40 protein-coding genes and 1 riboswitch (1 of these 41 running past the window's edge) are annotated in these 57,671 nt (G+C 59.1%); of the genes, 15 read left to right on the top strand and 25 right to left on the bottom strand.

Going from position 1 to position 57,671, the window contains the following annotated elements:
- Positions 1 to 1,146, top strand: partial view of an error-prone DNA polymerase gene (locus ACQ4W0_RS18625; RefSeq protein WP_436578091.1) — the final stretch only. 2,019 nt of this gene lie to the left of the window's left edge; the window shows 1,146 of its 3,165 coding nt (coding positions 2,020-3,165); the start codon falls outside the window, past its left edge; it ends in the stop codon at positions 1,144 to 1,146.
- A 506-nt stretch (positions 1,147 to 1,652) separates the two neighbouring features.
- On the opposite strand, the gene ACQ4W0_RS18620 is transcribed toward ACQ4W0_RS18625, so the two are convergent.
- Entirely contained in the window at positions 1,653 to 2,024 is a 372-nt protein-coding gene (locus ACQ4W0_RS18620) for a hypothetical protein (RefSeq protein WP_436578090.1), read from the bottom strand.
- 172 nt (positions 2,025 to 2,196) lie between these two features.
- Positions 2,197 to 3,027, bottom strand: coding sequence for a hypothetical protein (locus tag ACQ4W0_RS18615; RefSeq protein ID WP_436578089.1), 831 nt, complete (start codon positions 3,025 to 3,027; stop codon positions 2,197 to 2,199).
- 20 nt (positions 3,028 to 3,047) lie between these two features.
- On the opposite strand from ACQ4W0_RS18615, the gene ACQ4W0_RS18610 reads away from it, so the two are divergent.
- Together ACQ4W0_RS18610 and ACQ4W0_RS18605 are read left to right on the top strand one after the other, a co-directional pair.
- Positions 3,048 to 3,644, top strand: a complete 597-nt coding sequence (locus ACQ4W0_RS18610) for a hypothetical protein (RefSeq protein WP_436578088.1) — start codon at positions 3,048 to 3,050, stop codon at positions 3,642 to 3,644.
- A gap of 193 nt (positions 3,645 to 3,837) precedes the next feature.
- On the top strand, positions 3,838 to 4,242 hold the full coding sequence (locus tag ACQ4W0_RS18605) for a hypothetical protein (RefSeq protein ID WP_436578087.1): 405 nt from the start codon (positions 3,838 to 3,840) through the stop codon (positions 4,240 to 4,242).
- A 52-nt stretch (positions 4,243 to 4,294) separates the two neighbouring features.
- Here the strand turns inward: ACQ4W0_RS18605 and ACQ4W0_RS18600 are convergent, their stop codons facing one another.
- From ACQ4W0_RS18600 to ACQ4W0_RS18575, 6 genes are all read right to left on the bottom strand, one after another.
- Positions 4,295 to 4,714 (bottom strand): Mov34/MPN/PAD-1 family protein, encoded by a 420-nt coding sequence (locus tag ACQ4W0_RS18600; RefSeq protein ID WP_436578390.1) that lies wholly within the window; start codon positions 4,712 to 4,714, stop codon positions 4,295 to 4,297.
- 50 nt (positions 4,715 to 4,764) lie between these two features.
- Positions 4,765 to 6,387: a ThiF family adenylyltransferase gene (locus tag ACQ4W0_RS18595; protein WP_436578086.1), complete on the bottom strand. Its 1,623-nt coding sequence runs from the start codon at positions 6,385 to 6,387 to the stop codon at positions 4,765 to 4,767.
- 5 nt (positions 6,388 to 6,392) lie between these two features.
- The gene (locus ACQ4W0_RS18590; RefSeq protein ID WP_436578085.1) at positions 6,393 to 7,526 is read right to left on the bottom strand and encodes a CBASS cGAMP synthase; all 1,134 of its coding nucleotides are present in this window, start codon (positions 7,524 to 7,526) and stop codon (positions 6,393 to 6,395) included.
- Positions 7,519 to 8,553, bottom strand: coding sequence for a CBASS cGAMP-activated phospholipase (locus ACQ4W0_RS18585; RefSeq protein ID WP_436578084.1), 1,035 nt, complete (start codon positions 8,551 to 8,553; stop codon positions 7,519 to 7,521). The genes ACQ4W0_RS18590 and ACQ4W0_RS18585 overlap by 8 nt, the downstream gene beginning before the upstream one ends.
- Positions 8,554 to 9,447: 894 nt before the next feature.
- Positions 9,448 to 9,942 (bottom strand): hypothetical protein, encoded by a 495-nt coding sequence (locus tag ACQ4W0_RS18580; protein WP_100875920.1) that lies wholly within the window; start codon positions 9,940 to 9,942, stop codon positions 9,448 to 9,450.
- Positions 9,943 to 12,501: 2,559 nt separating this feature from the next.
- On the bottom strand, positions 12,502 to 13,275 hold the full coding sequence (locus ACQ4W0_RS18575; RefSeq protein WP_100875921.1) for a hypothetical protein: 774 nt from the start codon (positions 13,273 to 13,275) through the stop codon (positions 12,502 to 12,504).
- 270 nt (positions 13,276 to 13,545) lie between these two features.
- On the opposite strand from ACQ4W0_RS18575, the gene ACQ4W0_RS18570 reads away from it, so the two are divergent.
- Together ACQ4W0_RS18570 and ACQ4W0_RS18565 are read left to right on the top strand one after the other, a co-directional pair.
- Positions 13,546 to 13,785 (top strand): hypothetical protein, encoded by a 240-nt coding sequence (locus ACQ4W0_RS18570; protein ID WP_157814771.1) that lies wholly within the window; start codon positions 13,546 to 13,548, stop codon positions 13,783 to 13,785.
- A 199-nt stretch (positions 13,786 to 13,984) separates the two neighbouring features.
- The gene (locus tag ACQ4W0_RS18565) at positions 13,985 to 14,341 is read left to right on the top strand and encodes a hypothetical protein (RefSeq protein ID WP_100875923.1); all 357 of its coding nucleotides are present in this window, start codon (positions 13,985 to 13,987) and stop codon (positions 14,339 to 14,341) included.
- Between the two features lie 224 nt (positions 14,342 to 14,565).
- Here ACQ4W0_RS18565 and ACQ4W0_RS18560 read toward each other — a convergent pair whose 3' ends face one another.
- The 5 genes from ACQ4W0_RS18560 to ACQ4W0_RS18540 all read right to left on the bottom strand — a co-directional run bounded on the left by ACQ4W0_RS18560 (position 14,566) and on the right by ACQ4W0_RS18540 (position 19,559).
- Positions 14,566 to 15,111, bottom strand: coding sequence for an RNA 2'-phosphotransferase (locus tag ACQ4W0_RS18560; RefSeq protein WP_436578083.1), 546 nt, complete (start codon positions 15,109 to 15,111; stop codon positions 14,566 to 14,568).
- A 251-nt stretch (positions 15,112 to 15,362) separates the two neighbouring features.
- Positions 15,363 to 15,884 carry an HAD domain-containing protein gene (locus tag ACQ4W0_RS18555; RefSeq protein ID WP_436578082.1) on the bottom strand — a complete coding sequence of 174 codons (522 nt, stop codon included), beginning with the start codon at positions 15,882 to 15,884 and terminating at the stop codon, positions 15,363 to 15,365.
- 254 nt (positions 15,885 to 16,138) lie between these two features.
- Positions 16,139 to 16,666: an HAD domain-containing protein gene (locus ACQ4W0_RS18550; RefSeq protein WP_436578081.1), complete on the bottom strand. Its 528-nt coding sequence runs from the start codon at positions 16,664 to 16,666 to the stop codon at positions 16,139 to 16,141.
- Between the two features lie 95 nt (positions 16,667 to 16,761).
- Positions 16,762 to 17,688, bottom strand: a complete 927-nt coding sequence (locus tag ACQ4W0_RS18545; RefSeq protein ID WP_436578080.1) for a hypothetical protein — start codon at positions 17,686 to 17,688, stop codon at positions 16,762 to 16,764.
- Positions 17,689 to 18,719: 1,031 nt separating this feature from the next.
- Entirely contained in the window at positions 18,720 to 19,559 is an 840-nt protein-coding gene (locus ACQ4W0_RS18540; protein WP_436578079.1) for a hypothetical protein, read from the bottom strand.
- Between the two features lie 64 nt (positions 19,560 to 19,623).
- Between ACQ4W0_RS18540 and ACQ4W0_RS18535 the strand changes: the two genes are divergently transcribed.
- The gene (locus ACQ4W0_RS18535; protein ID WP_436578078.1) at positions 19,624 to 19,851 is read left to right on the top strand and encodes a helix-turn-helix domain-containing protein; all 228 of its coding nucleotides are present in this window, start codon (positions 19,624 to 19,626) and stop codon (positions 19,849 to 19,851) included.
- A 645-nt stretch (positions 19,852 to 20,496) separates the two neighbouring features.
- Here ACQ4W0_RS18535 and ACQ4W0_RS18530 read toward each other — a convergent pair.
- The 5 genes from ACQ4W0_RS18530 to ACQ4W0_RS18510 form a co-directional block, all read right to left on the bottom strand.
- Entirely contained in the window at positions 20,497 to 20,757 is a 261-nt protein-coding gene (locus ACQ4W0_RS18530; RefSeq protein ID WP_436578077.1) for a hypothetical protein, read from the bottom strand.
- Between the two features lie 163 nt (positions 20,758 to 20,920).
- Positions 20,921 to 22,606 carry a hypothetical protein gene (locus ACQ4W0_RS18525; protein WP_436578076.1) on the bottom strand — a complete coding sequence of 562 codons (1,686 nt, stop codon included), beginning with the start codon at positions 22,604 to 22,606 and terminating at the stop codon, positions 20,921 to 20,923.
- Positions 22,607 to 24,661: 2,055 nt separating this feature from the next.
- A complete protein-coding gene (locus ACQ4W0_RS18520) occupies positions 24,662 to 25,963 on the bottom strand; it encodes a site-specific integrase (RefSeq protein WP_436578075.1) in 1,302 nt (433 codons plus the stop codon).
- A gap of 31 nt (positions 25,964 to 25,994) precedes the next feature.
- On the bottom strand, positions 25,995 to 26,651 hold the full coding sequence (locus ACQ4W0_RS18515) for a hypothetical protein (RefSeq protein ID WP_436578074.1): 657 nt from the start codon (positions 26,649 to 26,651) through the stop codon (positions 25,995 to 25,997).
- 436 nt (positions 26,652 to 27,087) lie between these two features.
- Complete coding sequence (locus ACQ4W0_RS18510) at positions 27,088 to 29,070, bottom strand: DNA internalization-related competence protein ComEC/Rec2 (RefSeq protein WP_436578073.1); 1,983 nt, start codon at positions 29,068 to 29,070, stop codon at positions 27,088 to 27,090.
- Positions 29,071 to 29,264: 194 nt separating this feature from the next.
- On the opposite strand from ACQ4W0_RS18510, the gene ACQ4W0_RS18505 reads away from it, so the two are divergent.
- Positions 29,265 to 30,113 carry a class I SAM-dependent methyltransferase gene (locus tag ACQ4W0_RS18505; RefSeq protein WP_436578072.1) on the top strand — a complete coding sequence of 283 codons (849 nt, stop codon included), beginning with the start codon at positions 29,265 to 29,267 and terminating at the stop codon, positions 30,111 to 30,113.
- Between the two features lie 85 nt (positions 30,114 to 30,198).
- Positions 30,199 to 32,184, top strand: a complete 1,986-nt coding sequence (locus ACQ4W0_RS18500; RefSeq protein WP_436578071.1) for a helicase-related protein — start codon at positions 30,199 to 30,201, stop codon at positions 32,182 to 32,184.
- Between the two features lie 28 nt (positions 32,185 to 32,212).
- On the opposite strand, the gene ACQ4W0_RS18495 is transcribed toward ACQ4W0_RS18500, so the two are convergent.
- From ACQ4W0_RS18495 to ACQ4W0_RS18475, 5 genes are read right to left on the bottom strand one after another with little or no spacing between them, the layout of a single operon-like run.
- The gene (locus tag ACQ4W0_RS18495; RefSeq protein ID WP_436578070.1) at positions 32,213 to 33,451 is read right to left on the bottom strand and encodes a PQQ-dependent sugar dehydrogenase; all 1,239 of its coding nucleotides are present in this window, start codon (positions 33,449 to 33,451) and stop codon (positions 32,213 to 32,215) included.
- On the bottom strand, positions 33,448 to 34,254 hold the full coding sequence (locus ACQ4W0_RS18490; protein WP_436578389.1) for a TatD family hydrolase: 807 nt from the start codon (positions 34,252 to 34,254) through the stop codon (positions 33,448 to 33,450). The genes ACQ4W0_RS18495 and ACQ4W0_RS18490 overlap by 4 nt, the downstream gene beginning before the upstream one ends.
- Before the next feature lie 22 nt (positions 34,255 to 34,276).
- On the bottom strand, positions 34,277 to 35,002 hold the full coding sequence (gene lolD / locus ACQ4W0_RS18485) for a lipoprotein-releasing ABC transporter ATP-binding protein LolD (RefSeq protein ID WP_436578069.1): 726 nt from the start codon (positions 35,000 to 35,002) through the stop codon (positions 34,277 to 34,279).
- 16 nt (positions 35,003 to 35,018) lie between these two features.
- Entirely contained in the window at positions 35,019 to 36,284 is a 1,266-nt protein-coding gene (locus ACQ4W0_RS18480) for a lipoprotein-releasing ABC transporter permease subunit (protein ID WP_436578068.1), read from the bottom strand.
- Between the two features lie 32 nt (positions 36,285 to 36,316).
- On the bottom strand, positions 36,317 to 37,594 hold the full coding sequence (locus ACQ4W0_RS18475) for a lipoprotein-releasing ABC transporter permease subunit (RefSeq protein WP_436578067.1): 1,278 nt from the start codon (positions 37,592 to 37,594) through the stop codon (positions 36,317 to 36,319).
- A gap of 159 nt (positions 37,595 to 37,753) precedes the next feature.
- On the opposite strand from ACQ4W0_RS18475, the gene ACQ4W0_RS18470 reads away from it, so the two are divergent.
- The 7 genes from ACQ4W0_RS18470 to ACQ4W0_RS18440 all read left to right on the top strand — a co-directional run bounded on the left by ACQ4W0_RS18470 (position 37,754) and on the right by ACQ4W0_RS18440 (position 45,870).
- The gene (locus ACQ4W0_RS18470) at positions 37,754 to 38,818 is read left to right on the top strand and encodes a hypothetical protein (RefSeq protein WP_436578066.1); all 1,065 of its coding nucleotides are present in this window, start codon (positions 37,754 to 37,756) and stop codon (positions 38,816 to 38,818) included.
- A complete protein-coding gene (recJ, locus tag ACQ4W0_RS18465) occupies positions 38,815 to 40,515 on the top strand; it encodes a single-stranded-DNA-specific exonuclease RecJ (protein WP_436578065.1) in 1,701 nt (566 codons plus the stop codon). Before ACQ4W0_RS18470 ends, recJ begins: the two co-directional genes overlap by 4 nt.
- Positions 40,516 to 40,746: 231 nt before the next feature.
- Positions 40,747 to 41,157 carry a fosfomycin resistance glutathione transferase gene (gene fos, locus ACQ4W0_RS18460; RefSeq protein ID WP_436578064.1) on the top strand — a complete coding sequence of 137 codons (411 nt, stop codon included), beginning with the start codon at positions 40,747 to 40,749 and terminating at the stop codon, positions 41,155 to 41,157.
- Positions 41,158 to 41,432: 275 nt separating this feature from the next.
- A riboswitch (cyclic di-GMP riboswitch) is annotated at positions 41,433 to 41,519 on the top strand.
- Between the two features lie 83 nt (positions 41,520 to 41,602).
- Positions 41,603 to 44,221 carry a S53 family peptidase gene (locus ACQ4W0_RS18455; RefSeq protein ID WP_436578063.1) on the top strand — a complete coding sequence of 873 codons (2,619 nt, stop codon included), beginning with the start codon at positions 41,603 to 41,605 and terminating at the stop codon, positions 44,219 to 44,221.
- A gap of 136 nt (positions 44,222 to 44,357) precedes the next feature.
- On the top strand, positions 44,358 to 44,795 hold the full coding sequence (locus tag ACQ4W0_RS18450; protein ID WP_436578062.1) for an MbcA/ParS/Xre antitoxin family protein: 438 nt from the start codon (positions 44,358 to 44,360) through the stop codon (positions 44,793 to 44,795).
- A gap of 2 nt (positions 44,796 to 44,797) precedes the next feature.
- The gene (locus ACQ4W0_RS18445; RefSeq protein WP_436578061.1) at positions 44,798 to 45,505 is read left to right on the top strand and encodes an RES family NAD+ phosphorylase; all 708 of its coding nucleotides are present in this window, start codon (positions 44,798 to 44,800) and stop codon (positions 45,503 to 45,505) included.
- 44 nt (positions 45,506 to 45,549) lie between these two features.
- Positions 45,550 to 45,870 carry a DUF2288 domain-containing protein gene (locus ACQ4W0_RS18440; protein WP_436578060.1) on the top strand — a complete coding sequence of 107 codons (321 nt, stop codon included), beginning with the start codon at positions 45,550 to 45,552 and terminating at the stop codon, positions 45,868 to 45,870.
- A 3-nt stretch (positions 45,871 to 45,873) separates the two neighbouring features.
- On the opposite strand, the gene ACQ4W0_RS18435 is transcribed toward ACQ4W0_RS18440, so the two are convergent.
- Together ACQ4W0_RS18435 and ACQ4W0_RS18430 are read right to left on the bottom strand one after the other, a co-directional pair.
- A complete protein-coding gene (locus tag ACQ4W0_RS18435) occupies positions 45,874 to 48,003 on the bottom strand; it encodes a TonB-dependent receptor plug domain-containing protein (RefSeq protein ID WP_436578059.1) in 2,130 nt (709 codons plus the stop codon).
- A gap of 82 nt (positions 48,004 to 48,085) precedes the next feature.
- Positions 48,086 to 57,661 (bottom strand): YDG domain-containing protein, encoded by a 9,576-nt coding sequence (locus tag ACQ4W0_RS18430; RefSeq protein WP_436578058.1) that lies wholly within the window; start codon positions 57,659 to 57,661, stop codon positions 48,086 to 48,088.
- Positions 57,662 to 57,671: the final 10 nt, after the last annotated feature.

The following is a 57,671-nucleotide window of genomic DNA, read 5'->3' as shown; positions in this document are numbered from 1 at the left end:
GAACAGGTCATGCAAATCGCCATGGTTGCAGCAGGATTTTCACCTGGTGAAGCTGACGCCTTGCGCAGAGCTATGGCGGCATGGAAGCGTAAAGGCGGTCTCGAGCAATTTGAAGACAAACTCATGCACGGCATGGCGGAACGTGGGTATAGCACCGAGTTCGCGACATCAATCATCGGCCAAATCAGAGGGTTCGCCGAGTATGGCTTCCCCGAGTCTCATGCCGCCTCTTTTGCCCTCCTGGCGTATGCTTCGAGCTGGCTGAAGTGCCATGAGCCAGCCGCGTTCCTGACCGCGCTGCTGAACAGTCAGCCAATGGGGTTCTACTCGCGTTCCTCCCTCGTACAGGATGCTTGCCGCCACGGCGTCGTGGTGCGCCCTGTTGATGTGTCCGTTAGCAACTGGGATGCACAGCTTGAATCCCTTGCAAAAGGTTCGCAGCCGGCCGTTCGCCTGGGCCTCAACAACATCAAAGGCCTCGAGCAGGAGGCGGCCTGGCGCATTGAGGAGGCACGGGCCATCCGGCAGTTCGAAACCACGGCCGACCTAGCATCACGGGCGAATCTGAATGCAGGCCACCTTAACGCACTGGCGAGCGCCAATGCCCTGGAATCGCTGTCAGGCAATCGCCGCCAGGCACTGTGGGAGGCAGTTGCCAGCGTGCCTGACAAAGGGCTTTTACGGTCCGCTACGGTGATTGAAGTGCCTGTTGAAATGGAAGCACCGAGTGAAGCTGAAAATATCGTCGCCGACTACAGGCACCTGGGACTGACACTGGGACGCCACCCGCTTGCACTCCTGCGCCCGCGACTCGCTGCAATGAAGTTCCTACCTGCGGAAATCTTGAACCAGTTTGACAATGGCAGGCTCGCCCGAGGTTGCGGCATCGTCACGGTTCGCCAGCGGCCGGAGACTGCCAAGGGCGTGGTATTCGTGACCATTGAAGATGAGTCCGGCACCGTGAACGTCATTTGCTGGCCCAACCTTGTCGAGCAGCAGCGCACGGAGCTGATGGGGGCCAAGCTACTTGGCGTCTACGGTGTGTGGCAGTGTGAGCGCAACGTACGGCACCTGGTTGCAAAGAGGCTTGTGGACCTGAGCCACATGCTCGGGGAGCTGGACACCAAATCTCGGAATTTTCATTGAAAGCGGTGGAATGGCGAAGTGCAGGTACATAACTAGCCTTTGAGGAGCGGCAGCTACTGCCCCCAAGCGGATGCATGGCGATACAAGGGCACCTACTTGGTACGCCTAATTTATAGGGTATAGCCCGTAGCCGGTGCATTTAAAACGTAAGGACTTCAACTGGCCAGCCATGAAAACTATACAAGAAGTCGCCGCTTCCCTCGCGGTCTGTTAATTTGGCACGAATGCGAAACCTAGTGCCAACGGCGTAATCGCGAGTGAGTGATTTTGAGCACTCAACATGAAGTCCATCCATACCTTGACCAGATAGTGGCCGAATATGCACGGCACCATGTAATCCTGACGCTTTCTCTGGAATGAAGCTTTCTACGACAACCAGCTGGTAAGGTTGATTTATTTTCGCCATACTTTTCCCGTAACGTTCGTTAGAAATGCAAACTACCCAAACGGCAGGTCTGCTCAGCTAGGCGCAACTTTAGACTAGCAACCTAAAGCCTCAACATCAATCATCCGAACGAAGGCGACCCGTAGCGCCGAATCTCTTCCGAGATGAAGGCGTAATGCTCACGCCAGTATTTTCCAGCGGATGCCAAGTAGAAAAATATAACAAGGCCCACACTTAGCCAGAGGAGCGATGAACCCAATAGTACGCTGTCGCCTTTAATCAAGCCGAGAATAAAGCATGTTGGGACGGCAAATAATGAGAGTCCAAAGATTGCCCCCACATTGTCGGTATTTGCAGGCATGGGACGTCGCGCCAAATGCCCGGCTCTTGCTTTTTCGAAGTCAGCATCGTTCAAAAGTTCTAATCGAGAAAATTCTCCATCTATTGAATCGTGGGCGATTAAGGCAGGAAATTTTCTTAACAATCTCATCATTTAGCACCTTTTCGACCTCGAAATTATACAAAGGCTGCCACCAATTTCAGCACCGAATGCTTTGGCCGCAAGCGTCCGTTATTTGTAAGTGTGGCTCGGCGCGGCTACCACCGCCTCTTACGGGACGTTTTAGGGCTCAGACCCCGGCGGGATTCCGTCAATCAGCTCGGTGTCACCTTTCCCTGAAGCTCAGTCCCGGCTCCGGTCTCACTTCGCCGAACGACTCGAAGTAGATGCGACCATCGCTACCGCTCGGAACAAAGTCCATTGTCGATAACCACCCACGCAAGCGATGCATCGCGGAAATGAATGCCGGCATCATGTCGACGTACACGCTTTTGGCTTCAAAGCCTTTCTCGCTGCCGACATGCCTCATCTGCGCAAAGCGCAGGTCTTGGTCCCAAAGCAAGCTCAGCGCGTCGGCGTTCTTGACCATCGGCGAGGTAAGTCGCTCTCGGAAGTCATCGAGCGGCACGTAGTAGCGCAGCATCATACGATTGGCTTCGGGAGTTGTTGATGCGAACAAATAACTGTTTGATGGCAGCTTTTCTGCGGCCTCTTGGGCCAAAACGAAGGCTTCCCAGCTCACGAAGAGCGGGTGGTCGCGATGATGGATTGCGTTTCGCATGACAATAAGCAGTGATGTGTCCGCGTGCCTGAAGAAGTCAAAGCCAGGTACGTGCTTGGTGACGTCGTAGAGCGTGTGAAATTTCTCGAGTTTGGCCTCGAGCGCGCGGTCCTGCCTCGTAACTGCATCTGGACGGTCAACTTTGTAGAGCGCAGCGAAGTCCATGTGGCTCTCAACGTAGAGGCGCAGGGTATTCGACAGGTTCTCCCAAGCGTGTTGGATGGCCGTGGTCATTGACGACCCCCTCTGCGGCGGACGTAGTTCTTCATGTACTGCTCCCTTTTTTGGCAGGCTTGCGTAATCAACGCCTTGGCCGGTATTGTTACGATTCGTCACTAAATCAAACAATAGCAGATTGGATTCGGATGCCGCCATATAACTACCCCGAAGTATCCTTGGCGATTCAAGACAAACTTGAGGGGCTGGGACTCCAACCACATCACCTGATGATGATTGGTTCGTTCATCGTCGCCTACGGCATGTTCGAGACCACGCTCGAGCGGGCGCTGTGGACGCTGAGCGAGACCAGTATCGAAGGCACGAGACCGTTCACTGAAAAGATGAACAATGAAGCTCAGTTCCAGATGCTCGGCGCAGGAAACCCGAAGCTGAGCGACAAGTGCAATGCTGTTCTGAAAGTGGCGGCAAGCGCGGCAGAAGATTTGAACGAGTACCGGAACAGCCTTGTTCACGGTTATATCGTGTCCCTTGGCCCTGGCCACGTACCATCGTTCATGAAGAATCCCCATTGGTACGGTGCGTCAGGGAGAAAGAAGACTGTGGGCGACGCTTACATCGACGAGCCCTTTCAAGATTTGGTGCTGATTGCTGCGTGGTCGCTTTGGCGATTGGTGCAAGGAGTCGAAAAGGTGTTCGAGGACCCATCCGCACAGGCCGCAATTGAAGAATTGAAAGCGGACATTGACCGTGCAAAAAGCTACGCCAGTGAAGTGTGTCACCAGCGTAGCTTGGCCAACCACGAGAAGAACTAACCACTAAACGTGTGCCCCAGGAAGACTCTAAACTACCGGACATCGGCTCAACGATTTGAACATTGTGTTGCGTTGACCGATTGAATCCGCAATCCAGCATGAGCATTCGAGGATATTCATCGCCGGCCTTCTAGGCCGACAACTCGACGCTGGAGTATGATGGCGCGAGGCTAATATCGACGCAAAAGGCACCATGAATATTGAACTCGGCGATGAGCCGCAAGACGAATCGGAAGCGGCGCTCTTTGCCGCGCTACCATTAGATTTCCCACGTCCAAGCAACTTAGGGGCCGTTTCAGGCGCCCAGCCTAAATTTTCCATGAATCGGTACCAAGGCCGTTTCTACAGCCCTGGCTGCTCGCCGCCGGAGCTACTCGAGCGCTGGAACAACTGCGAAGACCTTGCGCAACAACTCGCCGTAACGTCCCTTGACTCCAAGGCCGGGAAACGCTCGCACATGTCAGAGACTGAGATTCTCGACCAATATTTGCCGCGGCTGGTTGCAACGGGCTGGGTATCCGAGCCAGAGGCCAAGTGGGTAATGCGCCGAACCGCCGAACTGGTCGGATGGCCGGCGCCGCCATCCGCGTCCCCCTGACTTGCTTCATGACAGGGGCACATGTCGATGATATAGATGTTCTTGGTACAACTCACGAGGATTGACACTCTATAAAAACGTTCGTTTTTCCCTCTCTATCGACAAGCGAAACGTACAGGCCAACGCGGCCGACGATAACGGACAAGGTCGCACGCCCATCTTGACGAGCTAAGGCTCGATGCCTCCAGCCATTCATGTCCACACTTGAAGGGATTGGCCTATCTTCCGGATGAGTATGCCATTCACCAAGATACCGAATTTCCCCGTCGCTCTGTTTCCACATGAGGTCGGCTTTAGTTTGATGAACTGGGTCGTTACGCTCATATCGCATCCGATGCCGAACATCCCCAGCCTGAGGCTGAGTGGCCTGTATCACCTCTAGGTGCTCACCACGGACATGACCGAGCAATATACCGCCAGCCTCTGTCGCAGCCCGAGAGTTTTGGCGATACATATCAAAGGTTTCGAGCACTGATGCTTGAAACAATACATATACGCTTTGGTGCGGCAGCTGCCACAAATCTACGAATCGCACGCTGGGCAACCTTCGATATTTGGCGGAGAGGAATCGGGTTGGCAAGTGTAGCCCGGTACCACCACTCTTGTCCGCAAGGTGCTTTTTTGGTTTCCTGCTACCCAGTCTAACGCCATATCTAAAGCTAGGCACGCCGCTTGAATTGACACCGTGGCAGGGAAAGGTACATATTCTTGTTCACAGCCCTGTCCGGCATAGATTTTGGGCATGGGCTCTACGGTAGCTTGATACTGTCCTTCCCGCGCGTAATTAGCCAAGCAGTAGCCGCATGCCTGGCCCCGTCCCGTTTTTAGATGTCCACGGACGGCTATTCCAGGACCTTCAATCCAAGTGGACAGGCGTGCCTGTGCTGCATGATATTTAGGCTCTAGCACATACCCTAGCGACTCCTCCCCAGTCGCGTCGATGATAAGGTCCATCTTAGTCAGGTTGACTTCCTTTGCATCGCGATGGATAGGTTTAACATTCGCACCTGGAGCATCGCGAAGAAACTTCCGTGCCATTCCTCTCGCCTTATTTTTCCCGACGTCCGAAAATCCTAGGATGTGACGCCCTAAGTTCCCAGTACTAAGAATATCGTTATCAATCAGTACTAGCTCGCCCCCGCCGCTACCAGCCCCAGCTCGCACTAGCAGGTCAGCGAGATACCCGCCAATTGTTCCGCAACCCACCAGAGCAATTCGTTTTTCGGCCAGCGTCTTCATTGATGGCACATTCCTTTCCACAATAAATTTGTCATCAATCCTGTTTCCGGAATACGGCACGGCTACACTTTCGCGCAACTCATCTAACGAAACCTTCTTTTTCTTCAGTTTCGAGGATTTAGCGAAGAGAATCGCCAAGCTATAGACAAACCGAGGCGACTTTATTACTACCACTACACCTAATGAGCCGGAGCGAACAACGTTCCTTATCGCGGCTTCAATTCGATAATATGTTGGTCCGTCAAGTTGTTGCTGCCAGCTTAGAAACTCGCCCAAATTAGAGATTGGCCAATGTATTAGGCTCGCTTGCGGTGGTACCGTTGACAAAAATGCTAAAACCGGGATTTTATTTTGTAAAATCTTTAGGCCAAGTGCAGCAGCTTTCATCTTCGTCCGCACTGGGTCATCAGAAAGAAATACCTGACTGTCTTCGGATTTCTCGTCCCCTAAAAGCAATTGCAGCGATTTGGATTCAAAGTCGTCCACGTCAAAGAAGCAATTGCTGCCGCCGTCCCCCCAGTAAGCGAAGAACTCATCAGCCAAATCGTCCACTACCGAACCATCAAGAATCTGTCCTAAGACGTACTCGGCCCGCTTAACAAACGCGATGGTCTGCCCAACAGGGTCAAAAATATTGACAACTATAGAGGACCGTGAAAGGTAGCAGAGCCAACCCGTTGCGTTTAGATGAGGAGCTACTGCTCCCAAGATGCCCGGGATTGCTTTCAATCGAATGAGAGGAATCGATGCAAAATCCTTCGCAATATACATTTCGCAATCGTAGGCGAATCCCTCGTGTCGAAGTACTCCTTGGAATACTAAAAAGCCGCCTAAGGTGCACTCGTACACGAACTCATAATGCGAGAGGGCCTCGACCACCTCGGATATCTTGTTTGTGGCTGCCATTCGTATCACGCAGACTTATTGCGCCCGACGATTTCGGATGGCCCTGGGATAGCTGCCGTTGCAAGTACAGCTTCACGGGGCGTTGGTGTTGGCACCCAGTAAGGTTCAAAAGGGAACCTCTGGCCCAGCTGCTCCTGAAGCCAGCGACAGGCTAGTGACGCATCTGAACAGCTGATTGCCGCTTCTAGAACGCCTGCGAACTTCTCGAACGCTTCAGCGGCTTCTTCAACGCCTTCCGGACCCAGCCGAGCCGTTAGCGACTCTGCTTTTTCGGTAGGATTATCCACGCCATCCCGTAAGGCCTTGGGTAGAGCTTTGCACACTTCAAGCAACGCCAAATCATCTCGGCCGTGCTTTGCCTCGAACAGCGGCGACGTTGCCGCCATCAGCAAGATGGAAGTGGGTCCGCCCTGGCTCCATCGCCAATCACGATATGCTTTTATATAGCGGATAACGCGGCGAAGCTGTTCACCTTTTGCATCCACCTCATTCAAAAACCAGTCTTTTAGAGGTCGAGGGTCCGACTCAATCCAATCCTTGTCACGATGAGCAAGAAGCACTTGGTCATTTGGCAGGGCCGTCCATGCATCCCGTTCAGAACGTGTTACGGCGTCTTCTACACTATCCATCGCATATGAAGCACGCGCTTTCAGCAGCTCAAACTCCGTGTCTGGGATAGCGTACAGGGGGATATCCACGTGGGCGTCCAATGAGACTTCAACGCGAATACAAGTCGGCCTCTCAGACTGCTTCCATCCACGCATTTTTACCAACGGCTCCAGCGCCTCTTCCGCTGCGCTGAAGAATAGGGAGGCTGCTTTGCTCGGACGCTTCGTTTGAGTCACAAAGCCCATTGGCAAATATGCTCCGTCATCCAAATCGCACTGCTGCGGCGTTTGAGCGGGTGCATTAAGGGTCTTATAAGACCATGAGCCTTGAGTGAAAAATCGCGGAGTTGGAACGTCCAACTCATAGCCGCGTGCCCGCAACACTCTGGGTAGACCAAGCCTCAAGCACTCACGAATCTCTTTACGCGCATATTCAAGTATGACTTTTTGATAAGAATCTAAGGTCAGTGCATCCAGAAAGGCTGGGCGCTCTTCGTTGCTATTGTTAAACAAGACACTGAGGTTAAGCATTTGGTATCTCCGAATTTTTATTGGGACCGTGGTAAAAAGCTGGCTTTGGAGCGATGTGCTTACGGAAGACTTGGAAATTTGCCTCGCCAATGGTCCGTTGGAACGTATGGTTTGCCCGGTCCTTTAGTGTGTTAGTGGCCGCCACCGAGACCTTATCGAGTTTCTTAATGTCGGTACTTTGCTCAGGAGTAGGCTTTTCATCAAGGGATACATAATCAACGCCCAAAAGCTGTTTAAGCATGTAGTCGACCGACGACTCCTGAGCGGATATGACCAAACTAAACAAGCTTTCTCTCCACTGCCAAATTCCCCTATCGAGCGTTGAGCTATATGGCATAGTGGCTCCGCTTGTCATGGTGCCAATCGACAGAACACGGACACGAATCTTCCTAGCAGGTGCAATAAACTGATGTACCTCATGCAATCCGAAAAGTCCCGGAGCGTTTCCAACCAACCCGCCGTCCACGTATACGCCCCGATTGTTTTGAGCAATCGGGAAATAGGTCGGCGCCGCCGACGTGGCCAACCCGATGTCTGTCAAGCTCATGCGATGGTCTAACTCAAAGGATGGGTGGTGGGGGGTTTTAAAAAATTGCCCCATACCAGTTGAATAGTTCACGGTGGGGATAAGTACACGATGACGTAAATCACCTATTGTTTTGCTTCCGAAAGTTTGACCAAGTAAGTCTCGCAACCCATGGCTTGAATGTTTCGCCATGCACAGGAACCCTGCCCATCGCCGTAGCAGATTGCGATTTCCGAAAATCTTCTTACCGTGCACCTCGAATAGAGCCTGCAACTGTTCTGCGGGTACTTCTGCAGCCAAGCCAAGCGCAAGCAACCCACCCGCCGACGTGCCACATATCAAGTCGAAGTGATTCGCCAATGGCCTTCCCAGGAGTGACTCGAGCTGATTGAGTATGGTCGCGGTGTACAAGCCTCGATACCCGCCTCCTGAGAGGGCAAGAACATGGTACTCCGGGACATCGTAGTCCGGAGCGCTTTCATATTTTTCTAAAAATGACATATAACGCCCCTTGACAAAACCTTATCCACAATTTGATTAAAATAAAACAACTACTGTATCTAGTTAAAATAGAGAATAAAAATCAATATATTGTGAAAAATGGCAAAAATATAAGTACATATGGAAAGAAAACGTGCCAGTTGCCATGAATTGATATAAAACAGCTTACACTAAAAAAATGCTAATATTCAAGTTATCCACAATTTTGGGGCCAGAAATGGCACTTTTTTATATGGCTATGCCTGACTTTGGCTCTGCTGGAGCCCTTGATACCGAAAATCTGATAATTCTGCTTCGTGACAGAGTGCGTTTTGAACGTCGGCGCCAAAACCTCTCACAGGCGGCGTTCGCCGAAGTGTGTGGCATACCATTGCGAACGTTTAAGCGCTACGAGTCCACAGGAACCGGCTCCATTGAACTCTTGGTGAAGATAGCGCAAGGGTTTGGTCGTGCACGTGGTTTCGATTCCATCTTTCCTCCGCAACCGCTAAACCCTCAACCTCGTGGGGTCAATGCGGTACTAGCGCGCTTGGGGCAAAGCATCGAGAAACGCAAGACCGAAAAGTAAAGGTTAATCACGCGAGTGCGAAAATGAGAGTCGAGTCGTAGCCGATGAACGCAACGCACGTTAAAAATAATTCATGCCGTTCGCCAGCAGCTCTTTTGGCTAGGAGCACATACGTAGCAAGTCTGGAGCCTTCGCCAAGCGCACCACGCTAAGCGACATCATGCCAATTCGAATGATGGATTGGCAAAATGGTTCAACACGACTTAAATGAGCGAGGGTAACGTGGGATTTTCACACTTTTGGGCGATGCAGGAATTACCGCATCGGTCAGATGCATCCCGAAGTGGATGGATTGTTGGCGCTCACTGGGAATTCAGGACACTCCCTCAGACGGAGGGCGTAACAGGGCCATCAGCTCCCTGGGAATCAATATCGCAATAGAACGATGTTGCATCTAGGACTCTTAAAACCTCTGCTGATAGCAGTTCTTGCAAACCCAGTTCGCAGAAATTTTGATACGCGCCCCTGATGTAATTGGAGGCCTCATCGCGAGGCACCAACGCTACTTCTGCGTCCTCAGGCGAGCCAAAATGCTTGATGGAGTTCTTCGCACCGTACATGAGCTCAGAAACTCTTTTCTGCACATTGGTGAGCCCAAGTCCATCGACCGCACGCGTAACGTATTTCACTCTTTCGTCAAAGTGGTTTACTCGCCCCGCGTGTCTACATGCCTTGCCCGTTAGCTCTTCGGCAGCGGCTGCAAGATGCATCGCGGCGAAGTATGCGCTTCCATCACACCACAAATCGGCAGCGGTGTTTAAGAACTCAACAGCGATAACTATTTTTGAATGGGTCTTCTGAGATTCACCAGAATCATCCATGCTCTATCCTGCAGATATTAATTATATGCAGTCACATTACCATGCCGACCTTTCGCGCACCAATCCGCGCACTTACCCGGGCAGGAATTGTTCGGTGGGTCGTACCGAAAGGGTATACCGATTCGTTACCCCTTCGGATTTGCGGCTTACTTTGGGTATGGCGTAGATTTGCGACCTTCTTTAAGAGGGTTGCAAATCTGCGGGGGACTTTAAGTCCCTTGCAAACCAGCGGGTGCTTGCTCCGATTTGAAATCGCGGCAAGCCTGCAGCTGCAGCGCATCAACGGAAGCAAAACCGGCACATCTCCGATATTAGCCGGCCAGCAGCTCGGCGCCAGGGTAAAGCCTACTCGGCGTAGGTTTTGGCGCAGCAGCTGGCGCCGGCCGCGCGGCTGCGGCTGCGGCTGCGGCTTTAATCTGCTCACGTGAAGAGTTTGTTCCGGGCTTGCTGCGCAGGTTATTGCCGGTCCCAGAAAGAGGGAGCGGAAAAAAAAGGGGGGGGCAGGAATAGCGCCCGCTTGCCGCTACGCCTTGGTCGCATTTGAAACGCGAGCAAGTTCGGACGACGCCGTACCAGGCCAAGGGGGGAGCGAAACCCAATACCCTTGCGACCTTCTTTGAGAGGGTTGCAAAACAACGGCGCCAGCGTGCGGTACATACGGGATATTCCCGGATGTAACGTCCATGACGAGGGCGCCGCAGTAAAGTCAGATTTCAAATCCGGCTTGGCAGGAGCCGAACAAAGCAGGACCTGCCGCGCGGCACCGGTCAAATACCGTTTGGCCGGTATTTGAAATGGCTATCTCGGCTTGCCGTTCCTACGGCCGCAACACGACGGGCCGCCGGTGGGGCTTTGGCGTGCGCCGGGGCTGACGTCTCCTCCCTTGCTCGTCTTGCCGCTCGTTCCGCTCTCGCTCATGGCTACTTCCTCAGAATGGCCGCCCGGAAGTACCTTTCGCATGCTCCCCAACAATTGCATATGCCATAGTTGAACCGAAGAATTCCATCGCCCACAAGCTTTGCCCATCAGCGAGGTTAATGTAGCCGAATTTAAAGGTTCCATAATTTACGGACGACCAAGTAAATCTAAGCCATATTGCTAGCAGCGAAGCAGGCTCGCATGGGAGGTTTCCACCTATAAATATCTCAATTGGGATTTCAAGTCCAAGAGCCACGTTGTTGTTTTGGCACCAGTACAGTCCTCGTACAATTCGTAAAATAACCTTAGCATATGACGCTGAAGGGAAGATGACTTTTTGCTTCGCTGTCATTCCGTCGAAAGTGGGTATGTGAACCATTTTCGATTGCTCAAAATAGTTCCACAACCGGCGGTTTTTGCTTACCGTTCGAGCAAGTGAGTCTAGTGAATGGTCCGATGCATAATGCTCGTACCCAACAGCTGATAAAATTATTGCCTTGAACTCCTCGTCATCATCGTTCGCACCATTGTTACATTGCGCGCAAGAAGGGACCGAGAATAGTGGCGAATTAGGTTGTCGCGATTGCTTGGGATACAAACTCTGTGGGGGAATATGGTCATCGGTCCCCGCTCCAGGCAACCCGCAGTGAGCACAAGACCGACCACTTTTCCATTTTGCCATTTATTGCCTGCATTTAAAGTTTTTGAGAGCGCAGAAAGCATCTTATCGCATGTGGTGCTGCTGACAACGCCAAGGCTCTTGGTAACGGTTAGATGCGCTGAATCTCAGACAATCTACAGCTCATACTGGACCGTTCGTGCTGACCACGAGTCCCGGCCAGCCTGCAGCTGGCGCTGGCCGTCATCGGCGTTGAAGGGGCGCATTTCAAATGCGTACCCTTGCGCCAGGTCGACGGTCCGCTGAACACTGGCCCGAAAATTTTGGCCAGCGGCATTTGAATACGCGCACCGGGTCGCAATCTCACTGCGGCGACCAGCGGCAAAAGGGGGGGGCGCCATGCCCTTTTGACCTCGGCGTGTACTGCGAAGACGCCGGGAATTTTTCCGGCATCGGGCCACCCCGGCTAATTCTATTCGGCGTCGCTGTGGCCGGCTTGGCCCGCCCACTGAAGAAGGTCCCGAAAAATTGGGAGCGCGAACCAGTCACTGCAGGCGGACCAGTGTCGGCGGCGCCCTGGTTCTGGCCCGGCTGCGGCTTCAGACGAAATCCGTACGAACACGCCGGCCGGCGACGACGAACGAAAATTTTCGCTGGTGGGCGCGCAGGCGTGCAACCATGAGAGCGATGAAACATGGGGTTTCAAATATCAGGACGAGGCTGGCCAGCTATTCCAGGCGCTGGACCGTACATACCGGCTTGGACGGTATGTAGAACGAGCTGCGGCGCATCGGCTTCGATGGTCCTTCGAAGGGGCTTGCAGGGGGCTTCACTGCGGACGAAATTCGTACGCGGTTGACCTGCTGCTGGTGCCAACCATCGCGCCGGCCGCGCAGGCCAACGCTCAGCAAAGGGTCAGGACGGAACTGGCACCGTCGTGGAGCCGTCGACGGCGCCGGAACAGCGTATAGTACCTTTCGAACGGTGCGAGCTACGGGAGCGATACCACTCGGCCACCGTCGCTACTTACGAGGGTATAGACCTGGATGCTTCGGCAAGGCGTCAATCTGACCATCTCTGTCGTAAACGCCCAACTCACCAGTCTTTAAAATTACGTAGTAGTCTCCGGAACTGCTTTCTTTGCGATAGTAACGTCCTTGTGTGCCTTTGCGCAGCGGCTCGCCGGTGGCGCCGCTGGAGCAATACTTACTCCGGTAGACCTTGTAAATTTTGCCGCCGACATCTTCCAGACTTGTCGTCAGCCCGTTCATGCCATCCACCCAAGTGCCGAGAATCTTGCGTTGCGATAGCGGTGGCAACTTTGGGTCACTGCCATATGACTTCCCAGGTTCTTTACTAGGGTCGCATTCCGCGAGCTTGGCGGAGGCAGGCGCCAAGAGCATATTTTCTCGAATATCAATTACCGGCTTCATCTTTTCAGCATTGAGCCTGGCGACCCATGATGAGCTAATGGCACTGGCAGGCGATACATACAAGAATATGCGAACGTCTGTCACTGGGCTGCGTCTACACGCTTGCTGCGCATTCGCATATAGCTGGTTCAACGCCGTGCGGACTTGAACTTCGGACGGTGCAGGCTTCACATCAGTGAAAGCATAAGTTTGGGTAAGTGAAGAACGGACCGGCGTGTCAACATCGTCCTGCGAAATCAAACGAACTGTACCGTCTGCGCTGGCTAGTTTCATCTCTTTGCCATTTGCTGGCATAGGAATACAGGCAGCGAGACTCGCCTGCGCCGTGGAAAATGCCAAAAATGCAAATATAATGCGCTTCATATTCTCCTATCGCTTATTGCCAAGAGTGGCCCATCAGTATCTCATCGTAAGCACCAGGCCAGATAGTATTTTTTGCAAAATTGATAATTCATAGCGCGAATTCTTAGTGCATTGGAATCCTGATTTGAATCGATGAGATTACTTGACGCTTGGGAGAGAGTGCGCTCGGCGCGGTGCCGGCGGCAATCATTGCAGCTCGGCGTGGTTGCTTATGCAAGGGGGCAGCCCCACCCGCTCGAAATCGTTGGCGCTGCTCGTCCGTGTCATTGCGTGCTGCTCGTGCTGCTGGGCCAGGTCGGCAATACCGCATGCTCTCCTAACAAGGCGACCTTTGATGCTGGCCGCGCCCTGGATATGCGCTGGCTGCTGGCGCTGCTCGATGCCCGGCGCCGCTGGCTTGGCGGAGGCGCTGAACTGCTCACCCTGGATTGGGCTCAAGCCGGTAACGATAACGCCGTCCCGCTGGACGCACGCCTCGCGGCGCGTCGAACGACTGCCCAGTCATCGTAACTGGTTCCGCCGAGCCGCCGCTAGCGGAAACGCGTTCCGATGGAACTGCGCAGCTCAACAGACCGCATTCGCCCCCGGACTTCCAATGAATCGGCCGATAAAAAATATTTTCAATGCATATAAAAAATTCGCTCCCATGTGCCTATACCAAAGGTAGGCGCCTCATGCGCTCCGAAAACAATTCCCAAAGGACAAAATTATGCTGACAACCTCCGACGTGTCGAACCTCGTTAAACTCGAAACTGAATACAACGCTGCAGTTGAAAACCTTAGTGCTGCAAGAGAAACGGCAAACTCGGCCGACTTCCGTTTTCGCACAACATTGGAGGTGTGTGAGCACGCCATCAATTTGCAGCGTGCATTGGAGAAGAATAGGCTTCTTGAAAGTGAAGAGGCTTATACCCCTGTTTACCGTGTGCTGATGATTATGCAGCGGGAGACAGAAGCCTCGCACCGGCACGCTGACGCGGCATATCAAAATGCCCATAAAGCCGCAAAGAAGTGTTTTCACGCGCTCGAGGAAGCCCGAAAATCTGCAACCTTCGGTGCGCCGTAAACTCAGTAAGGCTCCGATGAAATCATGTTGAAGGATATTTAATAATTTGATGAGGGGCGTGCTACCAGCATGTCCCTCATATTTTCTCGCGCCCGTCGCCACTCCCTTTGATGCATCCCACTGCATCGGACGAGGACAAGTCATGGGTTTAGTGGTGAAACTGAGGGCCGTCGATGTGCAAAAGTGTCATGGCGCTATGGAGGCTTTGAGCGCCGCCAGTGCATTTATTTATCTGGAAACCGAATGTACTTAGGAGGGACGTTCGGAATCAACCACACGCCGTTGTCCGAGCACCTGAATCGGTACCCGTCACGGAGCAGTGGAAACGTTTCCACGAGGAGCACAACCGGCGTACCCCGTCGCGCACCTACCTCGGATGCAGTTTGTTTCGTTGCAGACAGATGTACGTCTCGCCGCGTGCCTGGCAGCAAACCTTGCCGGCGAATCGATGCGATGAACTTTTGCACCGTACCGTGAAAAAGTACTGGAGGCGGGGTTTTGGCTGGAAGGTTCAGGTCAACATCAACAGAGTGCCCCTGTGCCGCGCGGATACGCGTTCTGTCCTCACTCAACGAAAATCTCTGCTTATCATTTTCGACCACTATTTGCGTCAGCTCAGCATGAGTGAGTGCGACGCCGGCACTCGCCGATTTCAAGAGCAGCTCAGCAACGTCAACCCATCCACGTTTATCGATTTCAAGGCCGATAGCATCTGGCCGGTGCCGCAGCCAGCGGGACAACAGCTTGCTCTTCTGTTCCAAACTTGTCATTTGATTTTTCGCTTTCAATTCATCAACGCGTCGTGCATTTTTCGGAACTCGCTCGGAGTCGTTGCTGTTGCCGCCCGGCGAACAGTCGTCTGTGCAGCCGTTGGCATTAGCTCAGCCGACCGTACACAAGGAACTGAGGCGAGAGGGCGTGACACTCGAACTGCCGTGACAGGAGTACCAGGCCGTGTTACCGAACATCTACCCGCGTTCGAGTCAGGGGCACCCGTGTTACACCGATAATCTCTGCGGCGTTAGAACGAGGCTAAGACCTTGCAAATTGCGTCCTGCACGCCGATGTCGCTCAGTCCAAGATGGTCTTCCGTTTTAATGAGATGGTCTCTGCACCACGCTGGCCAGCCCCGGTCATCATTATCAATCGCGAACCACTTTTTTGGCTTGCGGCGCTCGACGTCCCGCCACACCTGCAGGCCTCTCGGCATCAGGTCGAAATCCAGCTTTTGGGTTACGCGATTGTCGAAGGTTGCACCAACCACTCTTGCCTGAAGTGCTGGGGAAAGCTGAGCCTTAGCAAACTCAAGACTTCGGGCGCGCACCCACGATGTACTGAGTACGATTTCAACTTCTGGGAATGGTTGTAGCAGCCGTTCCAAAATCGGTGCCCATTCGAAAAGTTGGTGTCCGTGCGCCGTCATATGAATTCCACGGCTGGAGCTTACGTAGACAGAGTCAAAATGCGTCACTCCGTCGAAGTCGCAATAGCAGACCCATAACGGCCCCCCAGGCACTTCGTCATCACTATTCAACTGTTGCATTTCGTCGCTCCAGTAAGGCAACAAAAGTGGCGAACGGCAAAGGCAACGCCCTTGGCCAACGGGACGGTGCCACCCTCTGAGAAAAACGCAACGCTACGGTAATGCTGCATAGCTCGTCCAAATCGAGATAGAGCACTGGGTTCATGACCGCCATAGACGTAGGAGTTCACGACACAGTAAGTACGCTCTGGCGTCCAGGGCGCACGCAGATGTAGGGATGTTTGCAGTCAAAAGCAAGCCTAAACCGCTATCGGTTACGACGTCCGTTGGGCTCGGAGAATTGCTACTGCACGCTCCAGTTGGATTCCTGTAAACCCCACCCATTCATCGCAGAATACGGTATGCGGTTCCAAGACTGAACCAACCAGAGTGCGGCCGCTCGATAAGTCGTCGAGGATGACGTACGCGATTGGTCGCGTGGCACCGTTTGTCCTCAACCAAGCCACGATATCTGTAACACGAAATGAGCCCACTTCGGTTGCGCTCCGCCAGCGTGAATGTAAAGAAGCAGCAACGAAACCTAGGCCCCCGCGAATGAGTACGTCCTGAATTTCGTCGCGTGACATATAGGTCGACCACGATGAACTGATTACGTAACGAGGTTCGAACTCGTGGTGCAGCCGCGCTAGGTTAGCCCTCAGTTCTCGATGAAATACGTTTTCCCAAAGCTCTGTGGCCAGATGCGGTTTGCCGGACCTGAGCGCTGCCAGGACCACTGCTGACGTGTAGCCAGGGTGAATAGCAATGACATCGTCAAAATCAAGAAATACCAGCGGCTTCACAGCTCTCCTTTGATTCGGTTTTTACTGTGCGTCGGCGACAGAGCCGCTTCTAAATATCGCTCCGCCGGGATGGCAGCCGCATCGTGCCTGACCTGTTACTTCATTCGAGTGCTATTGTTCGTTGCGACCCGCGCTTTGAGTTCAGCAATGCGCTGCGCTGCCGCGCTGCAATCAGCCGCGAACATTTTGCCTTGAGCATCAACCTGGTAGAAGGGATAGCGGCTAGTGAAATACAGCGATGCATTGCTACGGCACGCAGTATCCATAGTGAAGTCCATAACCAGGTAGCGACTCACGTACTCGTTAAGGCGAGGGGCGACGCTAGTGCCTGCAGGCCCCGCTACTTTTTGCGCATCAGGAGTTTTCGCGTCCCGTAGCGACTTCAGGGTCGCTGTCGCGCCGGGGCTAAATGTGCTGTTCGCCCATGTCCCGACACTGATGGGCATGCCCGTACCATCTACATTGGCCAACGCGTAGCTACTCTGAGCTGCGGCGCCGACAGCCTTGACCACCGCTTGGGCGGGCAGGTCCAGCATCACGCCGAGGTACTCCAGCCCATTCAACAGTTCTTGGCCTTGCAATGATTGCGCACCGTAATATGTCGTGTCGCTCTTGACTGACCCTTTCAGCACATTCAGGTATACCGACTTGTCCTGCAGGAAAACGACGTTTGCAACGTCTAGTTCGAGCAGGCGCTGCATGCCCTCGACGAATGCGTTGGCCAGAGTCGCGCCGTTCCGTGCGCTCGATGCCATAGCGTTAGCTGCGATATCAGTCAGCGGGCTAATCTTGAAGTTGTTGTACTCAGTTGTCACGAACGGTGTTATCAGCTCCAGCGAACCATTGGGCTGAATAGTGTTGTCTGCAGCGCGTGCCACTGTTCCCCCAACTGCCACGAGGCGTACCGGACCCAGTGGTGCGGCGGTTGCTGTAATGACGAACTGGCCGTTGATGTCCGCAGTGGTCGGGACACCTAACGCCGCACCAGCGCTGCCATTGGCCTGCACACTATAGGCGGTCACGGAGGCCCCTACATATGCGGTCCCACGAATAGTCTGGGTAGCAACGCCTGGCGCAGCGGTGCCGGTCAAAATGTTGGTTACGGTCGTTGGAGCCGCCGTCACTGGGGGCGTTACCGTGGTTGGTGGCGAGGCTGGGGTCGTATTGCTATTGGAACCCCCTCCGCCACATCCACCAATGATAAGCATGGCGGCGGTTGCTGAAATTTTTTGTAGAGTTTTCATTTTTCTTAAGGATGGACAAGCGTAGGCCCTCGCGGGCAGATGTAAGACTTTTGTACCTGGGGTCATCTGTGAAGACGTGTTTCGCTTAGTGTGGCTGCCGCGCACCTTTGGCTAGCATCCATCCGGTTTCCAATCCCATTTACCACTAAAGGGGTCGTGGCAATACTGGGCTTGGAACCGCTGCGTGCAGCCATTTTCAAACGTGCGAACGCAATCGCCGTTACTGCACTGGTAGGTAGACCGAACTGTTCGACCCGGTGGCGGGCCGCAATTCGACTTTGCCTCTCTTTTCGGCGTACTTGGCTGGCCATACCCTGTCTCGTCCCACCAGCTGGTGATATCAGTAGTTTGACAATCACCTAACTTCTTTTGCTCACATTGGCGAAATGCCCGGTCTACGGCATCCTGCTGCGTGTCGACACCTGTGCTCATCGCGCATCCTCCTACCCCGCACACCATCGCACCGCCGCCGAAGCCTTTTTGCCTATGTATTACGGCGCACGTTGCCGCCCTCTTAGTCAGGCCGCTTTCTTTTGCATAGGCTCTACATCCTTTTACTGCAGCCAAGTCAGCCCCTTTTTGAGTTGCGTAACCCCACGCGGCGTAAATCGTGCCGTGTGGTGTCCCGTCGACCTGTGCAATGGCGGTGTAAGCTTGACTGACCAGCGGGGTGAGGGCCGCCACTAATAGCAGCAGAAACCGCCGACCCCATCTAGCAAAGCCAAGCTGATGACTGCGTACTTCGCGTTCCATCCCGGCGTCCGCAAGATTGGCGGATGTGCAAAGAGAGTGAGCTCCGTCATGCCGTGTCATAGGCTTAACCTCGTTTTAGGTACTCGTCGTCGAAATTGCTTTGCTGCCAGCAGCACCTGCTCAAGTCTCTGCTCGTGCGCTACGGCACCACCATGCGCCCCATCTGTCTCCAATATTTTTAACGGTGTCTGGTTGCCCAAGTCCGCGTGCTCGGTTGTGAAAAAACGAAACTTACGAACTCCGTCAATGCCAAGTAGTCCTTTTGAGACAGCGGCAAGACAGGCCGGGTCGTACTGCGATTCAGCAAAAAAAGCGGGGTAATAGTCATCGCCGAAAACACCGTCAACCCAATGCGGCATCGTGAAGACCTTTCGTTCACGTACCAACTGGAGTAGGCGAGCTTCGGTGAGGCCAGCACGAAGACACAGCTCAGTTGCGGTGATTAAGGTGCCATCGTCAATTAATTCACGTCCACGTCTTCCCAGGGCACGGTCGAGACGGAACTCAGTCGCATAGGTATGGGTCAGGTTACTTTCAACGCACCCAGGCTGCGTAGTTATCCAATGCAAGTACTCCGTGATGCTGGCCAAGTCTGACCGTGCCAGTCCCTTGGTCGCCTCCTTAAACGCTTTTGCCACCGCTTTGCTATCGGCGTCGGTGCGGCCCGGGGGCAGGCCTGCACGGAATGCACCCACTGCTGCTGAAAAAATGCAGTAGGAAGAAAGGAATTGAGCTGAAGTCATTTCGTAGTTAAAAATTGTCTTGGTCAAAACGTTATGTGGATGCGTTCTGCGAGTAAACGAATAGGAGCAAACCTGCCTTACCCGTATTGATAGCAGCAAAGACAGAAGATAAAAAATGACGTAGAAGCTCGCGGCAAGTTCGCTTTTCCGCATTGTGAAACATTGTATCGTATACTTTATAGACTGAGCAAAGTATATAACTCATGCTACGGCTGTCATGAGCAGCCCTTACACAGTCAAAACCGCCCGAGAACGACTCGCTTGTAATCTAAAGGATTGGCGTGTAAAAAGAGGTATGAGCCAGGACGTTCTGGCGGAGCATTCGGGTCTGTCCCGCGTGTTTCTTTCTCGCCTCGAGCGAGCTCTTGAGACCGTGTCTCTCGACAATATTGAGAAATTGGCCGATGTATTGAAGGTTGATATCCTCGATTTGTTACATCACTAGCATTTCACAGCAAATGCCTCCCCAATACTCTGATAGCTAAAACGACCTTACGTGTAGCTCCACGCTTGGCGGGCAATAGCAGGATATCGTGTCGTTGATTGAAGCAACGCAAATCCCCACCCCACTCCGCAGCTAATTTTAGATTTTAGGACCTGGAGCGGCTGCGTATCAAGATGCATCACAATCTTCGCGGCATAGATTCTCGGGGGAGTTTAAGAAAGTGACACAAGGCCCTCATCACGCCAAGATTAACGAGCGCTGTTGTCAGCCGCCGCCCTGTTAGGATTTGCCGACACGGATGTGTCTGCCCACCTCTTACGCCTGCGGCCGTTGGTACGTTGCAGCGTCCAGTCCACCCATGCGGCGATAGTCACAGTCTTTTGTGGCCGCCGCTATACCATCGGCTCGCGCGCAGCAGTTAAGCGAAGCAGCGGTCCCAGCCAAAGGAGAGCCGTGTTAAGAGTTCAAAACCCCTTTAGACTCCGGTGCCGGGACGAGTGTTCGTGAAGTTAACCTTAGAGATGTCGACCAGGGGAGAGCTCCTCTGCATTCCTCGCTGTGTGGAAGAACTGCAAGCTCCACCCCTGATTCGAGTGACCGTTTCTAGCCCTGCTTTCTGGAACACCAATTTAATGACACCTGCAGTCAATAGCGGTTATTTCGAGGTGAGTTGCGGGTAGCCTCGTCGAAGCGCATCTCAAGGGAACGAACCTTTGCACTCAACTCGACGATGCGTTCGTTCGCGCTGGTCAGCGTTGACTGAGCTGCGTCGCGTTGCCTGATGACGTCTTTCAATTTCTCAACTTTCGTACGATTAGCTTGGCGGTTTTTAAGCCTAATATGGCGGCCGGACTCCATCGCATCCTGGTTGAGTTCCAAGTAGGCTTGGATTTCGCGCACAAGCATCGGGAAGCGGCTTTTCCGTAATGCTGACGGGTCGCACCCAGCCTCCCGAGCGACGTTATTTTGAGTGACTGGAGTGCCACGGTGTAGCACTCTTGGAGTATTGGCCTTAAGACGCTCGAAGGCATGTCGAAATCGCTGTTCAGCGCTGAGAGGCTCTTGGGTGTCATATGGCATTGAGGTAAAACTCCATAGCACGGTGCTCTAGGAGCAAAGCTCGGTGTCTCGGGCTATCTACTGGCAGCCTAGCCATTTCTTTCGCAACGCAGGCCAATTCGGTCCTTATCTGCGGCTCCTTAGTCCTGTCGAAAAGGACATCCGAACACGGCTTGCCATTATCCGACCCAGCGCACCGGGCCACTGACTCGACCCCGCCATAATCGCAAGCCCCAGCTTTCATACAACCTCCGAGACGATGTTCGCGGTAGCTGACTTTGCCCTCTTTAGCCCAAGATGCCAGCTTCTTCGTATCCTTCTCACTCATGATGTTAACCACTAAGATTTGCTTATGCTCGTCAGAGTAAGGGGATACGAACCGGTCACTCATGGCGGTTCGAAGTTGAGTTGCCATAGCCTCGTACATGGCAGCCACGACGGTAGATGACACATTCTCATTTAAGTGTAGACGGGTGTATCCGCGACCATAGTACAGGGGCATTAATCGAGAACTGTGCTTCAACTGGTGCTGCATAGTACTATCAGAAATTAATCCCGATGCAAACATGTTGACGGCGCTCGTCCTGCGATACTGGTGCCATGCAATCGGCCAGATTTGACCTACCGCAAACCTGTCTTCAGGAAGGTTGGGGGTTAGCTGCTTCGCGACCTTCAGGTCATCCGGTGTAATGGTCATCTGAACTGGGTCAAACAGACATGGGTAGGTGGCAACGATTGAGCCTAGGTTTCTGACTCTACGTCGAATGTAATATTTCCTGGTCTTTCCTCCCCCCCATGGTTCGCTAGGGGCACTATACAAATAGGGGTCTTCTATATCAAGTTCTGTGGGTTCCACATTAGAGTTGGCGCGGTCGCATTGCATCCGCAACAGCGCAATTGAACTGAGTGCCGTAACGGCGAGCTCGACACTAGGGCTTGCAACCCAGCGAGCATCTGAATCAGGGTCAGTTTTTGTGGTTTCACCGCATATGATTGGGACTCGACCCAATTTTTCATCCTCCTCCCATATCAAGCAGCTGACTCGCAGAGAGCCGACTTCGTCGCGCCGTTGAAGCGTGAAGTTTGCGATGTATGCCAATGCGGCTATGATAACGAGGTCAAGGTATGCAGAAAATGCCTGCAAGGAATTCAGTCCTTCACTCCGGCCGCTGAGCCACTTTGCAAGTGATGGCGTCAGGTTGTATCGCGCCGCGGTGTCTTCAAATGAGCCGTAGTAGTTACAGTCAGGGTAAGTAACAGAGTTTTTCGTAAAAGGTCCTTTTTTTTTATTCCTGTCCTCGGCTAATGCAGCTTCCAACGTTCCGTAATTCTTAACGTACGCTTCAAGACAAAACCGAAAGCATGCCTCTATCTGCGCCTGGTTACGGATGAAGTCTTCCAAACATTCTCGCAAACGATTTACCTGATAAAGCCAAATACGTGGGGGGATATAGGGGGTTTGCACACTGTCATGGTCGGGCTTCGAGCCGGCTAAGCGTTTCAGGCCATCTTGGTCAAGGATGAAAAATCCAAGCTGGTCCCTTGAATCATAAATCCGGTAAAGCTCAAGAATGGTTGCGTCATATCGGCTTGGCGCAATCGTTTCGGGAAGTTGCTCAAAAACTCTTGGAAAACGCATCAAATCGGTCGCTAAAATGCCTTTCCGGCTGCACAATGAAATGACCGCACGCAACATCGTGAAAATTTTTTGAAGCGCTGCTGCAGTCCTAGTGGGCCGTGGTCCCCATATGCGCCAAGTGACCATCAACCGGAGAATGTCCGCGTTGGCTGAATCAAGACGCCCTGCCTGACCGTCTGGCCCATCCCCAAAATTCAATTTGAAGGTCCTTCCGGCCAAAGGAGTTAAGTCCCAGAACGGGTCTCTCCAGCGAGAAATTACCGCACCATTTCGGTCAATGCTGACTGGCCACTCCGGATGTGGCGGCCAAGTCACTGGTCTAAAAACTACACTTGTCGGGGTTACCCAATCATTTTGCAAACCCAAGCCGAGCTCGGTTACGGAAATAGTCATACTTTTTCTCACTCGATAGATTCAATCAGGAACTGCCACTCAGGGTGATAGCGTCCTTCGTTAACGCGCGCCAAGGCCTCCTCAACCCAACAGCGTCGGGTCGCGTTAGAGTTGCGAAACCAAGTTAATTTTTCGCTCATCCGGAGGACCGCAAAGTGACTTGGGTGGTCGGTGTGGCACATGCCCGCGGGCGGGTAATACTTACTCAGCTCCACGGTCTTGAGGTGCCTGAAAGACGCTAAGGCCCAAACATAATCTAATGAGTCAATCTCGCGGTGGTGTTCGCACCATAAGCATCCTGATGGGCGAACACAATCCGGTGAAGTCGCGAACTTAGGTATAGATGGAACGGCCAAAGGCGTTCCGGTACATGCACCCGGTGCGACCGCGATTAGTGGTTGTAGCTTCGACAAAGCAGGGTCCGTCTTCAGCCAGAAGTTCGGGACCTCAGAGATTGAACGTTGCATTGAGGGTTTTGCATAGGTGCGCAATAACGTTTGTTTGGAGTGCTGAGCCATCTCGGCCGTCAAGTCCGGGTCACCAGACCTCCGAAGCAACCAATTTACTCTAGTGCACCGAAGAACTATAGGAGGAAGCCACGTAATGCAAGCTTGCTTGCAAGCTTTTTTAATTAAATCAAAACTCGGGCGCGTATTCTCAAGAGTATTTATATTCCGTATCACCGGAAACACCTTAGTATCGTTTGGGAATAGCGCCCTACGCCATTCTAAGTATCGCTCAAAGTGACTCCGATATTCCTTAAAAATTTCGAATAACACCTCACCACCACGTCTAGGCTTATATTCCTTGACTTTATAGCCATCAATGTCGGCGGCGTAACTAAATTTTCTTAACTGGAGCGTATTTGCCTGAGCTAGATTCATTCCAGTTTGCGCTATAAAAATCAACATCTCAGACATGATTCGCAAATTAACGACGTCTCGCCGCGAAACTGGCGAACAACTGCTCATGTAGGCCGCGTCGCAGCTCGCTTTTTGCTTTAAACTCTTGAGCTCTTTCGCTGCTGTACGCTCTACAGAATGCGACTTCTCCGGGGATAATCGGCTTAGGTAAACTAGATGCCCACCATTCCTCAAGGAGATTCGAAACGGTCTAGGGCCCCAGACTGCGCTCAGGGGCACACCATCACAGATATCCTGCAGCAGGCGCCCGAATGCGAACGTCGATGTTAAGCTTTGTCTCTCGGCTTCAACACTCTGCGCAGAATTCCGGCGAATATTTTTTTTTAGCCGAGTCAACGTTATGACTGGTGTCTGTCGTTCAAGGACCTCATCTAGTATTCCGCCGACGACTATCCCGTTATTGTAAGCACTGTACTGATTTAGGCTCCTTTCGACGTTCTGCCGGTGGATAAGGTGGTCCGTCCAATGTATATAGGTGGTTTGAACTGAGGTAAGGTCCAATGAACTGTCAGCGCGCTCCGCCCATGCAAAGAATGCGCAAAGCTGCTGGAACCGTGTAACCGCCGTTGCCGGACTGCCGCCTCCGGCGAGCTTGTCTGCGATTACCTCATAAGCACGTGTTACCAGTTTGAGGCGTTGACGCAATGGGCGACCAAGCGCCCCGCTGTGAATATGAGAATGCACTAAATCCAAACGAGTTCCGGCGCCCCCTTTATATAAAAGTCTTTTCAGGTCAAAAGGCGCTGATTTTTCGCTATGCGCAATGTCTAAAATCAGTTCAGGAATAAGGTCTATATCAGGCTCCAAATCGGCTCCAGTCGCGCTTAACTAAGCCGGAAAATGCTGCAGAAAACTCATCGGACACCAAAGCCTTAACTTGACCACGCTCCCTAAAACGAATATAGCGAAACGTCGTCACCTCATCTTTATGCAACATAACTTCTAGGAGAAAGGCTAGCGCGGCTGCTTCGCCCGTAACCCGCAAAGCTAGTGCAAGCACCCAAGTTCCATAAGTGCACCGAGTCTGGTGAAATTTGAAATTTTGCATGAAGGTGAGCCCCGCTGTGACAGCCCGCCGACGCAGGTCTGTCATTAATCGATTAAATGTTGTTGGTCGATATGGACTACCCCTGCAGGTCAGGAATAATCGACTTCGGTGTTCGGGCGCCGCTATGGCTTGCCTTTTCAACCTGTCCATCGAATAGGCGTAGGTCTTAAGTGCATTCAGCAGGAAACTGGGTACCAAAAGGTCGCCCGAAACGTCAAATTTTGTTTTGATACCAGTCCCTGGGCCGGCAGGGATGCGATGGAAGCCCAGCATAGTTGGGTCGGGAATCGCTGCTTCAATATTGTGTACGGCAAGAGTCGAAATCGACCCAATCCGTGCACCCGTCAAAAACCCAACTGATAGTATTAAGTGAATCTCGTCGAGGTTTTCCGATGCTGTGAACGCTAGCAGTGCTTCAGGATATCCGCCTGCTAAGGGAATTAAGCCGTCTTCCAGCGTCAGGCCTGGACGACGCCTGTTCGGGATAGACAATTCTGACTTAACCCTTGTTAATGTTCGCTCGAACCCTACCGTGTCAAAATAACGAATCACAACCAATTCATCACGCCAGAGGGGTGAGGTTCTGCAAACGAAAGTATTTTTTTTCGCGTGCCGATAGAACTGGATTAATGCGGCCATGCGAGCTGTGGCGGTACTGGGTGCGATTGACCCACGGTCACGCTGGTCGATTATCACCTTTCGATATCGAACTAGCACTCGGTCAGCGAAACGGTCTGGGAAATGACGCCAGTCGACTTCGCTCACTTCGAGCCAGCTTGCATAGGCGTGCAGGTGCTTCATGAGAATGGTAACCGTATCGATGTGTCCGCCTAGCACGCCATTAGCTTTTGTTTTTGCCCAGTGGTTAGCCTCAGTCCAATCTTCGCCGTTATTCCAAAATATGTGCGGGAGCTTTTCTATTGGGCGCGACATCACATCGCGTTCCCATCTAATTGAACCATCTTCGAAAACCTCACGCATTGGCGAGTAATGGATGTACTCAAGATTGGCCATGGCAACATCAACTTTAATAATAAGCTTCGATAACATGAAATCGGTTGTGAAATCGGCATACGGCTAGCTAATAATCGATGTCCAAATTGCCGGTATTCTTTATCCATCCTTCACCAAACACTGCGACCGGTACCTGGCGCGGAGCGTTGCCGTGCCTATCGCGACACTTGGCGCCAGTTGAGTACTGCGGCAGTGCAGGCTTGGTAGGCCGGTCATGTTCATATACCCACTGGAATACTTGGACATCCAAAGACATGGAGACTTCGTTACTTTTAGCACGATGGCTACCTCGTCCTCGACCAACTGTCGTGCTTTCCGAAAGGTCGTAGATAGACGCACGTCGCGACGAGTTCCGTGTAGTTGTGTGAGCCTTAGGTCGCGCCGGGGTCCATGGAAGCCTAGCTTGAAGCGGATAACAAATCGCCGGCAATGAAGATAAACCTCGAACTGCCAGTAGAGCGGTGTCGAGTCGTACTTTACTAATCTCGGCAAGGCCCGCCGTTTGCGTATCCACCGGCACAACGTTAGTCATCGGCAAAAGCGACGACTTCTTTGATGTCCGTGTTGGGTACAAAAGCGGGGCAGTACTGCTGCCTTTCAGCATCTCATGGTCGTCCTTTGACAGCACCAGCCTGGAGCGCTTTTCTGCCAAGCGCTGCATACTTAATCGAGCTGCGGGTTCGTGCTCATCTACCAGAACTGTTCGTATTCCCTCGTTGGTCATGCTTCCTCCTCCGCGTCACGATACTTGGCGATGACTTTGGTGTCAATGGGTATTTTTTTAAAAAACTCATTTAAATCAAAAGGTTACAGTGATTTTGCTATGATAAAAAACACTGCTAGTAACGCATGGGTGTGCGAGCGTCGACTCGCAATAAGCTCCGGCTAAATAGCGGCCGGTATCAAGTATTCCTGTGCAACCAGCTCGTTGGAGATTTTCGGATGGGATGTCAGATGCTGCTCGTCTAGGGCGCCTACGATTCTTTCCCAAAACGCTCAAGCCAAGCTATATGAGTCAACTGGAAGAACAGAGTAGATACCCGGCATTGGAGATACCGAATTGGATAATTAGTACTTTTCCCTCATCAGGTTATCGCAGGGTTCGGTGCTCATTGGAAGTGTCCATGCTGTCACAATGAAGGGTTGTGCGTCCATAGCACTCATTCGCGGTTGTCCCAGGTCCAGCTCTGGCCCGCCATGCAGTGCAGATACGGACGGTGCGACTCCCGCCGGGCCTCGACGGCCGGGTGGCCGTCGAACAACGACGAGGCCAGCCATCCCACGTGCACATTCTCCAGCAGCGACACGGCGCCGCCCGCGTGATCCAGGTCGCTGTGGGAAATGATCACTCCGTCGAGCTTGCCTATGCCGCGCGCGCGCAAGTAAGGCACGATGACCCGGCTGGCGCCATCGGAATCGAGGCTGTAGGCAGGTCCCGTGTCGTACAGCAAGCGGTGACCGTGGGTTTCCACCAGCACGGCCATGCCTTGTCCCACGTCAAAGGCCGTGATCCACATCTGGCCAGGTGGCGGACTGGACGGCAAGGCCGTCAGCAGGGGCAGCCAGCCCAGCATGCCCGCCCAGCGATGCGGCCATCCCCGTGGCGCGAGCAGCCATGCCGTGCCAAACAATGCCCAGCAAAAACTCCACCACGGCGGCGCGGGCGCCGTCCACACGGCAAAACGGCGCGCGCCCAGCCAGTCCAGCACCTGCGCCAGCATGTGCACGATGGCGTGCGCCAGCAGCAATAACCAGTCGGACAGGGGCGCCGGCAGCAGGCTGCCCGCCAGCGACAGGGGCGTGACGACCAGGCTGATGACGGGGATGGCCAGCGCATTGGCCACGGGGCTGACCAGCGATACTTGCGAGAACAGCAGCATCGTCAAGGGCACCAGCCCCACCGTCACCACATACTGCGTATGCGCGCCCAGCGCCACGGCGGCGCGCAGGCGGCGCCAGCGGCTGGCGCTCTCCGGCATGGGTGCCGTGGTGCGTCCCGCCGTCGCATACAGCATGGTGGCAACGGCGCCGAACGACAGCCAGAAACCGGGCCACAGCACGGCCCACGGATCGAGCAGCACGACCACGCCCAGCGCCAGGCACAGCACGTGACCTATGCTGGTGATGCGTCCCAGCCACAAGGCCAGCGCCACCACCAGCAACATATATAAGGTGCGCTGCGCGGGCACGCCGAAGCCGGCCAGCAGCACATACACAAATGCCGCCAGCGCGCCGGCCAGGGCCGCCACCTTTTGCGCCGGCATCAGCAAAGGCAGTTGCCGGTCCGTAAAGAATGAGCGCCGCCACAGCGCACCCGCGCCCAGGGCGAACAGGCCCGCGATCATGGTGATGTGCAAGCCGGAAATCGAAATCAAGTGACTGACGCCCGTGCGGTTGAACACTTGCCAGTCCGACTGGGGAATGGCGCGCTGGTCGCCCACCACCAGCGCCACGATCACGCCTGCATACTGTTTGCCGTCCAGGCTACGCAGTATGCGCGCACGCAACGCCGCGCGGCTGGCCTCCACTACATTGCCGAAGCCGGGCACGAAGGCAGCCAGGCGCACGTTCGGCGTGTCGGCACGCGGCCGCGGCCGCACATAGCCCGTGGCGCGCACGCCCTGCTCCAGCAACCACGCCTCGTAGTCGAAACCCATGGGATTCGCATTGCCGTGGGGACGCTGCAGCCGTACCGTAAGGCGCCACCGCTCACCCGGCTGCACGTCCCCCACCTCGTTCGTCACCGCATCGCGAAAACCCGCGTACCAGGACAGGGCGATCAGAGGCGGCACCTTCGCCCCAGCAGCCTTTTCCACGGCAAAATTGAAGCGCACGCCCTGCTCGAAGCGGTACGGCAGGCTGGCCACAGTACCAACTACGGTGATGTCTTGGCCTTCATCAGCCAGCGCCAGTTGCGGCGCCAGAGCGGCTTGGGCCAACCAGGCGGCCCAGAAGAAGCCCAACCCCACGCCAGCCGCGAAGCCAACAACGCAGCGCCAATACGCGTGATGGAGCAGCAGCAATGCGGCCAGCCCCCCTGCGCCAGCGCTCACCCACAGCAGCGCGGCCGCGTGCGGCGGCAAGCTGGCCTGCGTCTGCAGCCAGGCGGCGCCAGCGGCAAAGCCGAGTATCAGGGTGCGCATAGGGGCGTTGTGTTCGCTCGATGCGAAAGGGGCCCAGGTACTGTGATCGCTTTCCACTCTTTGACGTCTGATCTGGCGCAAAGATAGCGTGGAAAACACCCTCCTGCACGCAGTTCGCCCCAGCCGCTGGCGAAACTTTCCCCATGCTAAGATGGTCATCCGGCGCCAAAGCGCCACGACTTTGCGGACATTGCATGACCCTATTGACAGCGGCCGAAACCTATTTGCAAGACTTCCATCAGCGCCAGGTCGGCGTGACCAGCGCAGCGTTTGCCCACCTGCCCGCCCGCTCTGTATCCACCAGCTACGCCTCGTCCTATGTAGTGCTGACCGACCTCGTGCTGACCGACCTCGTGCCGGTCGGCAATATGCCCCTGACGGTGCTCGACCTTGCCTGCGGCGATGGCTATCTGCTGGGCCTGCTCGCGGCCAGGGCGCAGGCAATACTGCATTTGATCGGTATCGACATGAGCTACGCCGAACTCGCTGTGGCGCGCGCCACCCTGCCCCCGTCTGTGCGGCTGCAGTGTGGCCGCGCCCAGGCACTGGACCTGCCATCGGCCAGCGTGGATTATCTCGTCTCGCACATGGCGCTGATGCTGATGGACGATATCGAACAAGTCGTCAGGGAAATGCGCCGCGTGCTGCGGCCCGGTGGCCAGTTCGCGGCCATCGTCGGCCGGACTTTTTTGCTGGGCGAAGTCAACGACGTTTTCATGCGCGTCTTCAAACCCATCGCCAGCGACGCGCTGCCGCCGCTGCGCTTCGGCGACCGGCGCGCGGGGTCGGAAGCGGGCTGGCGCGAACTGCTCGATGGCGCGTTCGCGCAGGTCGCGTTTGACGATATCGACGTGCCTTGGTCGCCCACGCCAAACGAACTGTGGGCCTCCCTGACACACACATATGACATCGACCGCCTGGACGATGACGCCAGGCAGCGCCTGCGCAGCGCGTTCATGGATGCCGTGGCGCATCTGCTAACCGGTGACGGAGTGATCGTCACCGGCTGGGGGCTGCGCCTGGTACGCGCGCGTGCCGCCTAAACATACAAGTGCCAATACTGGCCACCACCGCCCGCCCCCATCGACGGTATAATCGGCCTCGCTTACCTCAACACCCAGGCACGACATGACTTCCTCCGCACTTCCTCCCGATACTTCCACCGACATTTCCGACAGCACCGAAGACAATAACGACGCCACACTGGTCGCGGAACTGGGGGAACTGGCCGAACATATCCGCCTGGTCAAGATGGAAGGCCGCGTCTTCGTGCGCTTTTCCGGCGTGGTCAAGGCGGGAGGCTTGCACGTGCCGTATGCGCTGGTGCCGGCACAGGGCGTGCTGGCGCGGCCGGCCAAGTGGCGCAAGATGGACCGCGAGGCCAAGCTGGCCCTGGTGCGCGAACGGGCCAGCTTGGCCGTCTTCGAGGAATTGCGCCAGCATGTGATGGATTTCGTCGCCGATATCGCGGGCCTGAGCGAAGACGTGGACACGGACCCGATGGTCTTCCTGCACACCTTGGCCGACATGCAGACGTCGGAGCCGGCCGGCATGGTCTTCGACCGCATCCGCCAGCGCTTCAACCACGCCATCGAGCGCCAGCAGGAAGAGCAGCATGCGGCGCGCACGCGCCAGAGCATCAACCTGGCCGAGTATCCCGCCTCGTTCGAGATGGCCCGGCGCATGCCGCGCCGCTTCATCGCCCTGCTGGGACCGACGAACTCCGGCAAGACGCACCGTGCCATGGAAGCGCTGGTGAAAGCAAAGAGCGGCATTTATCTGGCGCCCCTGCGCCTGCTGGCCCTGGAAAACTACGAACGCCTGCAGGAAGCGGCGCCACATGGCAAGCCGCTGGCCGTGAGCCTGATCACGGGCGAGGAACGCCGGGTCGTCGACGGCGCCACGCACGTGGCCAGCACGGTAGAAATGCTGGATACGAAAACGGTGGCGGAAGTGGCCGTCATCGATGAAATCCAGATGCTGGCCGACCCGGACCGGGGCGCTGCGTGGACGGCGGCCGTGTGCGGCGCGCCGGCCCACACCGTGTACCTGGTGGGCGCGCCGGAAGCGCGGCGCGCCATCGAAGCGCTGGCCGAGCGCCTGGACTGCCCGCTGGAAGTGCACGTATTAAAACGCATGGCGCCCCTGTCGATGGAGCCGAGCGCCGTGCGCAAGGTGCGCAATCTGCGCCGCGGCGACGCCGTCATCGCCTTTTCGCGCCGCGAAGTGCTGATGTGGCGCGACATGATCACGGAAACGGGGCTGTCGGTTGCCACCGTCTACGGTAACCTGTCGCCCGAAGTACGCCGCGCGCAGGCGCAGCGCTTTCGCGATGGCACGGCCGATATCGTCGTCGGCACGGATGCGCTGGCGATGGGCCTGAACATGCCGATTGCGCGCATCGTCATGACCACCTGCGTCAAATACAATGGCCGCGAAGAAGAAGAGATTTCGGCCGCGCTGGCGCGCCAGATCGCCGGGCGAGCGGGCCGCTATGGCGTGCACGAAGAAGGCCTGGTGGCCGGCTACGACAACGAAACGCATGAAGTCATGCGCGCCCTGCTCAAGGAAAAGCTGCATCCGCTGAACACCAGCGGCTTTGCCGTGGCGCCCTCGCTCGAACATTTGCACCGCATTTCGTCGGTGACGGGCGAGCTGTCGCTGTCAAAACTGCTGCGCCGCTTCATCCACAATATCGACGTGCCGGACGGCTTCTTCTTCCCCCGCATCACGGAAGACCAGAAGGAGCGCGCCGTCTGGCTCGACACCCTGCCCCTGTCCGTCGCCGACAAGTTCACCCTGTCGCTGGTGCCGATATCGAGCAAGGTGCCGTCGCTGCAAACGGCGTGGGAGCACTGGGCGAAGAATCTGTCGCAGGGCAAGACCAGCACACTGCGCCAGCACGCGTATGGCGCAAGCACGCAGAATTTGCAGCAGGTGGAAGACACTTGCCGCTACTATTCGGCGTATGCATGGCTCAGCTACCGCCTGCCGGAATCCTTCCCCGATATCGCCGTGGCGCAAAACCTGTCGCGCGACGCGTCGGAACGCGTCGATTCCATCCTGCGCGCGCACAATGCGGCGTCACGTGGGCGCTCGAAGAAGTTCAAATAGGCCTTATCTCAGCGCCCGGAATCAGACATTAGGGTTTAACTGCCGCATAGTGCAGTTTCAACACCAGGCCATTGTGGTCATCGGCCATGTAGATATCGCCATCCTGGCCTTGCTTGACGTCGACGGGAGCGCCCCTGCCCTGCTTGCCCTTGCGCTCCCAGTTGCTGATCAAGTCGACGGACTTGTCCAGCGGCGCACCGGCCTTGTCGGGCAGCAGTGCCACCAGGCGGTGGCCATTGCTGCGGTAACCGTGGTAGCCGATGATCAGGCTGTTCTTGTACAGCTCAGGGAAGCGGCCGGCCGTGTAGAACGTCATGCCCAGCGGCGCGGCGTGGCCGGGCAGCAGGCGCTGCGGCGCCGCATATTGGGCGTCGCAAGCCGTTTTCGGGTATTCAGGGCTGGCCACATTGTCGTCGTAGCAGTACGGCCAGCCATAATGACGGTCGGCCTTGATCAAATTCAGTTCTTCATGCGGCAGGTTCTCGTCGCTTTTCAGTTGCGGCATGGCGGCCTGGATGGCGTCGCGCGCATTTTCCGCCTGCCACAGCTCGCCCGTGGCCGGATGGAAGGCCAGCGCCATCGAATTGCGCAAGCCGCGCGCATGCGTGCGCCAGCTCGTCACCGTGCCGGCCGGCCAGGCCATCGTGTATTCGCGGATGGCGCCCAGCGCTTCCGGGCCTTCGGCCGAAGGACAGGCCTTGGCCGGATCGGGCGCCTTGCCATCGTTCTCGCAATGGTCGGTGCTGGAACCCACGTTCACATACAGGTCGCCCTTGGGGCTGAAGCGCATGTTCGTCAGCAGGTGCAAGCCCAGACCCGGCAGGCGCGGCGTCTTCGCCGTGCCGCCTATGATGTCGGTGGTAGCGCGGGCGGGATCGCGCAGGTCGAAGCGGAAAATGCGTCCCACCTCGCCCACGTAGACCATGCCGTCCGGTCCCTGCACGATGCCGTTCGGGCGATCAAGCTTGTCGAGCAGGAGCTTGCGTTCGTAGCCGGCGCCGGCCGCCTTGCGCTGCAACAGCCACAATTTACCCAGCTTCGGCGCCCATCCCGCCATGTCGGTGACGAGGATGTCGCCATTCGTCAGCGGCAGCACGCCACGGGGAAATTTCAGGCCGTCGGCCAGCACGGCCACGCAAAAGCCGGCCGGCGTAGTGACGTCGAGGCGCGGCATGCCGTCGCACTGGGCGCCTGGCGCCGCCATGGCGGGTGCCAACATGGTGGACATGCAGGCCGCCAGTGCGCCGGAGATGATCTTCTTGTTCATGAGCGTGTTTCCATCAAGGGTAATCGGGGCAGCACGGCGCGCGCATTGGCGCTGGTAGCAGCCGCCACTTGCGCCATATCCAGGCCGCGCAGTTCGGCCAGCACGGCGCCGATGCGCGGCAATGCTTCGGGGCTGTTGCGGCCGGGGTGGATCCAGGCAGGAGAAATATCGGGCGCGTCCGTCTCCAGCACGATGGCGTCCAGCGGTAAGTCGGTAGCCATGCGGCGTATCTGCAGCGCGCGCGTAAACGTCATGGCGCCGCCGAAACCAAGCTTGAAACCGAGGGAGATATAGCCCTGCGCCTGCTGGAAGCTGCCGTTGAACGCATGCGCGATGCCGCCGTTCGGGCGGATCTGGCGCGCATGCTTGAGGACGATGTCCTGCGAGCGGCGCACATGGGCCAGCACCGGCAAATCGAAGTCGCGGGCGATCTTCAGCTGTTCGCGCAAAAAATGCTCCTGCTTGGCGCGCATGGCCGGTTCGCACAGCATGGGAAGGAAGAAATCAAGGCCGATCTCGCCGATGGCCACAAAACGCGGGTCGTTCATGGCTTGCGCCACCGCCTCGCGCAGGGCGATCAAATCGTCTTCCGTTGCGTGCGGCACGTAGATCGGGTGGATGCCCAGCGCATAGCAGGCATTGGGCGCCGCTGCCGCCAGCTCGCGCACGATGGCGAAATTGGCCCGTTCGACGGCGGGAACGACGATCATCGCCACGCCCTGCTGCTGCGCGCGCGCCGCCACCGGGAGCGATTCGCTGCCGAATTCATGCGCGTCGAGGTGGCAATGCGTGTCGATCCACAGCATGGCGGCTCCTTAGTATTGCTCAGTATTGATAAGGCTGCAGCCCTTCGTCCGTCAGGCGCAGCACGCGGTCGCAGCGCTTGGCCAGTTCGATATCATGCGTGACGATGACAAAGGCCGTGCCCAGGGTGCGTGACAATTCCAGCATCAAGTCAAAAATCTGTTCGGCCGTGGCGTGATCGAGGTTGCCCGTCGGTTCATCGGCCAGCACGCAGGCCGGCTGCGTGACGAGGGCACGCGCCAGGGCCACGCGCTGGCGCTCGCCGCCCGACAATTCGCCCGGCGTGTGCGTGACGCGCTTGGCCAGGTTGACGCGCGTGAGAATTTGCTGCGCCAGCTCGGTGGCGGGCGCGCGCTTCATGCGCCGTATCATCAGGGGCATGGCGACATTGTCCAGCGCGGAAAACTCGGGCAGCAGGTGGTGGAACTGGTAGACGAAGCCCAGCGAGGCATTGCGCAAGTCGCCGCGCGCCTTTTCGCTGAGGGTGGCGAAGTCCTTGCCCAGCAGGGTCACCTTGCCGCTGGTGGGCGTATCGAGCCCGCCCAGCAAGTGCAGCAGGGTCGACTTGCCGGAACCCGATGCGCCGACGATGGCGACGCGTTCGCCGCGGTGGATATCGATATCGATGCCGGCCAGCACCTGCACCTTGTAGCTGCCTTGCGTAAAGGTCTTGCCCAGGCCGCGGCAGGACAGGACGGCAGAATCAGCGGAAGCGCCGTTGGAGGCAGGTTTGTTCAGATCTGTCATGGTCGTAGTCAGTGGTTTATTCATAGCGCAGGGCTTCCGCAGGTTTGACGCGGGCAGCCCACCAGCTTGGGTACAGGGTCGCCAAAAAGGCGAGGATCACGGCCAGCACGCCGATCTTGGTGACGTCGGGCCAGCGCAGGTCGGACGGCACGGTGCTGATGAAGTAAATGTCCTTGGAAAGGAACTGCACGCCCAGCAGGTGCTCGATGAAGGGCACGATGACGTCGATGTTCATGGCCACCAGCACGCCGCCGCCCACACCCAACATCGTGCCCAGGATGCCCACCAGCGCGCCCTGGATCATGAAAATCTTCATGATGGAGCGGGGCGAGGCGCCCAGGGTGCGCAGGATGGCAATATCGGCCTGCTTGTCCGTCACCGTCATCACCAGGGTCGACACCAGGTTGAAGGCGGCCACCGCGATGATCAGGGTCAGGATGATGAACATCATGCGCTTTTCCGTCTGCACGGCAGCGAACCAGTTGGCGTTCAGCTTGGACCAGTCGCGCAGCCACAGATCGCCCGGCATGGATTTTTTCAGCTCCGCCGCCACTTGCGGCGCCTGGTTCATGTCGGCCAGGCGCAAACGCAGGCCGGACGGGCCGTCGATGCGCAGCAAACGCTGGCCGTCTTCGATATTGATGAAGGCAAGACCGGCGTCGAATTCATTGTGGCCCGCCTGGAAGATGCCGCTGACGGTAAAGCTGCGCATGCGCGGCAGCACGCCGGCCGGCGTGACCTGGCCCTGCGCCAGCATCAGCGTGACTTTTTCGCCCAAGTTGACGCGCAAGGCCCGCGCCAGCTCGATGCCCAGCACGATATTGAAGGTACCCGGCTGCAGCGCCTTGAAGCTGCCCATGCGCGTCTGGCCGGCTACGTCCGAGACGTTCGGCTCTTCCTCGGGCAGCACGCCGCGCACGATGGCGGGGCGCAGCGCGTCGTCGCGCAGCAGCATGCCCTGCGTTTCCACGAACGGCGCGGCGCCCTTGACGGCCGGGTTTTTAAACGCTTGCGCCGCTTCCGCGCGCCAGTCCGGCATGCTGCCGCTGTTGTCGAACACTTCCACGTGGGCCAGCACGGACAGCATGCGGTCCGTCACTTCCTTCTGGAAGCCGTTCATCACGGACAGCACGACGATCAGCGCCGCCACGCCCAGGCCGATGCCGGCCATGGAAATGAGGGAAATGAAGGAGATAAAACTGTTGCGGCCACTGCGCTTGCCGGCCCGCGTGTAGCGCAGGCCGACGAGCCATTCGAAGGGCAAATTCTTGAAAATACTCATTGTTCAGGCGGTCTTTATCGTTTCTTGAAGTGTTATTCGTAGCGCAATGCCTCGGCCGGCCTGACACGCGCGGCGCGCCAGCTCGGATAGATGGTCGCCACCAGCGCCAGGCCAAAGGCGATCAGTCCGATCTGCGCCACGTCCAGCCAATGCACGTCCGACGGCACGGCGCTGATCTGATAGATTTCCTTGGAAATGAAGTGCAGGCCGAAGATGCCTTCGATGAAGGGTACGATGACGCCCACGTTCAGCGCCAGCACAACGCCGCCGATCACGCCCAGCGCACTGCCCAGCAAGCCCACCAGCGCGCCCTGGATCATGAAGATCTTCATGATGGAGAACGGCGAGGCGCCCAAAGTGCGCAAAATCGCGATGTCGGCCTGCTTGTCGGTGACCGACATCACCAGCGTCGAGACGAGGTTGAACGCGGCCACGGCGATGATCATGCTGAGGATGATGAACATCATGTTCTTCTGGCTTTGCACCAGCGCATACCAGCTGGCACTGGCGCGCGACCAGTCGCGCATCCACAGCTGGCCCGGCATCGACGCTTTCAGTTCGCGCGCCACCTGGGGGGCCTGGTTCATGTCGTGCAGGCGCAGACGCAGGCCGGACGGGCCGTCGAGCTGCAGCAGCTGTTCGGCATCCTGCATGTTGACGAAGGCCAGGCTGCCATCGAGTTCGTTATGACCTGCCTCAAAGATGCCGGCCACTTTGAGCGCGCGCATGCGCGGCATGACGATGCCATTGGCAGGGTCGCCAGCCCTTGGCTCGCGTTCCAGCATCAGGGTCACGTTCTGTCCCACTTTCACGTCGAGCGCCTTGGCCAGGTCGATGCCCAGCACGATGTTGTACGAGCCTGGCGTCAAGTCCTTGAAACTGCCCTGCTTCATCTGGCTCGCCACGCTGGAGACGGTGGCTTCCTGCTGCGGCAGCACGCCGCGCACGACGGACGGGCGCATGGTTTCGTCATTCAGCAGCATGCCCTGGGTTTCCACGAACGGCGACACGGCTTTCACTTGCGGGTTGGCGTAGGCGGCGCGCTCCTGCGCCTGCCAATTGGGCATGGAGCCGCTGGTGTCGAATACCTCGACATGGGCCAGCACCGACATCAAACGGTCGGTGACTTCCTTCTGAAAGCCGTTCATGACGGAGAGGACGACGATCAGGGCGGCCACGCCCAGGCCGATGCCGGCCACGGAAATGAGGGAAATAAAGGAAATGAAGCTGTTGCGGCCACTGCGTTTCCCGGCGCGCGTATAGCGCACGCCGACCTGCCACTCAAAAGGAAATTGTTTGATGATGCTCATGCGCTCCCGCGACAACGTAATATGCGAGCGCGCAGTGTGCCACACAAATGACACTCATGCGTGAAACACATCACCGTGGCGCCACTCCCCCGCGCCCGCGGCCAAGGGGAAAACCGCCGGAACTACTCCCCCACCGCCACAATCGCCTACAATCTCGGGATGAATCAACTTACCCTCGTCCTGCCCTTCGCCTTGCCCAATGCCGAACTGGCTACTGACCTGCTCAAGGTCTTGCAAGCGCCCGCTTTGGCGGCCCTGCTGTCGCGCACCTCCACTTGCAATTTGGAAACTTTTGACAACGCCAAGCGCCTCCTGCCGCACGAAGCGTGGCTGGCGCACGCGCTGGGCCTGGCGTCCGCGCCCAATGGCGAGGCGGCGCAGGCGGCCTTTGCCGCTCAGGCCATGCGCGGCTACGGCCTCGTACCGGAAGCGGGAGGCCGCTATTTCCTGCTGCATCCGGCCCACTTGGCCATCGCCCGCAGCCACATCAGCCTGGAAGACTTGCGCCAGCTCAAGCTGAGCGAGGCCGATGGCCGCGCCCTGTTCGACATTGCGTCCCCGTATTTCGACGAGATCGGCCAGCCGTTGGCGTATGGCGACGCGGGCACCTGGTTCATGCGCGCCGACGCCTGGAGCGACTTGCAGTGCGCCTCGCCGGACGGCGCCACCACGCAAGACCTGTCCGTCTGGATGCCGGAAGGCGAGCACGCGCGCGCCGCGCGCCGCCTGCAAAACGAAGTGCAGATGCTGTGGCATGAACATCCCGTCAATGCGGCGCGCGAAGAGCGGGGCTTGAAAGCCATCAACTCATTCTGGATCTGGGGTGGGAGCCTGGCCACGGCGGAATCTGCACCGGCACCTGCGCGCTGCGCCACCAGCCTGCATACCAAGGACGCGCCCGGCTGGCTGGCGGCGCTGGCGGAACCATCACGGCGCCATGCCAGTCCAAGCAATGTGCTGGCAGACCAATCCGACGCGATCGTCGTGCTGGGCGGCCTGATCGAAGCGGCGCAGGCCCAGGAATGGGGCATGTGGCTGCAACAGTTGCAGGCGCTGGAAGCCGACTGGTTCGCGCCCCTGCTGGCAGCCGTAAAAGATGGCCGCCTTGACCAGCTGCGCCTGGTGCTGAGCCACCGCGACGCCTGGCTAAGCTGTACCACCAGCAAGCATGCGCAGCGCAAATTCTGGCGCGCGATTACCCTGAACAAGTTGAAAGCATCATGACCCGTACCCGCATCGCCACCCGCCCCTGCCCTTACCGCGAATCCGAACTGCTGCGCCAGGGCGGCATCCACCCCGTGCTGGCCCGGCTGTACGCGTCGCGCGGCCTGTCCGACGCGGCAGAACTGTCGAGCGAACTGGCGGCCCTGATGCCGCCGTCCGGCTTGTTGCACATCGGCGCGGCCGGCGTCTTCCTGGCCGACGCAATTGCCGCCAAGAAACGCATGGTCATCGTGGCCGACTACGATTGCGACGGCGCCACCGCCTGCGCCGTGGCCATACGCGGCTTGCGCGCCATGGGCGCCGACGTCGATTTCATCGTGCCCAACCGTTTTGAGTACGGCTACGGCCTGACGCCGGAAATCGTCGAACTCACCGCGCGCGAAAAGTCGCCCGACATCATCATCACCGTCGACAACGGCATCGCCAGCATCGACGGCGTGGCTGAGGCGAACCGGCGCGGCATCCAGGTGGTTGTCACCGATCACCATTTGCCGGCCGACACCCTGCCCGACGCGGCCGTCATCGTCAATCCGAACCAGCCCGCCTGCGGTTTCCCATCCAAGCACCTGGCGGGCGTGGGCGTGGTGTTTTACGTCTTGCTGGCCTTGCGCGCGGAAATGCGCCAAAGAGGGATTTACGACCAGAAAACCCAGCCGCCCCTGCAAAACCTGCTCGACCTGGTGGCGCTGGGCACGGTGGCCGACGTGGTGCGCCTCGATACGAACAACCGCATCCTCGTCGCGCAAGGCTTGAAACGCATGCGTAAGGGCAATATGCACGCGGGCGTGGCCGCCCTGTTCCGCGTGGCGGGCCGCGAAGCGCGCAGCGCCACGCCGTTCGACCTGGGCTTTGCCCTTGGGCCGCGCCTGAATGCGGCCGGCCGCCTGCAAGACATGTCGCTGGGTATCGAATGCCTGATCACGGACGACGAAGGCCGCGCCTGGGCGCTGGCGCAGCAACTCAACGATATCAATCTGAAGCGCCGCGAAATCGAGGCGGAAATGCAGGATACGGCCCTGCTGCACCTCGATGATTTCGAGCCGGCCAACAGCAGCACCATCAGCGTCTTCGATGCATCCTGGCACCAGGGCGTGATCGGCATCGTCGCCTCCCGCCTGAAGGAAAAGTTTTACCGCCCGACCATCACGTTTGCGCCCGGCGCGGACGGCTGGATCAAGGGCTCGGGCCGCTCGATCCCCGGCTTCCACTTGCGCGACGCGCTCGACCTGGTGTCGAAACGGGCGCCCAGCCTGATCGACAAGTTCGGCGGCCACGCCATGGCGGCGGGCTTGACCATCCGCGCCGACGCCTTCGACGCATTTTCCAAGGCCTTCGAAGCCGTGGGCCAGGCCTGGCTCAGCCAGCAACAGCTGGAACGGGTGGTGGAAACGGACGGCCCGCTGGAAGACGCGTATTACACGACGGCGTTCATCGAACTGATGGATGGCCAGGTGTGGGGCCAGGGCTTCGCCCCGCCCGTCTTCTGCGACGAATTCCGCGTCGTCAGCCAGCGCATCCTGAAAGAGCGCCATTTGAAACTGCTGCTGGAAAAGAACGGCGTGCGCTTCGACGCCATCTGGTTCGGCCACACGGACGCGCTGGGCGAACGCACCAGGGTCGCCTTCCGCCTCGATGCGAATGAATACAATGGCACGACAAAAGTACAATTGATGGTGGAGCACGCCGAACCTATCTGATGGCACCTGCCCAAACCTACTGCGCGTCGCGCTTTGCGGCCGGCGATGCTCACCGTGCCCTGGCACGGTTGCGCTTCTCGGCCACAAATCACTGCCGCTCGCTACGGTTTGGTCAGGTGCCGTGATGTTTGTGGCCTTGTTGCTGTATCTCAAACTTGTGTTGAACAAAGTCATATCAAATCATGGCGATGGCCGACACAGGCGTACCCTACCTAAAAGTTGCCAAGCATCATGTTAACCGGCCTGAACCACCTCACCCTGTCCGTGCGCGACCTGTCGCGCAGCGTCGTTTTTTACCGCGACACCTTGGGCTTGCGCCTGCATGCGCGCTGGGACAGGGGCGCGTATCTGTCGGCCGGGAATTTGTGGCTGTGCCTGTCGCTGGAGACGGAGGCGGCCAGCGACACCGGCCGCACCTACACGCACTACGCCTTTTCCATACACCAGGAAGACTTCCCCAGCTTTGCCGCCAGCCTGGGCGCCGCCGGCGTGCCCGAATGGCAGCAAAACCGCAGCGCTGGCGATTCCCTGTATTTTCTCGATCCGGACGGCCACCAGCTGGAAGCCCATGTGGGCAGCCTGGCGCAGCGGCTGGCGGCCTGCCGCGCAGCGCCGTATCCAGGCATGGCGTTCGAGGATTGATACACAAAAACAATATATTCGTCAAATTCATTAAATTCATTCAGCCATAGGGAAAAACAAGCACTGTTGCCGGGGAAAAACACTGTCACACATCGATACCCGTCTGATAACCTTGTCTTTAAGACTTAATCAAGCTGACAAGATTGCTTCCAACAATAGGCAAATCCGCCACATTTTATTGTGAAAATAAAAATATTGATTGAAAATAGTTAACACTTATTTGGCAAATTCACTAGAATTGATAACGCATCACGAAGTCCGTAACGATGCACGATCAATTCTGAGGGCAAACCCGTTGAAAGGCGGGGACGCAAAGCCACCGGCCTACCGCGCGCAAGCGCCACGGCAGCGGGGCTGCCAATGCAGGGCCGGGACCGCCAGCGCGCGGCGCCATGCCAGGATGCATTGTCGAGATGTGGCCCTCGCCAACTCGGAGAGTTTCGCCATGAAAAAATTCACCCCCCTGCATCCCCGCCACGGACGCCTGCTGCTGGGCGCCACTGCCGCGCTCCTGTTGGGCGCTTGCGGCCCCGGCCAGGAAACATCGGCGCCGCCCGCCGCCATTGCCACGGCAGCGACCCAATTCAGTGTCGAGGTGCCCGTCATCCCCGCCGCCGTCGGTGCGCTGGTGGCGCAGCCGATGTTCCATGCCGCCCCCGCCCTGCTCGATGCGCCTGACGGGCGCGACAGCGCCAACAGCAGCGGCTCGGCCCACTGGCGCCCACATTTGCAGCACGTGCCCGGCGCCATGATGGAAATGTCCACGCGCCGCCTGACGGCGCAAAGAATCGCCGCCGAGGAACAGGTGGCGCAGGACATCGCGCCGCTGCAAGCCGGCGGCACGGCGGACGCCGTCGCGCCCATGGCCGGCAGCAGCGTGGTGGCCACCTACTCTCCCGCGCAAATCCGCGCCGCCTACGACTTGCCCGCCTTGCCGGCAGCGGGCACGGCGCTGACGCCAAGCCAGGCGGCCCAGCTGGGCGCGGGGCAAACGATCTATATCGTCGACGCCATGCACAACCCGAACGCGGCGGCCGAACTGGCCATCTTCAACCAGAAATTCGGCTTGCCCGGCTGCACCACCAAGGCCATCGCCACGAATGCCACCCTGCCATTGCCGCCAGCGCCGGCCAGCGGCTGCAAATTGTCCATCGTCTACAACACGCCATCGAGCACCATGACGGCCACCGCGCCCGCCTATAACTCGGGCTGGGCCATGGAAATCGCGCTTGACGTACAGTGGGCGCATGCCACGGCGCCGCTGGCGCGCATCGTGCTGATCGAGGCGCCCGACGCCTCCATCAACAGCCTGCTGGGCGCCGTGCGCCTGGCCAACCTGATGGGGCCAGGCGTCGTGTCGATGAGCTTTGGTGCCGCCGAAGGCAGCTGGACGGCTTCCGTCGACAGCGCCTTCACGGGCAAGAACATGAGCTACCTGGCCGCCACGGGCGACTCGGGCAGCGGCGTATCCTGGCCGTCCGTGTCGCCCAACGTGCTGGCCGTGGGCGGTACCACGCTCAGCTACAGCGGCAGCGGCGTGCGCAGCGAAGCGGCCTGGTCCGGCACGGGCGGCGGCATCAGCGCCTATACGGCGCTGCCCACCTACCAGACGGCCAGCGTGCCGGGCCTGACCAATTTGCTGCGGCGCAACGTGGCCGATGTGGCCTTCAATGCCGACCCCGCCACAGGCCAGTACACGGCCGTGATGCCACAGGGCAGCAGCACCGCCAGTTGGCTCAGCATCGGCGGCACCAGCCTGTCCACGCCACAGTGGGCCGGCCTGGTCGCCATCGCCAACGCCAGCCGCGCGCTGCAGGCCAAGACGGCGCTCGGCTTGCCGCACAGCATGCTGTACGGCCAGATCGCCACCGTGCCCGGCACCTTTGCCAGCAGCTTTGCCGATATCACGCGCGGCAGCAACGGCACCTGTAGCGTGTGCACGGCCAGGGTCGGCTATGACCCGCTGGGCGGCCTGGGCACGCCCAACGTGAAAAACCTGCTGGCCAGCCTGTCGGGCACGCAGATCGCACCCGCCGCGCCCGTGGTGGCGCCGGCCGGCATCAGCGGCGCGGCCGGCAAGGCGCTGTCGTTCACCGTCTCGGCCAGCGCAGCGAATCCCCTCAGCTACACCATGCTGGGCGCGCCGGCCGGCATGAGCATCGCCGCCACGGGCGTCGTCAGCTGGGCCGTCCCCGTCGCCGGCACGTATGCCGTGACCATGGTGGCCAAGGATACCGTCAGCGGCCTCAGTGGCCAGGGCGTGTACAGCATCGTCATCGCACCCGTCGCGCCGCCCGTCGTCGCCGCTGGCGCCATCACGGGCAAGGTTGGCACGGCGCTGGCGTTCAATGTCGGCGTCACGGCCGCCAATCCCGTCAGCTACGCGCTGAGCGGCGCGCCGGCCGGCATGACCATCAGCAGCGCCGGACTGGTGAGCTGGGCCGCCCCCGTGGCCGGTACCTACGCCATCACCGTCACGGCCACGGACAGCAAGACTGGCCTGAGCGGCAAGGGCATCTATACGGTAGCCATCGCCGCCCCGCTGCCGCCCGTGGTGACGGTGGCCAGCGTCAGCGGCAAGCCGGGCGTGGCCCTGTCGTTCACCGCCACGACGGTGGCGCCCAACGCCGTCACCTACAGCCTGTCGGGCGCGCCGTCCGGCATGAGCATCAATGCCGCCGGCGTCGTCAGCTGGGCCAGCCCCGTGCTGGGCAGCTACAACGTGACCGTCATCGCCAAAGATAGCAAGACGGGCTTGACGGGCCGGGCCGTGGCCACCGTGAAAATCGCCGCCGCCGGTCCCACGATCAGCGCTGCCACTATGACGGGCGTGGCGGGCAAGGCCATGAGCGGCAACATCGTGCTGACAGCCCCCGGGGCGAACGCGCTGTGGATCTCGATCAACGGCGCGCCGCTGGGCATGCAGTTTTCCATGAGCGGCCTGACCATCACGGCCTACTGGCCGCAACCGGTCGCCGGCAGCTATACGCTGAAGGTGGTGGCGCTGGACAATAATGGTCTGACGGCGCAACTGAACGTGCCCGTCACCGTCGCGGCAAAATAAGCCAGCACGGTCTGCCAACGGGGCGCACCGGGACACCCGTCCTGGCGCGCCCCGTTTTTCATGCGCGCGACCGTTGCAAGGAATCCAGAAAAGGAGTATATATAGTCCATAAACAGAGTTTTATTGAAGGACAGCCATGAATCTCGCCTACGCCTACCCCAAGAGCCGCTTCGAACCGGCCGTGCTCGTCGACCTGAACGCCAAAGCCGAGCGCGAGCGATTGTCGCAGGCAGCACTGAAGGGGTTCTTCAAGCTGGTCGCCGCCTGGAAGCTGCGCGACGACGATGCGCGCGAATTGCTGGGCGGCCTGTCCAGCAGCGCCTACTACGAGTGGAAGAAGCACCCGGACCGCGTGCTGGAGGTGGACCGCATCACGCGCATTTCCTACCTGCTGGGCATCTACAAGGCCTTGCACATCCTGTACGGTGACAAACTCGCCGACGAATGGGTGAGTTTGCCCAACAAAAATCCCGTGTTTGGCGGACGCACACCCCTGTCGCAGATGCTGGCCGGCGGCTTGCTGGCCATGCAGACGGTGCGCAAGCTGCTCGATGCGCGCCGCGGAGGGCTATAATCGTGCCTGCCATCGCCGATGCACAGCTGCCGCCGCTGGCCGCCTTGCGCCAGATCGACACCTGCCGCCTGATACCCTCGCGCTTCGCCGACATGGAAGACTCCGTGCTGGCGCCCCTGGCGGAAGACGACGATCACCTGCGCGAGCTGTTCGAGCTCGATAACGCCACCAACGCGCGCCTGGTGGCCGAGTACGGCGGCGCGCCAGGAATTGGCGTGGACGAGCTGGTTTTTGGCGTACCAAACTTTCGCATCATCAACGCCGCCTATACCTACGCCCGCCCGGAAGGGGCGCGTTTCAACGATGGCGAGCGGGGCGCCTGGTATTGCGCCTTCGACATGCAAACGGCGCTGGCCGAGATCATTTTCCACAAGACCGTGGAGTACCAGGAAATCGACTATTTCGACGACAGCGTCAGCTACCAGTCGCTGCTGGCCGATTTTTCCGCCAGCTTCCACGACTTGCGCGGCCAGGAGCACTACCAGGCTTGCCTGGACCCGGCCAGCTACATCGCCTCGCAAGACCTGGCCGCCATCCTGCTCGAAGCGGGCTCCATGGGCATCATCTTCCCCAGCGTCCGGCACGCCAGCGGCACCAACCTGGCCTGCTTCCGCCCTGCCCTGGTGGGCAATGTTCGCAAAGGCGCCGCCTATCGGTTAACATGGCAGGGTACGCCGACGCCGCGCGTGGAAGCCTTGTCAGGCAAATAAAGCGCGCGCAACGGCACCCGACTCACCGCAACTTGATATTTCGCATGCAAACCAATCCTGAAAAAGACACCGAACTGCGCCTCAAAGTGAACAGCGAAACTGCCCGCCTGGCCTGGAGCGAACTGGAAAAGCACTTCGCCCAGGGCAATATCGTCTGGGTCGCCAATGAACTCGATCTGGTCGAAGTGGCCGTGCGCATCTCGCACGACGACAAAACCACCATCACGCAATGGATGGCCGATGGCAAAGTGGCCAAGGTGTCGGACCAGCAGGCGCTGGACTGGCAAGCAGCCGATGCGGCCCTATGGGCTGTCGTCGTCAGCCCGTTCATCCTGGTGCAGCAGGGCAAGCCCACCCGGCATTGATGCTTACAGGCTGCGCTCGAACAGCAGGCGCAGCGCAGCGCTGCCGTCCAGTGTTGTCAGGCTGTCGCTGCGGCCCGCCTGATCGACGTAGGATTGCCCCTGCAGCTGCTGCTGGCGCAGCAGGTTGGCGGCCGACAGGCGCACGCGCGTTTTCGCGTCCGGCTGCCACAGCGCATATGCGTCGAGGGTGCGCCGCACACTCGCATGGCTGCTGGCGTACGCATCGAGCCGTGCCAGGCCGCCCGTCTGCACGTGCAGATTGCCGCCCATGCTCATCCCCGGCGAGAGCCGGTAATCGAGTCCCAGGTTGAGCGTGGCCGGCACCTGGCTGGCCAGGCGGTTGCCGGGACCCGGCACGGCGGCGACGCTGGACCAGTTGCGCCCCGCATTGGCGCGCGCGTCGACGTCGGGCGCCTGCACCCACCAGGTTCGCAAGGGGAATTTCACATCCATTTCGATGCCGCGCACCGTGGCAGTGCCATTGTTGAACGGGCTGGCAATCCAGATGCCATCGTGCTGGAACAGGCGCTGCACGGTGACGTCGCTGATGCGCCGCGTGTATGCCGACAGGCTGGCCACGCCGCTCTTGCCAAAATAGCGCTCCCAGGCCGCGTCCAGCCCCCACGCCAGTTCCGGACGCAGCCCGGGATTGCCCTGGAAATCAGGGTTATTGGCGCTGTTGCCGTTATTGATCGTGTAGCGGCGCGGCACCAGGTTGCGCGTGGTGGGCGCCTTGTAGGTGCGCGCCAGCGCCAGCCGCAGCTGGTCGCGCTCCTGCTGCGGCGGCTTCCACAGCAGTTGCGCCACGGGACTCCAGACGCTGGCGCGCGTGCGCACTTCGCGCAAAGTGCGGCCCTCGGTGGCCGTCTGCAAGCCTTCCCAGCGCACGCCCGCATACATTTGCAGGCGTGGCGTCACGTCCCATTCATCCTGCGCATACAGGGCCAGACGCCGCACATCGGCCGTGTAGTCTTCATCGAGCGCATACGGCGCGCCACCGGCAAGATACGTGTCGCGCTGGCGGCGCGATTCGCTGCGGCGTATCAGGCTGCCATCCCAACCCAGGCTCAGCGCATGCCCGGCGCCCAACCTTCCCAGGTATTTGCCGCTGCTGTTGAGGCTGTCGTCGATGGCGTCGGAGACCACGCCGCGCAGCAGCAGGGGGGTGCCATCGGCCGCCTCGCCATGAAAGGCGTAATCCGTATCGCGCCGGTTATGGTTGACGCCCAGCTTGCCCGTCAGCTTGCCGGCCGCCCCCAACGCGTGCGCCCAGCTCACATCGCTGCGCGCCGACAACACGCTGGCTTGCGAGGTGGCGCCATTGCGCGGATAGCTGCTGGGCGCCCCCGTCAACACCGTTTCGCTGGCCACGCCGTCAAACCCCGTGCGATACCAGTCCAGCAAGCTTTGCCAGGTGATGGTGTCGCCATTGTCCAGCGTCCAGTGCAGGCGCGGCGTCAGGCTGGCCTTGTTGACGGACGAGGCATTGCGCGTGCGCGTTGCGCGCAGCGCCAGCAGCGTGCCGGTGGGATCAGTCATTGTTTCAGTCGTCCATCCCGCCACGTCATCGGCCGTGCGTTCCAGCGCCCCCGTCAGCGCGTAGGCGAAACCGGGCAGCTTGTCCGCCACGCGCAGGGACGCGGCAGGCTGCCAGCGACCATCCTGCCTGCCCGCGCCCAGCTTCCATTCGCGCTCGGCGCCGCTGGCGCCCTTGCGCAAGACCACGTTGATGCTGCCGGCGACGGCTTGCATGCTGTATTCGGCCGTCGCGCTGCGCAAAATCTCGATGCGCTCGATCATTTCGGGCGCGATGGATTCGATGGAAAAACCCGGTGGCGCCGGTTCGCCATTGATCAGCATTTGCGTGTAGCCGGCGCCCAGGCCGCGCATGCGCACCTCGCTGCCGACGACGGAGACGCCGGGCTGGCGCTTCAGGGCCGCCGCCAGGCTGCTGTCGCCATATTGAACCAGGTCGTCGCGGCTGACGATGATCTTTGCGGCCGTATCGTCGCGCCGCTGCTGCAGGCCGCTGGCGGCGGAAATGGTGACTTTCTGCAGCGGCGCATCTTCGGCGCAGGCAATGGCGGGCAAGAGCAGCAAAAAGAGCGGGAAAGTCGGGATGGAGCTGCGCATGATGCCTTTTCTACACTGCGAAAATGAAGAGCGCAGTGTAGAGGATTTGACAATACGCAGCAAGCGTCTTGTCAGCGCATGCTTACTGGCTTTCGATGCTGGTGTTGCCAGCCGCCGATGGCAGTCGCAGGCCCGTGTCGATCACGTTCAGGCGCAAGCCCGGCAAGACATTGCTGTTCACCGATGCCGTCATCTGCACCAACGGCGTGCTGCCCTGCTGCCGCTGGGCGCCCTCCGCCACCACCTGCACCGCGTCTTCCTTGCTGGTAACGGTTCCGCCTTTCGCCACGCCATCAGCCTGCACCATATTACCCTGCGATGGCGCCACATTGACCGCCGCGATCACGCTGGCCACCACGCTTTGCAGCGCTTCGGTCGGCTTGACGGTCAGCACGCCCGACGTGTACGTCAACGCATAGTTGGTCGACGTCTGGCCGGCCGCCGACACCAGATAGCTGCCCGATGGCGTAGCGATGGTGGCCGGCGTGCTGAACGCCAGATTGCCGCTGACCTCGTTCGCCAGCGTGTCGTTGCCCAGCAAGCCCGTGTAGCTGGCCGTGAAGGCCGGATTGACATGGCCCTGGTCTTTCTCGGCATTGCCCACATTCACCCCCAAGGCCGCCTGCGTGATGCTGGCCGTGGTGGTCGCCGTGGCGTTGACCGTGTAATTGCCAGCGTCCGTACCGCCGAGGACAATGCCGTTCACCGTCACCGTTTTGTTGGCGCCGGCGTTCTTGTCGGCAAAGCTGGCGCCGCTATTACTGACGGTCAGCACGTCGCCGGCGATACGATTGTCCGCCAGGGTCACGCTGGCGTTGGTGGTGGTGTCATACACGCGCGACGCGACGCCCGTGGCGCGCACCAGCAGGCTGGCCGGCGTGATGCTGGCCGTCAAGCCGGTCGGATTGCTGACCGTATAGTTGCTGGCCAGGCCGGTGATGGTGTCGACCAGGGTCGTGCCGCTGACCGACACGGTTTTGCCATTCGCCGCGTTCTTGTCGCTGAACACGGCAGTTTGACCCGCAATGTCCAATGCCTCACCCGCCACCAGGCCGCTCAAGGCGCCACCGGACAGGCTGGCTTGTGCATTGCCGTCGTAGACTTTATTGCCGGCCAGCTGGCCCGTCACCGTCAAGGCCTTGGCCGTAATGCTGGCCGTCAAGCCGGTCGGATTGCTGACCGTGTAGTTGCTGGCCAGGCCATTGGCACTATCAACCAGGCTTGTGCCGCTGACCGTCACTGCTTTGCCATTGGCCGCGTTCTTGTCGCTGAACACGGCGCTCTGGCCGCCAATGCCCAGAGTTTCACCGGCCACCAGGCCGCTCAAGGCGCCACCGGACAGGCTGGCTTGTGCATTGCCGTCGTAGACTTTATTGCCCGCCAGCTGGCCCGTCACCGTCAAGGCCTTGGCCGTGATGCTGGCCGTCACATCGGTCGGACTGGCCACCGTGTAGTTGCTGGCCAGGCCGGTGCTATCAGCCAGGCTGGCGCCGCTGACGGTGACCGTTTTGTTGCTGCCCGCGTTCCTGTCGCCAAACACGCCCATGGTGCCTGACAATACCAGGGTTTCATCACCCACCAGACCCTGCAAGGCACCGCCCGTCAGGCCGGCCGCCAGCGTGCCGTCGTAGACCTTGTTGCCCGCGGCAATGCCACCGATGGTCAATTCCTTCGGCGTGATATTGGCCGTCACGCCGGTCGGATTGCTGACCGTGTAGTTGCTGGCCAGGCCAGTGCCATCGGCCAATTGCGCGGCGCGGGCCGTCACGGCAATGTTGCTGGCCGCATTTTGAGTGGCAAATGTGCCCGTCAAACCGGACAGCGACAAGGTTTCACCGCTGACCAGGCCATTCAAGGCGCCGCCCGTCAAGCTCGCCGCAAGCGTGCCGTCATAGACCTTGTTGCCGGCAGTAACACCCGTCACCGTCAGTGCTTTCGGCGTGATGGCACCCGTGCCGCTGGCCGTATTGCTGGCCAAGGTATAGTTGCCCGCATCCGCGCCACCGAGCGCGATGCCGCTGACGTTGACCGTTTTACCGTTGCCGGCGTTCTTGTCGCTGAACGTGGCCTTGCTGGCGGCAAACGTCAGGCTGTCGCCGCCGAACATGCCGTTATAGGTGGCGCCGGCGTTCAAGATGGCAGCATCCGTGCCGTCATACGTCTTGCCGACAGCCGTGATGCCGCTGACGCTGGCAATTTGCGCCTGCGTGATGGTACCCGCGCCCGTGCCAGTGATGGCCGTCAGATTGTAGTTACCGGCGTCCGTGCCACCCAGGCTCAGGCCGCTGGCATTGACAACCTTGCCGCTGCCGGCGTTCTTGTCGATGAAGTTGGCCGAGGTCGCGCTGACGCTCAAGCTGTCGCCATTGAACATGCCGGCAAACGTGGCGCCGGCGTTGCTGACGGTGGCAGTATCTGTGGCGTCATACGTCTTGCCGGCGGCCATGATGCCGGTCACGCTGGCAATTTGCGCCTGGGTGATGGTACCCGTACCCGTGCCGGTGGTGGCCGTCAGCTTGTAGTTGCCGGCGTCCGTGCCGCCCAGGGTCATGCCGCTGGCATTGACAGCCTTGCCGCTGCCGGCGTTCTTGTCGATGAAGTTGGCCGAAGTCGCGCTGACGCTCAAGCTGTCGCCATTCAACATGCCGGCAAACGTGGCGCCGGCATTGCTGACGGTGGCCGTATCCGTGGCGTCATATACCTTGCTGCCAGCGACGATGTTACTGACCCCGCCGATATTGGATTTGCTGATATTGGCCGTCACGTCAGTCGGGTTGCTGACCGTGTAGTTGCTGGCCAGCCCGGTGCCGTCGGCCAGTTGCGCGCCAATGACGATGATCGCCTTGCCGGTGCCGGCATTCTTGTCGCCAAAGGCGCCCGACAGGCCGGACAGGCCCAGGGTTTCGTTACCGGCCAGGCCGCTCAAGCTGCCGCCGGTCACGCTTGCCTTGGTCGTGCCGTCATAGACCTTGTTGGCGGCCACCACGCCGGTGACCGTCAGCGCTTTTTGCGCGATGCTGGCCGAAAGGCCGCTGACAGGGCCGACCGAGTAATTGCTGGCAAGGCCGCCGTTGGTGCCGTTGGACAAGGTGCCGCCGGTGATGCTGACGGCCTTGCCGCTGCCTGCATCCTTGTCCGCAAACGCACCGGCCAGGGCCGCCAGGCCAACCGTTTCCGAGCCCACCAGGCCGCTCAGGCTACCGCCCGTGATGGTGGCGCCCTCCGCGCCATCATAGGTTTTGTCGGCCGCCAGCGCGCCGGTAACGGTCAGCACTTTTTGCGTGATGGAACCCGTCACATTGACCGGATTGCTGACCGTGTAATTGCTGGCCAGGCCGGTACCGTCGGCCAGGCTGACGCCGGACACCGTCACCGGCTTGCCGTTGCCGGCGTTCTTGTCGCCAAACACGCCACTGCCGCCGGAGACCACCAGCGTCTCGCCCGTTACCAGGCCCGTCAAACTGCCGCCGACCAGGGCCGCGGCCTTGGTGCCATCATAGGCGCGCGTGCCCGCCGTCATGCCAGATACCGTCAGCGCTTTCGGCGTGATATTGGCGATCAGGCCGGTCGGGTTGCTGATCGTATAGTTGGCCGCCAGGCCGCCATTGCCACCGTTAACCAGGCTCGAACCGGTCGCCGTCACCGTCTTGTCGGTGCCGGCGTCCCTGGTATCGAAGGTGGCGCTCAAACCCGTCACACCCAGGGTTTCCGAGCCGACCAGGCCGCTGATCGAGCCGCCCGACAAGGTCGCCTTGGTGCTGCCGTCATACGCCTTGTTGACGGCCGACATGCCGATAATCGTCAGCGCCTTCGGCGTGATGGTGCCGCTGCCGCTGCCGGTAGTGGCCGTCAGATTGTAGTTGGCCGCGTCCGTACCACCCAGGGCGATGCCGTTCACCGCCACCGTCTTGGCGACGCCGGCATTCTTGTCGGCAAACGAGGCGTTGGTGGCGCTCAGCGAGAGGCTATCGCCACTGAACATGCCATTGAAGGTTGCGCCGGTGGCGCTGACGGTGGCCTTGGTATTGGCGTCGTAGACCTTGCTGTTGGCGACGATATTGACGACGGTGCTGATGGTGGCCTTGGTGACATCGGCCGTCAAACCGGTCGAATCGGTGACCGTGTAGTTGGACGCCAGGCCACCATTGGCGCCGCCCGTCAAGGCCGCGCCACTGACGGTCACCGCTTTCGCGGTGCCGACATTCTTGTCGGCAAACAGGCCCGTCATGCTGGTCAGGGTCAGGGTTTCCTTGCCGACCAGGCCGTCCAGGCTGCCGCCGCTGATGGTTGCCACCGTGCTGCCGTCGTAGACCCGGTTAGCGGCTGTTGCACCGATCACCGTCAATGCCTTCCGGGCGATGCTGGCCGTGGTCGTGGCACTGGCATTGGTGAGGTTATAGTTGGCCAGGTCGTTGCCCGTCAGCGTGATGCCGGAGATATTGACAGTCTTGCCGGTGCCCGCATTCTGGTCGCTGAAGGCGCCGCTGGCGCTGGAAAAGGCCAGATCGTCGCCAACCACCATGCCGGTGATGACGGCCTTGCCGCCGATCACGGCGGCAGTGATGCCATCGTAGGTCTTGTCGCTAGCGCTCAAGCCGCTGACACTGGAAATGCTTGCCTTGGTGACGTTGCCGGTCACACTGGTCGGATTGCTTACCATGTAATTGCTGGCCAGGCCGCCGGTATTGTCGGCCAGCGTGGCGCCGGTGACGGTGACGATCTTGCCGCTGCCAGCATTCTTGGTGGCATAGACGCCGCTCAAGCCGGACAGCATCAATGTTTCGCCGCTGACCAGACCATCGAGCACGCCGCCCGCCAGGGTTGCGGCAGTGGTGCCATCGTAGACGCGGGTTACCGCGCTGGCACCAGTGACCGTCAGCGCCTTCGGCGTGATATTGCCGGTGACGCCGGTCGCGTTGCTGACCGTATAGTTGCTGGCCAAGCTGGTGCCATCAAGCAGCGTGGCGCCGGTCATCGTCACGGCCTTGCCGTTGCCCGCATCCTTGTCGTTGAATGCGCCACTCTGGCCGGACAGGCTCAGGGTTTCGCCGCTGACCAGGCCATTCAGGGTGCCGCCCGAAATGATGGCCTTGGTGTCGCCATCGTAGGCCTTGCTGGCAACGGTCACGCCACTGACCGTCAAGGCTTTTTGCGTGATATTGGCCGACAGGCCCGTCACGCTGCCGACCGTGTAGTTACTGGCCATGCCATTGCTGCCGTCACTCAAGCTACCGCCGGTGACCGTCACGGCCTTGCCATTGCCGGCGTTCTGGTCGGCGAAGGTGCCGGACAGCGCGCCCAGGTTGACCGTTTCGCCGCTGATCATGCCGCTCAGTGCACCGCCGGCAATCACCGCCGCCGTGTTGCCGTCGTATTCCTTGTTACCGGCCGCCGCGCCGGTGACCGTCAAGGCTTTCGGCGTGATATTGGCCGTCACGGAGGTATCAGCCAGTGTGTAGTTGGAGGCCAGGCCGCCACCGCCGCCATTACCCAGCGTGGCGCCAACCGTGACCGTCTTGCCATTGCCGGCGTTCTTGTCGGCAAAGGCGGCCGTCGGGCCTGCTGTCAGCGTTTCGCCGCTAATCAGGCCGGTGATGCTGCCCTTGTTGATGGCGGCCGTCGCGTTGCCATCGTACTCTTTGTTATCCACCGCCAGGTTAGTCCAAGTCAGCGTCTTGGCCGTGATGGTGCCGGTAACGCCGGTCGGCGCGGTAAGCGTGTAGTTGCTGGCCAGGCCGGTGCCATCGGACAGCGTGCCCAGAGTGACCGTCACCGCTTGGGTGCCGGCGTTCTTGCCGTCGAATACGCCGCCCGTGGCGCCCAGGTTCAGCGTTTCGCTGCCAATCAGGCCGCTCAGGGTGCCACCTGTCAAGGTGGCGCTGGTGTGGCCGTCATACTCTTTGCCGGCTGCGGTGACGCCCGTCAAGGTCAGCGCTTTCTGCGTGACGGTGCCGGTCAGGCCGTTCGCCGTAACGATATAGTTGCCGCCAGCGCTGCCGGTGGTGATCGCCGTCACGACCTTGCCGGTACCCGCGTCCTTGGTGTCGAAGGTGCCCGTGTTGAACGTGACGTTGCCGCTGTCCTGCGCCAGCAAGCCGGACAGCGAACCACCGCTGAGCTTGGCGGCCGTCGTACCGTCATAGGCGCGCGTGTCCACCGTCGCGCCGGTCAGGGTCGCGGTGAGTTTGTCGATGGTCAGGGTGGCCGCGTTGGCGCTGATGGCATAACCATGCTGGCCCGAATACAGGGCGCCGGCCGTGATAGCGTAAGTGCCTGCATTGACGGCGCTGCCCGCCGCGCCATAGTTCAGGGTGCCTGACAGCACGGCATTCGGATTCGAGAAGGTGACGCCCGGTGTCGTCCAGCTATTGGTGCCGTCATAGGTCTTGCTGGCGTTCGAGGCAAATGTCACCTGCAGCGGCGTCATGAAAGCGCGCAACAAGGGGTAGGTGTTGGTGTCGTAGACGATCCACGCACCGGACAGGTCCCAGCCTGGCGTGGTATAGGTGGACAGCAATTTCATTTGCGCGGTGGTCAAGCCGCTACCCGTCGCGCTGGTCGACTTACCGCTGGTGGCGGTATCCCAGAAGTTGCCGGAGGAACTGCCGGTGCCGCTATTGGTGCCGACCAGTCCGCCCGCGGTGCTGCCGCCTGTAACAGTGCCACTGGCATAGTTGTTGGTCAGCGTGCCGGCATTCAAACCGACCAGGCCGCCGATGACGCCGGTGCCGGTGACGGCGCCGCTGGCGTAACTGTTGGTGATGGTGCTGCCGACGCCGTTCGCGCCGACCAGGCCGCCTACCTGGGTGCCGCCGGCTACGCTGGCGGTACTGAAACTGCCGCTGACGAGGCCCAGGTTGCTACCGATCAGCGCACCCGTACCATTCTTGCCGGTGATGCTGCCGTCTTCGAGGCCGATATTGCGCACGGTGGCGCTGCTTGACGTCGCGCCGAACAGGCCGGCGAAATTCGTGCCGGGACGGTAGACCACCAGCCCGGACACCACATGGCCGGCGCCGTCCAGCGTGCCGGTGAATGGCGCTGCCGTGTTATTGCCGACCGGAATGAAGCTGCCGCCATTCCAGACGTCGGTCGCCAGGCCGGTGGTCGCGGCGTTGATATCCATGCCCAGCGTGTAATTGCCGGCCAGGTTCATCGCCATCAATTGCAGCTGATGCGACGAGTTGATCGTGGTGCTGTGCTCGGACGCCAGCATCGGTCCGGTGGCGCCCGGCGCGCCGCTCAAATTGTTCAGCGTGCCGTCGGTATCGACCATGACCCAGTTATTGCCGGTCAGACCAGTCGTGGTCGTGAAGCTGAACGTGGCGAAGTTCGCTGCGGTTTGCATTTGCGTCGCTGTCAGCCCGCTGATCGAGGTGGTGGCCCCACTGGTGCTGAGGACGCCGATGGCCGTCATTGGTGACGGGTTCAGCGTTGTATTGAAATAGCCGCCGTTGATCGAGCTGGTGCCGGCCATGTTCCCGACCACCCCGCCCGGCGTACCCGTGCCGCCGCTGATCAAGCTCACTGCGCCGGACGAATAAACATTCGTGATCGTGCCGCCGGCTGGGCTCGAACCCACCACGCCGCCTGTCGCGACCGTGCCGGTGACCGCACCGGTGGCATAACTGTTGGCGATGGTGCCCCGGTTATCGCCGACCAGGCCACCGTATGCGCGAACTGTGCCGGTCGTCGCCCCGGCCGTAACCGAACCAGTGGAGTAACTGTTGGTGACGGTCCCCTTCAAAAAATTGTAGCCAACTACGCCGCCGACTTGCCCGGCGCCGATGATGACGCCGGTGTTATAACTGTTGGTGATCAAGCCTGTGGCGGTGCCAGTACCATTGCTGTAGGCGACGCCGCCCGCGCCGACGCCGGCGGTCACGGCGCCGGTATTGAAACTGGCGGTGATGCTGCCCAGGTTGCTGCCGACGAGGCCGCCGGCTGTCAATTTGTTCACGGCCACCGTGCCGCTGTTATAGCTGTTGCTGATGTTGCTGCCAGCGATGGCTTGACCGACCAGGCCGCCGACAAAGCTGCCGCTATTGGTCGTCACCAGCAGCGCGGCGCTGTTGTAGCTGTTGCTGATGGTACCGGAGTTTTTCCCGACTAGGCCACCCAGCGACACCAGACCCGGGCTGGTCAGCGTACCGCCGCTGACGTAGGCGTTATTGACGGTGCCGGCGTTATTGTAGCCGACAAGTGCCCCCACATAACCATAGGTGCTGCTCGGCACGTTGGACGTTATCGTCGGCGCGACCAGGCCGATATTGCGCACTTGGGCAGTGGAGCTGATCATGCCGAACAAGCCCACTCCGGCGCCGGCGGTGGTATTGCCGATCCTCAAGCCATTGATGACATGGCCCAGGCCGTCGAACTGGCCGGTGAATGCCGTGGCGGTGGTGCCGATCGGCGTGAAGCCGTTGGAGCCCCATACCGCCGTGTTCGACGTGCCGCTGGCGTCGATATTGGCGCCCAGCACGAAGTTGCCGGACAACGCATTTTTCAGGCCCTGCAAATCGGTGCCGCTGGTGCTGGTAGCCGCGCCCAGGCTGTTGATCACCGTGTAGGTCGTCGCCGTCGCCGTATCGCTGCCCAGCTTGGTGCTGAAGTTATTGCCTGATGGCAGGTCGATCTCGGCCTTGACATTGTAGGTGGCCAGATTGCCGGCGGCGACTGCACTCTGGCCATACTCCAGCGCCAGGCTGGCCGTGCCGGTACCGCGCATGGCCTTGTTGATATTGATATTGTTTTGCGCCGTCAGGGTCAGCTTGTTGGCCGACCAGGCAATCGCTTCGTTGACATTGACGTCGCCGGCCGTGCCGCCGCTGCCGTTGGTACTCTGGATCTGCACCGAGCCCTTGTTCAGGCTGCTCATCAGGTCGGTGCCGGTCATGTTGCCGCCGGTGGCGGCGATCGTGAAGTCGACCGGATCGATCAGCCAGGTGCCGGACAGGCCATTGGCTGCCTTGGTGCTGACATTGATGCCGTTGGCAATATTCACGTGTGCGGCCGAGGTATCGATAAAGCCGCCCTTGCCACCGTCAGGCGCGCTGGCGTCCAGCGTACCGCCCGCGTTGACGGTGCCGGTCTGCATGTCGCCCAGCAATTTAATCGTGCCGCTACGCGTATCGATGGTGTGCGCCTCGATCACGCCGGTATTGTTGACCACTGTTTTCAAGAGGTCGCCGGCTGCCTGCGCCGTCAATACTACGCTACCGCCATCGGCGCGGATCAGGCCGCCATTTTGCACCAGCGCGCCCACCGCGCCCCGGTCCACCGCCACGTTCAGCAAGCCGTCGCCGGCCACGTCCAGCGTAATCGCCTGGCCCGCTGCCAGGGCCACCGAGCCCAGGCGCGCCTGGATCGTGCCCTCGTTCGATACATGCGCGCCCAGCAAGGCCACATAGCCGCCCGGCGCGCTGATGCTACCCTGGTTCAGGACTTTCCCGCTGCCATTGCCTGAAAATTGGTACTTGCCCGACATAAAGTCGCTATTGGAAATGTCCAGGGTCGAAGCCACCAGGCCCGCCGTGTTCACGGACGCGCCCTGGCCGAACAGCACGCCGTTCGGGTTGACAATAAACACCTTGCCGTTGGCCGACAAGTTGCCGAGGATGGTCGTGCCGTCGCTGCCCAGCACGCGGTTCAAGGCCACCGCATTGCTG

The organism is Janthinobacterium breve (genome assembly GCF_051380895.1).
Classification (GTDB): Bacteria; Pseudomonadota; Gammaproteobacteria; order Burkholderiales; family Burkholderiaceae_D; genus Janthinobacterium.
Note: the sequence above shows the minus strand (reverse complement) of the source record. Positions and strands in the feature narration are given on the sequence as shown.

Coding starts and splice junctions, on each gene's coding strand:
- ACQ4W0_RS18620 (WP_436578090.1), bottom strand. CDS start 2,024: ATGATGAGATTGTTAAGAAAATTTCCTGCCTTAATCGCCCACGATTCA.
- ACQ4W0_RS18615 (WP_436578089.1), bottom strand. CDS start 3,027: ATGGCGGCATCCGAATCCAATCTGCTATTGTTTGATTTAGTGACGAAT.
- ACQ4W0_RS18605 (WP_436578087.1), top strand. CDS start 3,838: ATGAATATTGAACTCGGCGATGAGCCGCAAGACGAATCGGAAGCGGCG.
- ACQ4W0_RS18595 (WP_436578086.1), bottom strand. CDS start 6,387: ATGGCAGCCACAAACAAGATATCCGAGGTGGTCGAGGCCCTCTCGCAT.
- ACQ4W0_RS18590 (WP_436578085.1), bottom strand. CDS start 7,526: ATGCTTAACCTCAGTGTCTTGTTTAACAATAGCAACGAAGAGCGCCCA.
- ACQ4W0_RS18585 (WP_436578084.1), bottom strand. CDS start 8,553: ATGTCATTTTTAGAAAAATATGAAAGCGCTCCGGACTACGATGTCCCG.
- ACQ4W0_RS18580 (WP_100875920.1), bottom strand. CDS start 9,942: ATGGATGATTCTGGTGAATCTCAGAAGACCCATTCAAAAATAGTTATC.
- ACQ4W0_RS18575 (WP_100875921.1), bottom strand. CDS start 13,275: ATGAAGCGCATTATATTTGCATTTTTGGCATTTTCCACGGCGCAGGCG.
- ACQ4W0_RS18565 (WP_100875923.1), top strand. CDS start 13,985: ATGCTGACAACCTCCGACGTGTCGAACCTCGTTAAACTCGAAACTGAA.
- ACQ4W0_RS18560 (WP_436578083.1), bottom strand. CDS start 15,111: ATGACAAGTTTGGAACAGAAGAGCAAGCTGTTGTCCCGCTGGCTGCGG.
- ACQ4W0_RS18555 (WP_436578082.1), bottom strand. CDS start 15,884: ATGCAACAGTTGAATAGTGATGACGAAGTGCCTGGGGGGCCGTTATGG.
- ACQ4W0_RS18540 (WP_436578079.1), bottom strand. CDS start 19,559: ATGCGGAAAAGCGAACTTGCCGCGAGCTTCTACGTCATTTTTTATCTT.
- ACQ4W0_RS18535 (WP_436578078.1), top strand. CDS start 19,624: ATGAGCAGCCCTTACACAGTCAAAACCGCCCGAGAACGACTCGCTTGT.
- ACQ4W0_RS18530 (WP_436578077.1), bottom strand. CDS start 20,757: ATGCTTGTGCGCGAAATCCAAGCCTACTTGGAACTCAACCAGGATGCG.
- ACQ4W0_RS18525 (WP_436578076.1), bottom strand. CDS start 22,606: ATGTTGCGTGCGGTCATTTCATTGTGCAGCCGGAAAGGCATTTTAGCG.
- ACQ4W0_RS18520 (WP_436578075.1), bottom strand. CDS start 25,963: ATGTTATCGAAGCTTATTATTAAAGTTGATGTTGCCATGGCCAATCTT.
- ACQ4W0_RS18515 (WP_436578074.1), bottom strand. CDS start 26,651: ATGACCAACGAGGGAATACGAACAGTTCTGGTAGATGAGCACGAACCC.
- ACQ4W0_RS18510 (WP_436578073.1), bottom strand. CDS start 29,070: ATGCGCACCCTGATACTCGGCTTTGCCGCTGGCGCCGCCTGGCTGCAG.
- ACQ4W0_RS18505 (WP_436578072.1), top strand. CDS start 29,265: ATGACCCTATTGACAGCGGCCGAAACCTATTTGCAAGACTTCCATCAG.
- ACQ4W0_RS18500 (WP_436578071.1), top strand. CDS start 30,199: ATGACTTCCTCCGCACTTCCTCCCGATACTTCCACCGACATTTCCGAC.
- ACQ4W0_RS18495 (WP_436578070.1), bottom strand. CDS start 33,451: ATGAACAAGAAGATCATCTCCGGCGCACTGGCGGCCTGCATGTCCACC.
- lolD (WP_436578069.1), bottom strand. CDS start 35,002: ATGACAGATCTGAACAAACCTGCCTCCAACGGCGCTTCCGCTGATTCT.
- ACQ4W0_RS18480 (WP_436578068.1), bottom strand. CDS start 36,284: ATGAGTATTTTCAAGAATTTGCCCTTCGAATGGCTCGTCGGCCTGCGC.
- ACQ4W0_RS18475 (WP_436578067.1), bottom strand. CDS start 37,594: ATGAGCATCATCAAACAATTTCCTTTTGAGTGGCAGGTCGGCGTGCGC.
- ACQ4W0_RS18470 (WP_436578066.1), top strand. CDS start 37,754: ATGAATCAACTTACCCTCGTCCTGCCCTTCGCCTTGCCCAATGCCGAA.
- recJ (WP_436578065.1), top strand. CDS start 38,815: ATGACCCGTACCCGCATCGCCACCCGCCCCTGCCCTTACCGCGAATCC.
- fos (WP_436578064.1), top strand. CDS start 40,747: ATGTTAACCGGCCTGAACCACCTCACCCTGTCCGTGCGCGACCTGTCG.
- ACQ4W0_RS18455 (WP_436578063.1), top strand. CDS start 41,603: ATGAAAAAATTCACCCCCCTGCATCCCCGCCACGGACGCCTGCTGCTG.
- ACQ4W0_RS18450 (WP_436578062.1), top strand. CDS start 44,358: ATGAATCTCGCCTACGCCTACCCCAAGAGCCGCTTCGAACCGGCCGTG.
- ACQ4W0_RS18440 (WP_436578060.1), top strand. CDS start 45,550: ATGCAAACCAATCCTGAAAAAGACACCGAACTGCGCCTCAAAGTGAAC.
- ACQ4W0_RS18435 (WP_436578059.1), bottom strand. CDS start 48,003: ATGCGCAGCTCCATCCCGACTTTCCCGCTCTTTTTGCTGCTCTTGCCC.